At 71.4% G+C, this 56614-nt stretch carries 52 protein-coding genes, 2 tRNA genes and 2 pseudogenes (1 of these 56 running past the window's edge); 16 read left to right on the forward strand and 40 right to left on the reverse strand.

Going from position 1 to position 56614, the window contains the following annotated elements; translation table 11 throughout:
• From ACF1BE_RS03080 to ACF1BE_RS03095, 4 genes and pseudogenes are all read right to left on the reverse strand, one after another.
• Positions 1-1220 (reverse strand): annotated as a pseudogene (locus ACF1BE_RS03080) (ribonuclease E/G); the annotation flags it as partial.
• 261 nt (positions 1221-1481) lie between these two features.
• The gene (locus ACF1BE_RS03085) at positions 1482-2258 is read right to left on the reverse strand and encodes a TIGR03936 family radical SAM-associated protein (RefSeq protein WP_392197216.1); all 777 of its coding nucleotides are present in this window, start codon (positions 2256-2258) and stop codon (positions 1482-1484) included.
• 46 nt (positions 2259-2304) lie between these two features.
• Complete coding sequence (locus ACF1BE_RS03090) at positions 2305-3417, reverse strand: hypothetical protein (RefSeq protein ID WP_392197217.1); 1113 nt, start codon at positions 3415-3417, stop codon at positions 2305-2307.
• Between the two features lie 37 nt (positions 3418-3454).
• The gene (locus ACF1BE_RS03095) at positions 3455-4054 is read right to left on the reverse strand and encodes a hypothetical protein (RefSeq protein ID WP_392197218.1); all 600 of its coding nucleotides are present in this window, start codon (positions 4052-4054) and stop codon (positions 3455-3457) included.
• Between the two features lie 160 nt (positions 4055-4214).
• Here ACF1BE_RS03095 and ACF1BE_RS03100 point away from each other — a divergent pair, with 160 nt between their 5' ends.
• Positions 4215-5432 carry an alpha/beta hydrolase family protein gene (locus tag ACF1BE_RS03100; RefSeq protein WP_392197219.1) on the forward strand — a complete coding sequence of 406 codons (1218 nt, stop codon included), beginning with the start codon at positions 4215-4217 and terminating at the stop codon, positions 5430-5432.
• A 31-nt stretch (positions 5433-5463) separates the two neighbouring features.
• Here ACF1BE_RS03100 and ACF1BE_RS03105 read toward each other — a convergent pair whose 3' ends face one another.
• From ACF1BE_RS03105 to ACF1BE_RS03160, 12 genes are all read right to left on the reverse strand, one after another.
• Positions 5464-5880, reverse strand: a complete 417-nt coding sequence (locus ACF1BE_RS03105; RefSeq protein WP_392197220.1) for a hypothetical protein — start codon at positions 5878-5880, stop codon at positions 5464-5466.
• 279 nt (positions 5881-6159) lie between these two features.
• The gene (locus ACF1BE_RS03110) at positions 6160-8121 is read right to left on the reverse strand and encodes a TIGR03960 family B12-binding radical SAM protein (protein ID WP_392197221.1); all 1962 of its coding nucleotides are present in this window, start codon (positions 8119-8121) and stop codon (positions 6160-6162) included.
• A 70-nt stretch (positions 8122-8191) separates the two neighbouring features.
• A complete protein-coding gene (locus ACF1BE_RS03115; protein WP_392197222.1) occupies positions 8192-9691 on the reverse strand; it encodes a CHAD domain-containing protein in 1500 nt (499 codons plus the stop codon).
• 52 nt (positions 9692-9743) lie between these two features.
• Positions 9744-10940, reverse strand: a complete 1197-nt coding sequence (gene rodA / locus ACF1BE_RS03120; protein ID WP_392197223.1) for a rod shape-determining protein RodA — start codon at positions 10938-10940, stop codon at positions 9744-9746.
• Positions 10937-13198 carry a penicillin-binding protein 2 gene (gene mrdA, locus ACF1BE_RS03125; protein ID WP_392197224.1) on the reverse strand — a complete coding sequence of 754 codons (2262 nt, stop codon included), beginning with the start codon at positions 13196-13198 and terminating at the stop codon, positions 10937-10939. The genes rodA and mrdA overlap by 4 nt, the downstream gene beginning before the upstream one ends.
• 181 nt (positions 13199-13379) lie before the next feature.
• The gene (gene mreD / locus ACF1BE_RS03130) at positions 13380-14057 is read right to left on the reverse strand and encodes a rod shape-determining protein MreD (protein WP_392197225.1); all 678 of its coding nucleotides are present in this window, start codon (positions 14055-14057) and stop codon (positions 13380-13382) included.
• A 12-nt stretch (positions 14058-14069) separates the two neighbouring features.
• Complete coding sequence (gene mreC / locus ACF1BE_RS03135; protein WP_392197226.1) at positions 14070-15008, reverse strand: rod shape-determining protein MreC; 939 nt, start codon at positions 15006-15008, stop codon at positions 14070-14072.
• A 165-nt stretch (positions 15009-15173) separates the two neighbouring features.
• A complete protein-coding gene (locus ACF1BE_RS03140; protein WP_031158632.1) occupies positions 15174-16193 on the reverse strand; it encodes a rod shape-determining protein in 1020 nt (339 codons plus the stop codon).
• 221 nt (positions 16194-16414) lie between these two features.
• Positions 16415-16828, reverse strand: coding sequence for a nucleoside-diphosphate kinase (gene ndk, locus ACF1BE_RS03145; protein WP_356816305.1), 414 nt, complete (start codon positions 16826-16828; stop codon positions 16415-16417).
• A gap of 65 nt (positions 16829-16893) precedes the next feature.
• Positions 16894-17256 carry a DUF4233 domain-containing protein gene (locus ACF1BE_RS03150; RefSeq protein ID WP_392197227.1) on the reverse strand — a complete coding sequence of 121 codons (363 nt, stop codon included), beginning with the start codon at positions 17254-17256 and terminating at the stop codon, positions 16894-16896.
• Between the two features lie 7 nt (positions 17257-17263).
• On the reverse strand, positions 17264-18778 hold the full coding sequence (locus ACF1BE_RS03155) for a bifunctional folylpolyglutamate synthase/dihydrofolate synthase (protein ID WP_392197228.1): 1515 nt from the start codon (positions 18776-18778) through the stop codon (positions 17264-17266).
• 178 nt (positions 18779-18956) lie between these two features.
• Complete coding sequence (locus ACF1BE_RS03160) at positions 18957-21581, reverse strand: valine--tRNA ligase (protein ID WP_392197229.1); 2625 nt, start codon at positions 21579-21581, stop codon at positions 18957-18959.
• 136 nt (positions 21582-21717) lie between these two features.
• On the opposite strand from ACF1BE_RS03160, the gene ACF1BE_RS03165 reads away from it, so the two are divergent.
• Positions 21718-22701, forward strand: a complete 984-nt coding sequence (locus ACF1BE_RS03165) for a hypothetical protein (protein ID WP_392197230.1) — start codon at positions 21718-21720, stop codon at positions 22699-22701.
• A gap of 64 nt (positions 22702-22765) precedes the next feature.
• Here ACF1BE_RS03165 and clpX read toward each other — a convergent pair whose 3' ends face one another.
• From clpX to ACF1BE_RS03190, 5 genes are all read right to left on the reverse strand, one after another.
• Complete coding sequence (gene clpX, locus ACF1BE_RS03170; RefSeq protein WP_121788813.1) at positions 22766-24052, reverse strand: ATP-dependent Clp protease ATP-binding subunit ClpX; 1287 nt, start codon at positions 24050-24052, stop codon at positions 22766-22768.
• A 171-nt stretch (positions 24053-24223) separates the two neighbouring features.
• Entirely contained in the window at positions 24224-24889 is a 666-nt protein-coding gene (locus ACF1BE_RS03175; RefSeq protein WP_361996756.1) for an ATP-dependent Clp protease proteolytic subunit, read from the reverse strand.
• 69 nt (positions 24890-24958) lie between these two features.
• Positions 24959-25564, reverse strand: a complete 606-nt coding sequence (locus tag ACF1BE_RS03180; protein WP_392197404.1) for an ATP-dependent Clp protease proteolytic subunit — start codon at positions 25562-25564, stop codon at positions 24959-24961.
• A 322-nt stretch (positions 25565-25886) separates the two neighbouring features.
• Positions 25887-27293 (reverse strand): trigger factor, encoded by a 1407-nt coding sequence (gene tig / locus ACF1BE_RS03185; RefSeq protein ID WP_392197231.1) that lies wholly within the window; start codon positions 27291-27293, stop codon positions 25887-25889.
• 181 nt (positions 27294-27474) lie between these two features.
• A tRNA-Pro gene (locus ACF1BE_RS03190) sits at positions 27475-27551 on the reverse strand.
• 162 nt (positions 27552-27713) lie between these two features.
• On the opposite strand from ACF1BE_RS03190, the gene ACF1BE_RS03195 reads away from it, so the two are divergent.
• Positions 27714-27784: transfer RNA gene (locus tag ACF1BE_RS03195), tRNA-Gly, on the forward strand.
• 69 nt (positions 27785-27853) lie between these two features.
• Here ACF1BE_RS03195 and ACF1BE_RS03200 read toward each other — a convergent pair.
• The 10 genes from ACF1BE_RS03200 to ACF1BE_RS03245 all read right to left on the reverse strand — a co-directional run bounded on the left by ACF1BE_RS03200 (position 27854) and on the right by ACF1BE_RS03245 (position 33910).
• Positions 27854-28987, reverse strand: a complete 1134-nt coding sequence (locus ACF1BE_RS03200) for a tyrosine-type recombinase/integrase (protein WP_392197232.1) — start codon at positions 28985-28987, stop codon at positions 27854-27856.
• Entirely contained in the window at positions 28987-29193 is a 207-nt protein-coding gene (locus ACF1BE_RS03205) for a helix-turn-helix domain-containing protein (protein ID WP_392197233.1), read from the reverse strand. Before ACF1BE_RS03205 ends, ACF1BE_RS03200 begins: the two co-directional genes overlap by 1 nt.
• The gene (gene repSA / locus ACF1BE_RS03210; protein WP_392197234.1) at positions 29186-30580 is read right to left on the reverse strand and encodes a replication initiator protein RepSA; all 1395 of its coding nucleotides are present in this window, start codon (positions 30578-30580) and stop codon (positions 29186-29188) included. Before repSA ends, ACF1BE_RS03205 begins: the two co-directional genes overlap by 8 nt.
• Before the next feature lie 4 nt (positions 30581-30584).
• Entirely contained in the window at positions 30585-30767 is a 183-nt protein-coding gene (locus ACF1BE_RS03215) for a hypothetical protein (RefSeq protein WP_392197235.1), read from the reverse strand.
• Positions 30768-30859: 92 nt separating this feature from the next.
• A complete protein-coding gene (locus tag ACF1BE_RS03220; protein WP_392197236.1) occupies positions 30860-31045 on the reverse strand; it encodes a hypothetical protein in 186 nt (61 codons plus the stop codon).
• 1 nt (position 31046) lies between these two features.
• A complete protein-coding gene (locus ACF1BE_RS03225) occupies positions 31047-31343 on the reverse strand; it encodes a SpdD protein (protein ID WP_392197237.1) in 297 nt (98 codons plus the stop codon).
• A gap of 15 nt (positions 31344-31358) precedes the next feature.
• Positions 31359-31544, reverse strand: coding sequence for a mobile element transfer protein (locus tag ACF1BE_RS03230; RefSeq protein ID WP_392197238.1), 186 nt, complete (start codon positions 31542-31544; stop codon positions 31359-31361).
• A gap of 20 nt (positions 31545-31564) precedes the next feature.
• Positions 31565-32227 (reverse strand): DUF2637 domain-containing protein, encoded by a 663-nt coding sequence (locus tag ACF1BE_RS03235; protein ID WP_392197239.1) that lies wholly within the window; start codon positions 32225-32227, stop codon positions 31565-31567.
• Positions 32228-32237: 10 nt separating this feature from the next.
• Positions 32238-33578, reverse strand: coding sequence for an FtsK/SpoIIIE domain-containing protein (locus ACF1BE_RS03240; protein ID WP_392197240.1), 1341 nt, complete (start codon positions 33576-33578; stop codon positions 32238-32240).
• Between the two features lie 2 nt (positions 33579-33580).
• Positions 33581-33910, reverse strand: coding sequence for a hypothetical protein (locus tag ACF1BE_RS03245; protein ID WP_392197241.1), 330 nt, complete (start codon positions 33908-33910; stop codon positions 33581-33583).
• Between the two features lie 187 nt (positions 33911-34097).
• Here ACF1BE_RS03245 and ACF1BE_RS03250 point away from each other — a divergent pair, with 187 nt between their 5' ends.
• The gene (locus ACF1BE_RS03250; protein WP_392197242.1) at positions 34098-34856 is read left to right on the forward strand and encodes a GntR family transcriptional regulator; all 759 of its coding nucleotides are present in this window, start codon (positions 34098-34100) and stop codon (positions 34854-34856) included.
• Positions 34857-35331: 475 nt separating this feature from the next.
• Here the strand turns inward: ACF1BE_RS03250 and ACF1BE_RS03255 are convergent, their stop codons facing one another.
• Positions 35332-35838: a hypothetical protein gene (locus tag ACF1BE_RS03255; protein WP_392197243.1), complete on the reverse strand. Its 507-nt coding sequence runs from the start codon at positions 35836-35838 to the stop codon at positions 35332-35334.
• 728 nt (positions 35839-36566) lie between these two features.
• Positions 36567-36761: a hypothetical protein gene (locus tag ACF1BE_RS03260; protein ID WP_392197244.1), complete on the reverse strand. Its 195-nt coding sequence runs from the start codon at positions 36759-36761 to the stop codon at positions 36567-36569.
• A gap of 438 nt (positions 36762-37199) precedes the next feature.
• Here ACF1BE_RS03260 and ACF1BE_RS03265 point away from each other — a divergent pair, with 438 nt between their 5' ends.
• Positions 37200-38378 (forward strand): acyltransferase family protein, encoded by a 1179-nt coding sequence (locus ACF1BE_RS03265; protein WP_392197245.1) that lies wholly within the window; start codon positions 37200-37202, stop codon positions 38376-38378.
• Positions 38379-38410: 32 nt separating this feature from the next.
• On the opposite strand, the gene ACF1BE_RS03270 is transcribed toward ACF1BE_RS03265, so the two are convergent.
• Positions 38411-38917 (reverse strand): HD domain-containing protein, encoded by a 507-nt coding sequence (locus ACF1BE_RS03270; RefSeq protein WP_392197246.1) that lies wholly within the window; start codon positions 38915-38917, stop codon positions 38411-38413.
• A gap of 49 nt (positions 38918-38966) precedes the next feature.
• The gene (locus tag ACF1BE_RS03275) at positions 38967-40139 is read right to left on the reverse strand and encodes a PP2C family protein-serine/threonine phosphatase (protein ID WP_392197247.1); all 1173 of its coding nucleotides are present in this window, start codon (positions 40137-40139) and stop codon (positions 38967-38969) included.
• 161 nt (positions 40140-40300) lie between these two features.
• Between ACF1BE_RS03275 and ACF1BE_RS03280 the strand changes: the two genes are divergently transcribed.
• Positions 40301-41542, forward strand: a complete 1242-nt coding sequence (locus ACF1BE_RS03280; RefSeq protein ID WP_392197248.1) for a GNAT family N-acetyltransferase — start codon at positions 40301-40303, stop codon at positions 41540-41542.
• A gap of 71 nt (positions 41543-41613) precedes the next feature.
• Here ACF1BE_RS03280 and ACF1BE_RS03285 read toward each other — a convergent pair whose 3' ends face one another.
• Positions 41614-42423 (reverse strand): Fpg/Nei family DNA glycosylase, encoded by an 810-nt coding sequence (locus tag ACF1BE_RS03285; RefSeq protein ID WP_392197249.1) that lies wholly within the window; start codon positions 42421-42423, stop codon positions 41614-41616.
• A gap of 52 nt (positions 42424-42475) precedes the next feature.
• Positions 42476-42964 carry a ribose-5-phosphate isomerase gene (locus tag ACF1BE_RS03290; protein ID WP_392197250.1) on the reverse strand — a complete coding sequence of 163 codons (489 nt, stop codon included), beginning with the start codon at positions 42962-42964 and terminating at the stop codon, positions 42476-42478.
• Positions 42965-43180: 216 nt separating this feature from the next.
• Between ACF1BE_RS03290 and ACF1BE_RS03295 the strand changes: the two genes are divergently transcribed.
• The gene (locus tag ACF1BE_RS03295) at positions 43181-44599 is read left to right on the forward strand and encodes an amino acid permease (RefSeq protein ID WP_392197251.1); all 1419 of its coding nucleotides are present in this window, start codon (positions 43181-43183) and stop codon (positions 44597-44599) included.
• A gap of 75 nt (positions 44600-44674) precedes the next feature.
• Here the strand turns inward: ACF1BE_RS03295 and ACF1BE_RS03300 are convergent, their stop codons facing one another.
• On the reverse strand, positions 44675-45256 hold the full coding sequence (locus ACF1BE_RS03300; protein WP_392197252.1) for a biotin transporter BioY: 582 nt from the start codon (positions 45254-45256) through the stop codon (positions 44675-44677).
• A gap of 447 nt (positions 45257-45703) precedes the next feature.
• Between ACF1BE_RS03300 and ACF1BE_RS03305 the strand changes: the two are divergent.
• From ACF1BE_RS03305 to ACF1BE_RS03340, 8 genes and pseudogenes are all read left to right on the forward strand, one after another.
• Positions 45704-46902, forward strand: a pseudogene (locus ACF1BE_RS03305) (ROK family protein).
• A 204-nt stretch (positions 46903-47106) separates the two neighbouring features.
• On the forward strand, positions 47107-48150 hold the full coding sequence (locus tag ACF1BE_RS03310; protein WP_392197253.1) for an ABC transporter substrate-binding protein: 1044 nt from the start codon (positions 47107-47109) through the stop codon (positions 48148-48150).
• A 5-nt stretch (positions 48151-48155) separates the two neighbouring features.
• Complete coding sequence (locus ACF1BE_RS03315; RefSeq protein WP_392197405.1) at positions 48156-48995, forward strand: ABC transporter permease; 840 nt, start codon at positions 48156-48158, stop codon at positions 48993-48995.
• Positions 48971-49705, forward strand: a complete 735-nt coding sequence (locus tag ACF1BE_RS03320) for an ABC transporter ATP-binding protein (protein ID WP_392197254.1) — start codon at positions 48971-48973, stop codon at positions 49703-49705. Before ACF1BE_RS03315 ends, ACF1BE_RS03320 begins: the two co-directional genes overlap by 25 nt.
• A complete protein-coding gene (locus ACF1BE_RS03325) occupies positions 49702-51057 on the forward strand; it encodes an LLM class flavin-dependent oxidoreductase (RefSeq protein WP_392197255.1) in 1356 nt (451 codons plus the stop codon). Before ACF1BE_RS03320 ends, ACF1BE_RS03325 begins: the two co-directional genes overlap by 4 nt.
• Positions 51058-51068: 11 nt before the next feature.
• Positions 51069-51959, forward strand: a complete 891-nt coding sequence (locus tag ACF1BE_RS03330; protein ID WP_392197256.1) for a TauD/TfdA dioxygenase family protein — start codon at positions 51069-51071, stop codon at positions 51957-51959.
• Positions 51960-52078: 119 nt separating this feature from the next.
• A complete protein-coding gene (locus ACF1BE_RS03335) occupies positions 52079-53464 on the forward strand; it encodes an amino acid permease (RefSeq protein WP_392197257.1) in 1386 nt (461 codons plus the stop codon).
• Between the two features lie 124 nt (positions 53465-53588).
• Positions 53589-54236 (forward strand): superoxide dismutase, encoded by a 648-nt coding sequence (locus tag ACF1BE_RS03340; RefSeq protein ID WP_392197258.1) that lies wholly within the window; start codon positions 53589-53591, stop codon positions 54234-54236.
• A 114-nt stretch (positions 54237-54350) separates the two neighbouring features.
• On the opposite strand, the gene ACF1BE_RS03345 is transcribed toward ACF1BE_RS03340, so the two are convergent.
• Together ACF1BE_RS03345 and ACF1BE_RS03350 are read right to left on the reverse strand one after the other, a co-directional pair.
• Positions 54351-54962 (reverse strand): histidine phosphatase family protein, encoded by a 612-nt coding sequence (locus tag ACF1BE_RS03345; RefSeq protein WP_392197259.1) that lies wholly within the window; start codon positions 54960-54962, stop codon positions 54351-54353.
• 45 nt (positions 54963-55007) lie between these two features.
• A complete protein-coding gene (locus ACF1BE_RS03350) occupies positions 55008-56429 on the reverse strand; it encodes an FGGY-family carbohydrate kinase (protein WP_392197260.1) in 1422 nt (473 codons plus the stop codon).
• A 179-nt stretch (positions 56430-56608) separates the two neighbouring features.
• On the opposite strand from ACF1BE_RS03350, the gene ACF1BE_RS03355 reads away from it, so the two are divergent.
• Positions 56609-56614: the 5' end (the start) of an ABC transporter substrate-binding protein gene (locus ACF1BE_RS03355; RefSeq protein ID WP_392197261.1), read on the forward strand. It continues 1419 nt past the right edge of the window; the window shows 6 of its 1425 coding nt (coding positions 1-6); it begins with the start codon at positions 56609-56611; its stop codon lies beyond the right edge, outside the window.

A 56614-nucleotide genomic window follows, 5' to 3' on the forward strand; every position in this document is an offset into this window, starting at 1 on the left:
GCAGCGGGCACCTCGGGCGCCTCCGGCACGACCGGAGCGGCCTCGACGACGGCAGAACCCTCCTCGGCGCCCTGGGGGGCACCGGCGGGCGCGGACACCCGGCGGGTGGCCCGGCGGCGCGTACGACGCGGAGCGGCGTCCTCGGCGGCGTCCTGAGCACCCTCCTCGGCAGCGGGCACCTCGGGCGCCTCCGGCACGACCGGAGCGGCCTCGACGACGGCAGAACCCTCCTCGGCGCCCTGGGGGGCACCGGCGGGCGCGGACGCCCGGCGGGTGGCCCGGCGGCGCGGACGTGCGGCGGGGGCGTCGGTCTCGGCAGGGGCGACCGCCTCGGCGGACTCCTCGGCCGTCTCGGCGCCGGCGGCTGCCGTACCGGGGGCGGTGGCCACGGTCTCGGCCGACGCGGCCTCGGCGGACGCGGGCGTGCCGGTGGGCGCCGACGCACGGCGGGTCGCGCGACGGCGCGGGCGCCCGGCGGGAGCGGCTTCCCCGGCGGGCGGTTCCGTCACGGAGGGCTCCACCGCGACAGCGGGCTCAGCGGCCTCAGCTGTCCCGGCGGTCTCCATGGCACCGGTCGCACCATCGGTGGCCGTCGACACGCTGCGCGTGGCCCGGCGCCGGGTGCGGCGCGGAGCGGCTTCCCCGGCGGGCTGTTCCGTCACGGAGGGCTCCTCCGCGACAGCGGGCTCAGAGGTTTTGGCGGGCTCGACGGTCACGGCGGTCTCCGACGTGCCGGTCGCACCGTCGGTCGGCGTCGTCACGCTGCGCGTGGCCCGGCGCCGGGTGCGGCGCGGAGCGGCCTCCTCGCCGACGACGACCGCGCCGGCCTCGGCGACGGCGGCGTCCGCCGGCTCGGCGACCGCGGACGCGGCCGGTACGACGGTCTCCGCGGTCTCGGCGGGCGCCGGGGAGCCCACGGGCGCGGACGCCCGGCGGGTGGCCCGGCGGCGCGGACGCACCGGGGCGGCCTCCTCGGCGGCAGGCGCCTGCGCGGCGGCAGCGCCGTGCGGCTGTTCGGTGTCCGTGTCCTCGGTCACCGCGGCCACCTCGTCCGCTTCCGCGGCCGGTATGGCAGGCACGGTCACCTCGGCGGACGCCTCCGCGGGTCCGGCGGGCGGACCCGCCGGGCGGGAAGCGGCACGGCGACGCCTGCGCGGGGGCAGGGTGTCGCTGGGGGTGTTGAGTTCGGAACCCTCAGTGGGTTCGGTCGGCTCGAGCATGCGGGCGTTTCTCCCGTCAGGCTCCCGGGCGCCGCGCCTGGTCCGCCGGCGGTCCCTGGGGACCGTCCGCCGTTGACGTCCGCGGCCCGCGTATACGCGGTGGCCGCCGTCCGGGGCGCGGGCGCCACACGGGAGCACTCTGTGTCCTGTCTCGCCGGTTCCGTACGCCTTGTCGGTACGGCCTGGCGAAAGTCTTGTGGTCGGTGCACTGCCCGACCCAGGTGGCTCCCGAGTACGAGGGCGGCGCTACGACGTCCGTCCCTACGCGGAACCTTCCGGCGTCGGCGCCGTCGCGGCGGCAACCGGTGCGGCCATGAGGGCCTGGGCTGCCTCGCGGTCGGGCGCGAGCGGGTCGGTCACCGTGCCGGTCTCTTCATCGAGCAGCCCCTGCGCCAGCCTGGTCACCGCAGCGGGGACCGGCGGCGCCAGGTCGGCCACGGCGCGGAGACCGGACAGGACGTCGTCGGGTCGTACGGCAGGCGTCACGTGCCGAACAACCAGCCGCAGTATCGCACAAGGCTGGTCGGTCGGCCTATCAGCCGGCGATCCGGGCGTGTCCAGGCTCACCACGGCGGGGCGGGCGTCGAAGGTACGGACGCCGTTCTTGGTCATGCGCTGCACCTCGACGGCATCGGCCCCGGCGAAGGCCGCGACCGCGCGCTCCGCGTCGGCCGGATCGACCCCGTCCAGCCGCAGCTCCCAGACGGAGGCCGTCAGCCGGTCGGCGAGACCCGGGGTCCGCGCCTCCACCGCGTCGATGACGTCGAGCCCGGCGGGCAGCGACTCGTCGAGGAGGACACGCAGGGTCTCCGGGTCGCGCGCCTGGGTGAGCGCGATCTCCAGGTACTCCGCCTCACTGCCCGTGCCGGTGGGTGCGGCATTGGCGTACGACACCTTCGGATGCGGCGTGAACCCCGCCGAGTACGCCATGGGCACCTCGGCACGGCGCAACGCACGCTCGAAAGCGCGCTGGAAGTCTCGGTGGCTGGTGAACCTCAGGCGGCCGCGCTTGGTGTAGCGCAGTCGGATGCGCTGCACCGCGGGTGCGGGCGGCGGGCCTTCGGGCTGTCGCTTGCCCAGTGTCCTAGTCCTTCGTGAGAGCGGTCGTACTGTTACCAAGACTACGTGCCGCGGCGCCCGTGGGTTCCCGCAGGTCGGCCGGGACCGGCCGGCGGGGTCCGCCGAACAGCATCCGGCGGGCCTCGGCACGGGCCTGCCGCACGGTGGCGCGGGCCGTTGCCAGGGCCTCCCGGCCGGCCCGGCCCACGGCACGCACGCCGGCGGCGACCGGCCGCAGGACGGCGTCGCGGACGACGTGTCCCACCGGGGTGAGCACGTTGCGGTACACCCAGCGCGCCGGCTCCACGAAGATCCACCGGAAGAGGGTGCCGAGCGCCCGTCCGACGGCCCGGGAGATCCGCCCGGCGACCCGCCAGGCGTGCCCGAGAGCGTCCCCCACCTCGCGGGCGACGACCGCGAGGAACCGGCCGGCCGGCGCGAGCACCCAGCGCCACAGCGCCAGGGCGGGCAGGACGAACAGCACGCGGGCGGTCCGGTACAGGGCCAGGCCGGCAGCGGTGGCGAGCAGTCCCAGCAGCCACCCGAGCGCCCTGACGCACCAGGCGACGGCCCGGCCGGCGGGCGCGAGGACCCAGGTGTACAGCCACCGGGCGGGCACGACCAGCAGGAGGCGCACCAACCAGGCGACCCCCGTGTACGTCCCGGTCGCGAGGACGGCGAGCACCGCGCCGAGGCCCGTCAGCAGCCAGGCCAGCGCATGCCCGGCCGGGGTGAGCACGCGCGCGTACACCCACGCCAGCGCGGCGCCGGCCCCGCGCGCGAGCCAGGCGAGGCCACGCCCCACGGGGGTGAGGACCCAGCGGTACACCCACACCACCGGTACGACGACGAGGACGGCCGCGAGCCAGGCGAGCGCCCGGCCGGCCGGCACCAGGACGTAGCGCCACAGACCCACGAACGGCCACACGAACACCGCTCGGGCCAGCCACAGCAGGGCCCGCCCGAGCGGTCTGAGCACGGTGTCCCGCAGCAGCCGCCCGGCGGCCAGGAGGGCGTCCCACACCATGCGCACCGGCACGACCAGGACGAGCACGACGATCCGCACCGGCAGACGGACGGCGACGACGAGGCATCCTTCGGGCTGCGGCGGCTCGGGGGGCGGCTTGCGGAGTTCCATACCCGGGTAGACGCAGGGGCCGCCCGTTCGGATCCGGCTACAGCACCCGCGCCTTGTACGACTCGGGATAGTGCTCGGTGAACTTCACGGCCACGACCAGCAGGCCGATGGGGACGACCCAGTTGAACCAGTCGTCCTGGGCCGGGTACCGGACGGCCAGCCAGGTCGAGACCGTCATCAGGGCGAAGACCGCGCCCCACACCGCCGTCAGCACCCTGTTGATGTGCTTGAAGACGGGCGAGTCCCACACGGCCCGTGGAGACGACTCGCGGGCGTACTGCGCGGTGAACGGGTCGGTGAACAGCGATCCGAGCGCCACGAGGGCCACCAGTCCGTTCGAGATGACCTGGGCGTACGTCTCCAGCCAGACGAGCTGCCCGCGGTCCAGGGCCAGCGCCAGGACCGAGAGCACGGCGAAGAACACGATGCCGGTGATGTCGAGGGGACGGAGCCTGCCGTTCAGGATGTCCCGCCCCGAAAGGACGATCGCGGCGATCAACGCGGCGAGGGCCGCGTACTCCCAGGTGGAGGGGCTGGCGACCACGCCGAAGATGATCCACGGGGCGAACGAGAAGAAGACGCCGCCGGTGCTCACGGGTTTCTTCGGCGGGGCCTTCGCCGCCGTCTGCTGAGCCATGGGAGGTCCTCCCGTCAGGTCCGCGGCCACCCCCTCCACTCCATCGTGCCGTCACCTGGCCGCATGCCGCCCGTCGTGCGGCCCGGGCACGGGCGCCCTAGCGTGAGACACGGGGTCCGGACGGCCGGGGGGTGCCGGTACGACCTGCCAGGGAGCCGCCATGAGCCGATCCCCGTTCCGGTTCAGCGAGAACGTCCAGTTCGACTACGAGACACGGCTCGCCCTGGGCGCGGCCTGGCGCCAGGGCGCCGACGTGGGCGAGGTGCTGGCCACCGCCGCCGCGGTGGCGGACGGCGACGGGGGGGCCTGGTTCACCGCCTGGGCGGAGCTGGCCGCGAGGACCGCCGAGCGGGCCGGCCGCAGCGCGGCCGAGGGGCGGACGGTGAGCGCGCGGGACGGCTGGCTGCGCGCCGCCGGGTACGCCGGGACGGCCCTGGTGGGCGTCGACGCGGTCGCCGACCCGGCACGACGGCTGGCCGAGGTGTTCCCGCAGCACCGTGCCTGGTTCGACCGCTTCCTGCGGGCCTGCGACCCGCCCGCCGAGCCGGTCTCGATCCCGTACGAGGACACGTCCCTGCCCGGCTACCTCGTCGGCCCGCCGGGTGGTTCCGGCGACCCGCTGCCCACACTGATCGCCGGCAACGGCAGCGACGGCCCGGTCAGTTCGGTCTGGACGCTGCTGGGTGCGCCGGCGGTGGCGCGCGGCTACCGCGTCCTGCTCTTCGACGGCCCCGGCCAGCAGTCGATGCTCTTCGACCGGGGGGTGCCCTTCCGGCCCGACTGGGAGAACGTCATCACCCCGGTCACCGACTTCCTCCTGGCCCGCCCCGGCACCGACCCCCGGCGGATCGCCCTGGCCGGGGTCAGCCAGGCCGGCTACTGGGTGCCGCGCGCCCTCGCCTTCGAGCACCGGATCGCCGCGGCGGTCGCCGACCCGGGCGTGGTCCGCGTCGTGGACAGCTGGTGGCACCAGCTGGGCCCCGAACTGCGCGGACTGTGGGAGACCGGTGACCGGGACACCTTCGACCGCTTCCTCCGCGAGGGGCTCGGCCAGGACCCGGCCCTGGCCGCGACCTGGCGTTGGCGGGCCCGGCCGTACGGCATCGACTCGCCGTTCGACCTGCTGACGGAGGTCTCCCGGTACGACGTCACACCCGTCGCCGACCGGATCACGACCCCGCTGCTGATCACCGACCCGGACGGCGAGCACTTCTGGCCGGGCGCCGCACAGGAGCTGTACGACCTCCTGCCCGGCCCGAAGCGGCTGGTGCGCTTCACCGAGGCGGAGGGCGCGCACCTGCACTGCGAGCCGATGGGCCGGGCCCTGTTCGAACAGCGCGTCTTCGACTGGCTGGACACCCGCCTGACCACGGCCTGAGCCGGCCCGCGCGTCCCGGCCCGCCTGACGCTCAGCCGAGGGCGACGCCGGGGATGAAGGCCACGATCCCGGACAGGAAGCTACCAATCGCGGCCAGCGTCACCAGGGTGGCTTTGCCGTCCGAGAACAAGCCGGAGCAGAACTCCCGCAGTTGACGCCGCAGAATCAGCATCTTGAGTTTCTGCCATCGGTGCTGGCGGATGTGGCAGCCCATGAGGAGGCCGGTCGCGTTGTTGCGACAACCGTCGTCCCGTCCCCTGACAGGAGCCTTGCAGGTCACCGGAGCCTGGAAGAAGGACCAGAGAAGCACGGCCGCGGACAGAGCGGCGATCACCACCGGGCCCGCTGCCCCATTGATCCACGCGGCGATGAGTAAGGCGGCGGCCAGGACACCCCACCACTGCCCCAGGCCACCGAACCGACCGCTTCTCGCCCCCGAAGTCGCCATGCCTGTAATCGTGGCGATGGGTGTGGCGAGCCATGCCCTGAGTGAGCGGTATGACCGAAAACGGTCTGCGGGAAGGCTGACGCTCGACGGCCGGAACTCGCCGGACTGTGCGCGGTACGGCTGCGCCGCTGTGCTGAGCGGTGGCCGACGGCACAGTCAGGAGCGGCATCCGGGAAGACCGGACGGCGCCAGCGGGTGGGGCGCGAAGCGGCACCCCAGCCACCTCAGCGTCCACCCCCGCCCGCGTCCTCCATCACTCGATCGAGCGCCTTGCTCACCTCAGTGCGCGTGGCCACTCGGGGTCGGTGTCGGGCCCGCGTTCTTGACCGTCAGCGGCAGCAGTTTCTTGCCGGTGGGGCCGATCTGGATGGACGTGTCCATCTGCGGGCACACGCCGCAGTCGAAGCACGGCGTCCAGCGGCAGTCCTCGACCTCGGTCTCGTCGAGGGCGTCCTGCCAGTCCTCCCAGAGCCAGTCCTTGTCCAGACCGGAGTCCAGGTGGTCCCAGGGCAGGACCTCCTCGTAGGTGCGCTCGCGGGTGGTGTACCAGTCGACGTCGACGCCGAAGGGGGCCAGCGCCTTGTCCGCGCAGGCCATCCAGCGGTCGTAGGAGAAGTGCTCGCGCCAGCCGTCGAAACGGCCGCCGTCGTCGTAGACCGCGCGGATGACCGCGCCGATCCGGCGGTCGCCGCGGGAGAGCAGGCCCTCGACGATGCCGGGCTTGCCGTCGTGGTAGCGGAAGCCGATCGAGCGGCCGTACTTCTTGTCGCCGCGGATCTTGTTGCGGAGCTTCTCCAGGCGTGCGTCCGTCTCCTGAGCCGACAGCTGGGGCGCCCACTGGAACGGGGTGTGCGGCTTCGGCACGAATCCGCCGATCGACACCGTGCAGCGGATGTCGTTCGCGCCCGAGACCTCGCGGCCCTTCTGGATGACGTGCATCGCCATGTCGGCGATCTGGAGGACGTCCTCGTCCGTCTCCGTCGGCAGGCCGCACATGAAGTACAGCTTCACCTGGCGCCAGCCGTTGCCGTAGGCGGTGGCGACGGTCCTGATCAGGTCCTCTTCCGAGACCATCTTGTTGATGACCTTGCGCATGCGCTCCGAGCCGCCCTCCGGCGCGAAGGTCAGCCCCGAGCGGCGGCCGTTGCGGGTCAGCTCGTTCGCCAGGTCGACGTTGAAGGCGTCGACGCGGGTCGAGGGGAGCGAGAGGCCGATCTTGTCGTCCGTGTAGCGGTCCGCCAGGCCCTTGGCGATGTCACCGATCTCCGAGTGGTCCGCGGAGGACAGGGAGAGCAGGCCCACCTCCTCGAAGCCGGTGGCCTTCAGGCCCTTGTCGACCATCTCGCCGATGCCCGTGATGGAGCGTTCCCGGACCGGGCGGGTGATCATGCCGGCCTGGCAGAAGCGGCAGCCGCGGGTGCAGCCGCGGAAGATCTCCACCGACATGCGCTCGTGGACGGTCTCGGCCAGCGGCACCAGGGGCTGCTTGGGGTACGGCCACTCGTCCAGGTCCATGACGGTGTGCTTGGACACGCGCCAGGGCACACCGCTCCTGTTCGGTACGACACGGGCGATACGGCCGTCCGGGAGGTACTCGACGTCGTAGAACGCCGGGATGTACACCCCGCCCGTCCTCGCCAGGCGGAACAGGACCTCCTCGCGCCCGCCGGGGCGGCCCTCCGCCTTCCACTCGCGGATGATCCGGGTCATGTCCAGCACGGCCTGCTCGCCGTCACCGATCACGGCCGCGTCGATGAAGTCGGCGATCGGTTCGGGGTTGAAGGCCGCGTGGCCGCCGGCCAGGACGATCGGGTCGTCGACCGTTCGGTCCCTGGACTCCAGCGGGATCCCGGCCAGGTCGAGGGCGGTGAGCATGTTCGTGTAGCCCAGCTCCGTGGAGAAGCTGATGCCGAACACGTCGAAGGCCTTCACCGGGCGGTGGCTGTCGACCGTGAACTGCGGGACGCGGTGCTCGCGCATCAGCGCCTCCAGGTCCGGCCACACGCTGTAGGTGCGCTCGGCGAGGACGCCCTTCTGCTCGTTGAGGACCTCGTAGAGGATCATGACGCCCTGGTTGGGCAGACCGACCTCGTACGCGTCGGGGTACATGAGCGCCCAGCGGACATCGCACTCGTCCCACGGCTTGACCGTGGAGTTGAGCTCGCCGCCGACGTACTGGATCGGCTTCTGCACGTGCGGGAGCAGAGCTTCGAGCTGCGGGAAAACCGACTCGACAGGCATCTCGCGAACCTTCATGAGCTGACGGGGGGGACCCTTCAGCGTAACCCGGTCGGCGGTCTTCCCCGAACGCTCAGCCGGACGCCCCCGCCCCGGTCCGGCGCCACCGCAGGGGCAGCTCCGCCTCCGCCGCGGCCGCCCGCGCCTCCTCCCTGCCGTACAGCACCCCGTACGTGAAGGTGCTCTCCCCCGCCGCGTGGGCCACCGCGGACAGCTCGCGCAGGGCGCGTCGGGCCATGAGGCTGTCCTGGTGGCCGCCGAGGAGGGTGGTGAGGGACTTCATGTCCTTGGTCAGGATGCGGGCGGGCGCGCCGAGGGCCGCGGTGGCCGCCTCGGCCGCGTAACGGGTGCGTTTGGCCTTCTTGCGGGCCTCGTGCAGGGCGAGGTCGCGTTCCTCACCGGGCGGCAGGCGCAGCGCGTGCCGCACGGCCCGCGTCAGCTTCTTCTCGTCCTCGCGTACGGCCTTGGCGAGCGCCTTCGCCGGTTTCTTCCCGGCCGCGCCGAGCAGCGGCGGGTCGGTGAGGAGGGCGTCCAGGGTGTCCAGCAGGGTGAGGTAGCGGCGGGAGTCCAGGATGCCGGTCAGGTGGGCGTGGGTGCCGGTGCGGCGGGGGTCCGCCCGGGCGGCGAGCCGTTCGGGGACGGGGCCGGTGACCAGGCCGGGCGGCAGGGCGCCGAGGGCGGTCGTCAGCCGGTCGGCCAGCACCTCCTGGTCGCGGCCGGCGCCCAGCTCGCCCGCGAGCCACTTCAGTTCGGCGGCGACGGGGCCGGTGACCTCGCGGTCCAGCACGCGGCGGAAGGAGCGCAGGGTGCTGCGGGCGCGCCGGGTGGCGACGCGCATCCGGTGCACCGCGTCGGGGAGGTCGCGGCGCACGGCGGGGTCCAGGGCGACCAGTGCGTCGCGCTGGGCGCGGAGGTAGGCGAGGACGTGGTCGCCGGCCGTCCGGGGCGCCGGGGGTCCGCTGTTGTCCTGGCGGCGGTCACCGGCGGTGCGCTCCAGGGCGTGGGCCAGTTTCGACGGCGAGCCGGAGGGGCGTACGCCCGCCTTGCGCAGCCGTTTGTCCACCCGGTCGAGAAAGGCGGGGTCGCCGCCGTCGGCGAGTTCCACCTCTATCTCGGTCCACTGGGCGCTCCCGCCCCCGCCGGTGAGCCGCTCGGCGGTCACGGCGTCGACGCTCGCCTCGGCCAGCAGGGTGCCGTCGGCGTCGACCAGGTGGCGCACGTCGCGGGCGGAGCGCAGCCGGACGAGGGGGATCAGCTCACGGTCGCGGACGCGGGAGCGGACGAGGGCGGCGATCTCCTCGGGGACGGTGTCGGAGAGCGGGGCCCGGATCTCGTCGCGGACTCCGGGGGCGACCGGGAACTTCAGATGCCAGCCGGCGTCCGAGCCGCCGGTGCGGCGGCGCAGGGTGAGCGAGGCCGCGGCCAGACGTTCGTCGGCGGTGTCGTAGTAGGTGGCGTCCAGCTCGGCCCGGCCCTGGTCGAGGACGGCCGCCACCCCGGCGACGCCGGTCAGGTCGGGCAGCCCGCCGCCGTCGCATTCGTACTTGCGCTCGATCTCGCGTTTCGCGTCCACCGTCCCGAATCTAGTGCCCGGCGCGCCGGCAGGGCAGGGGGCCGCCGTGGGCCTACGCGGACATCGGCCGCTGCACCTTGATCGACTGCAACAGGCCCAGCGCCACCCACACCGCGAACATCGACGAGCCGCCGTACGAGACGAACGGCAGCGGCAGACCGGTGACCGGCATGATGCCGAGGGTCATGCCGATGTTCTCGAAGGCCTGGAAGGCGAACCAGGCGACGATTCCGGCGGCGACGATCGTCCCGTACAGCTCCGTGGAGTCACGTGCTATCCGGCAGGCGCGCCACAGGACGACTCCGAGCAGGAAGATGATCAGGCCCGCGCCGACGAAGCCCAGCTCCTCCCCCGCGACCGTGAAGACGAAGTCCGTCTGCTGTTCGGGCACGAACTGGCCGGTGGTCTGGGAGCCGTGGAAGAGCCCGGCGCCGGTGAGGCCGCCGGAGCCGATGGCGATGCGGGCCTGGTTGGTGTTGTAGCCGACGCCCGCCGGGTCGAGGTCGGGGTTGGCGAAGGCCGCGAAGCGGTTGATCTGGTACTCGTCCAGGATGTGCAGCTGCCAGATGGCGATGCAGCCGATCACCCCGGCGATGAGCAGGCCGAACACCCAGCGGTTGGAGGCGCCGGAGGCGAGCAGTACGCCGAGGATGATCGCGACCATGGCCAGCACCGAGCCCAGGTCCGGCATGAGCAGCAGGATCAGGATCGGTACGGCGGCCAGGCACAGGGACTGGAACGCGGTCCGGTGGTCCGGGTACGGCTTGTCGCCGGCGTCGACCCGGGTGGCCAGCAGCATGGCCATGCCGAGGATGATCGTCACCTTGAGGAACTCGGCGGGCTGGAGCGAGAAGCCGCCGATGACGAGCCAGTTGCGCTGGCCGTTGATGGTGGCGCCGAGCGGGGTGAGGACCACCAGGGCGAGGAGCACCGACAGTCCGTAGAGGATCGGCACGGCGTTGCGCAGGGCCCGGTGGCCGAGCCAGACGGTGGCGATCATCAGGGCGATCCCGATGCCCAGGTTCATCAGGTGGCGGAGCAGGAAGAAGTACGGGTCGCCCTGGTTCAGCTCGGTGCGGTTACGCGTCGCCGAGTACACCAGCAGCGAGCCCATCAGGGACAGGGCGGTGCCCGCGAGCAGGATGGGCCAGTCCAGCCGGCGGGTCAGCGAGTCGCGGGCGAAGATCCTGGTCCAGCCGGCCCGCTCGGGGCCGTACCCGGAGACGGAGAAGCTGTTCGTGCCGGTCATGAGGGCATCCTCCGGCTTCCCGTCCCACGGGACCGTCTGCGGGTCCTGCGGGTGTCGCGGTTGCCCGTGGTGGGCGGGGCCGTGGTGCCCGCGGGCTGTTCGTCGTCGCCGTTGGTGGGGTTGTTCTTCTGGGCGGCCTCGGCGTCCTTCGCCGGGTCGCCGGTGACCTTGGGGGCGGCGATGGTGCCGTCCGGACGGACCTTGGGCAGGCCCTTCTGCGGCTCGGGCAGCATCGCCCGCTTCTTGTCGACGGTGCCGTCGGCCTGGACGCCGTAGAGCGCGCTGTAGATGTTGCGCACGGCTTCGCCGGAGGCCCCGGAACCCGTACCGGCCTGGGCGATCGTCATGATCACCGTGTAGTCCTTGGAGTAGGTGGCCAGCCAGGACGTGGTCTGCTTGCCGTAGACCTCGGCCGTGCCGGTCTTGCCGTGCAGCGGGATCCTGTCCTGCGGCCAGCCGCCGAACTTCCAGGCGGCCGTACCGCGGGTGATGACGCCCGCGAAGGCGTCGTTCATGCCCTTGAGGGTGGCCTGGCTGACCGGCAGCCTGCCGCGCTTCTTCGGCTTGATCTCCTGGACGGTCCTGCCGTCGGCGCTGATGACCGCCTTGCCGATGGTCGGCTGGTACATCGTGCCGCCGTTGGCGACGGCGCCGTAGATCACGGCCTCCTGGATCGGCGTGACGAGGGTGTCGCCCTGGCCGATGGAGTAGTTGATCTCGTCGCCCTCGCGCATCTTGTCGCCCTCGAGGCAGTTCTCGTAGGCGATCTTCTCGACGTAGGAGCCGTCCTTCTTGCCGGACCTGCACCAGGCGTCCTTGTTGGCCTTCCAGTAGTTCAGCTTCCACTGGCGGTCCGGGACCCGGCCGGTGACCTCGTTGGGCAGGTCGACGCCGGTCTCCGCGCCGAGGCCGAACTGGTGGGCGGCTTTGAAGAAGTAGTCCTTCGGCCGGCCCTTCTCGGGGTTGATGCCGCCGTCGCGCTTCCACTCCCGGTCGGCGAGGCCGTAGAAGACGGTGTCGCAGGAGACCTCCAGGGCGCGGCCGAGGGAGATCGGCCCGAAGTTCTCGCCCTCGAAGTTCTTGAAGACCTGGCCGCCCACCGAGTAGGAGCTGGTGCAGGGGTAGCGGCCGTCGAACGCGTAGCCGGCCTCGACCGCGGCGGCCGTGGAGACCACCTTGAAGGTCGAGCCGGGGGCGGCCTGGCCCTGTATGGCCCTGTTGAGCAGGGGGTAGTCCGAGTCCTTGCCGGTGAGGGCCTTGTAGTCCTTCCCGGAGATGCCGCCGACCCACACGTTCGGGTCGTACGTCGGCGCGGAGGCCATCGCGACGATCCGGCCGGTCTTGGCCTCCATCACCACGACGGCACCGGAGTCGGCCTTGTAGTTCTCGCCGGTGATCTTGTCGTACTGCTGGCGGGCGACCTTCATCGCCTTGTCGAGTTCGTACTCCGCGACCCGCTGGACCCGGGAGTCGATGCTGGTGACCAGGTTCGAACCTGACTCGGCCGCGTCCGACTTGGCCTTGCCGATGACCCGGCCGAGATTGTCGACCTCGTAGCGGGTGACGCCGGCCTTGCCGCGCAGCACCTTGTCGTACTGGCGCTCCAGGCCGGAGCGGCCGACCATGTCGGAGCGCAGGTAGGGTGAGTCGGTGTGCTGGGCCTGCTGGATCTCGGAGTCGGTGACGGGCGAGAGATAGCCGAGGACCTGCGCGCTGTTGGACTTACCGGGCGCCGGGTAGCGGCGGACGGCCTCGGGCTCGGCGGTGATGCCGGGGAAGTCCTCGGAGCGCTCGCGGATCTGGAGGGCCTGTTTGGCGGTGGCCTCGTCCGTGATGGGGATCGGCTGGTAGGGCGAGCCGTTCCAGCAGGGCTGCGGGGTCTTGGCGTCGCACAGCCGGACCTTCTGCATGACCTCCGCGGGCGTGATGCCGAGGACGCCGGCCAGCTTGGTGAGGACGGCCTTGCCGTCGTCCTTCTGCTTCAGCAGGTCGGTGCGGGAGGCGGAGACGACCAGGCGGGTCTCGTTGTCGGCGAGGGGCACGCCCCGGGCGTCCAGGATGTCGCCGCGCACAGCCGGGTCGACGACCTGCTGGACGTGGTTGCCGGAGGCCTCCTTCTGGTACGCCGCGCCCTCCCGGATCTGGAGGTACCACAGCCGGCCACCGAGCGTGCCGAGGAGGGAGAGGACGAGGATCTGGATCACGACGAGCCGGATCTGGATTCGTGGGGTCCGGCCGGTCTCGGGGATGTTGGTCACTGCGGTGTCTCCCCCTCTCCGTGTGCGGAGTGTGCGGACGTGTGAGCCCCGGGCGCGGGGCGCGGCACGCGGGTGCGCGGCACGTCTGTGCGAACCGGCTGCGGGTGTACGCATGATGAACGGCCGGCCGGTGCGCCCGCGTTCCGCGCGAGCCGACCCGTTCGGGTGAACTTCGAGGCGGTCACAGCCGCTTGACCCCCTTGATGCGGCCGACCCGGGCGGACCGCGTGCGGGCCTTGGCCTTCAGGGCGCCGACTCCGCCGCGCCGGCTGCCGACGCGCAGCCCGGTTCCGGAGGACAGCCAGCCTGAGGAGATGTCACCGGCCATGGCCGCGGGGCCGGTCTCGGTGAGCGGGTCGTTGTCGGCGCGGCGGGCCAGCCACATCACCCCGGGGACCACGAACGGGGCGAGCAGCAGGTCGTACAGGGCGGCCGAGAACAGCAGCCCGGGCAGGCCGACATGGCGGGCGGCGGTGTCGCCGACCAGGGCGCCCACCCCGGCGTACAGCAGGGTGGAGCCGACGGCGGCGGCGACCACGACGGCCATCGGGCCGGTCGCCGACTTCAGCCGGCCGTTCTCCGGCCTGATGAGCCCGGCGGCGTAGCCGGTGACGCAGAGCACGAGCGCGTAGCGGCCCGCCGCGTGGTCGGCGGGCGGGGCCAGGTCGGCGAGCAGGCCGGCACCGAAACCGACGAGGGCGCCGCCGACATGGCCGTACACCATCGCCAGGCCGAGGACGGTGAGCAGCAACAGGTCGGGCACGGCGCCCGGCAGGTGCAGCCGGGCCAGGACGCTCACCTGGATCACCAGGGCCACGACGACCAGTGCGCCGGAGAGCAGGATCCGGTTGAAACGCATGGGATTCAGCTCCTACTGCTGCTGGTCGTCGGTGGGAGCGCCGGCGGACGGGGTGACCGTGACGGTCACCGTCGGCGTCGGGTGGGGCTGGGACTTGGCCGGGAGCACGGTGTCCCGCGGGTCCTTCCGCGGGGCCGACACGACCACACCGACGACGTCGAGCTTGGTGAAGCTCACGTACGGGGTGACGTAGAGCGTGCGGGTGAGGCCGCCGCCGGAGGGGTCGACACGGGAGACGACGCCGACCGGGACGCCCGGCACGAACGGCTTGTCGGCCTGCGAGCCGAAGGTGACGAGCCGGTCGCCCTTCTTCACCTCCGCCTTGCCGTTGAGCAGTTCCACGCGCAGCGGGCGGTCGCCCTGCCCGGAGGCGAAGCCGAGTTCGTCGTTGCCCTCCATGCGGGTGCCGACGGTGAAGTCGGGGTCGTTGGCGAGCAGCACGGTGGAGGTGCTGGGCCCGACGGTGGTGACCCGGCCGACCAGGCCGTCGCCGTTGAGGACGGTCATGTCGCGTTTGATGCCGTCGTCGGCGCCGGCGTCGATGGTGATGGTCCAGGAGAAGCCCTGGGCCGAGCCTATGGCGATGACCTGGGCGCCCTTGACGCCGTACTCCCCCTCGCCGGCGGTCTTCAGCAGGCTGTCGAGCTGCCTCAGGCGGCTGCGGTTGCGGTCGTCGCTGCCGAGCTTCGCCTTGAGGGCCGCGTTCTCCTTCTCCAGCGCGGCGAGCCGGTCGTGCCGGCTGCCGGAGTGCCGGATCGCGGAGACGGCGTTGCCGACCGGGTCGACCGCGGAGGACAGCCCGTTCTCGACCGGCCCGAACACCGTGGCGGCGACCTGCCGGGCGCCGTCGACCGGGGAGTTGCGGCCCCCGCGGATGTCCACCGTGATCAGCGCGAACGCGATGGCGACCAGCAGGACCAGGAGCAGCCGGCTCTCTTTCGTGTCCCTCACGTGCGGCGGCCGTGCCCTTCCTCAAGTAGGAATGCGGGGGCTCCTGGAGAACGCGCGTGGCGCGGCGTCGGCCCGGGAGGCCCATTCGTGGGAGCTTATGCCTCTATGTCAACGATCCGCCGCACGAGAGGAGAACGTCTCGTACGGCGGACCGGAAAAGTCGCGTCATCTGCGCGGCTGGGCGTCCAGGACCTGCTGGAGTGCCTCGAACTCCTCGACGCACTTGCCGGAGCCGAGCGCCACGCTGTCCAGCGGGTCCTCGGCGATGTGGATCGGCATGCCGGTCTCGCGCCGCAGCCGCTCGTCCAGCCCGCGCAGCAGCGCGCCGCCGCCGGTCAGGACGATTCCCCGGTCCATGATGTCGCCGGACAGCTCCGGCGGGCACTTGTCGAGGGTCGTCTTGACCGCGTCGACGATCGCGTTGACCGGCTCCTCGATCGCCTTGCGGACCTCGGCGGCCGAGATGACGACGGTCTTCGGCAGCCCGGACACCAGGTCCCGGCCGCGGACCTCGGTGTGCTCGTCGGCGTCGAGGTCGTACGCCGAACCGATCGTGATCTTGATCTGTTCCGCCGTCCGCTCACCCAGCAGGAGGCTGTACTCCTTCTTGATGTACTGGATGATCGCGTTGTCCAGCTCGTCACCGGCAACGCGGATGGACTGGGCGGTGACGATGCCGCCGAGCGAGATGACGGCGACCTCCGTGGTGCCGCCGCCGATGTCCACCACCATGTTGCCGGTGGCCTCGTGGACCGGCAGGCCCGAGCCGATGGCGGCGGCCATGGGCTCCTCGATGATGTGCACCTGGCGGGCGCCGGCCTGGGACGACGCCTCGATCACCGCGCGGCGCTCGACGCCCGTGATGCCCGAGGGCACACAGACGACGACCCGCGGCCGGGCCAGGTACCGCCGCTTGTGGATCTTCAGGATGAAGTAGCGGAGCATCCGCTCGGTGATCTCGAAGTCGGCGATGACGCCGTCCTTCAGCGGGCGGACGGCCACGATGTTGCCCGGCGTCCGGCCGATCATCTTCTTCGCTTCGGCACCGACCGCGAGGATCCCGCCCGTGTTGGTGTTGATCGCCACGACGGACGGCTCGTTCAGTACGATCCCGCGACCCCTGACGTACACCAGCGTGTTGGCGGTCCCGAGGTCGACAGCCATGTCACGGCCGATGAACGACATTGAGTTCCCCATCCGGATTCATCTGGCCTTCCTGAGCTTTTGAGGGCATGTCAGGACGGCGAGGCGGGTGCTGTGACGTGAAGGCTTCCATCGTAAACGCGCCTGCACGAACACTGCGCGAGGGTCTCCGCCATTGTCACCAGATGGCGTGCCCCCTCGCTTGTGGAGAGGGGCGTTCGGGGATGCTCGTTCCCTCGATCGCCGGTACCGGCCCGCGGGTGTTACGCGCGGCCCGGGAAGAAGATCTTCACCTCGCGCTCGGCGGACTCCTCGGAGTCGGAGGCGTGGATCAGGTTCTCGCGGACGATCACGCCGAAGTCACCGCGGATCGAACCGGGCGCGGCGGCGATCGGGTCGGTCGGGCCGGCCAGCTGCCGCACGCCCTCGATGACCCGCTCGCCCTCGACGATCAGGGCGACGACCGGACCGGAGGACATGAACTCCACCAGCGGCTCGTAGAACGGCTTGCCCTTGTGCTCGCCGTAGTGCTGCTCCAGCGTGTCCTGGTCCAGGGTGCGCAGCTCCAGCGCGGTGATCTGCCAGCCGGCCTTGCGCTCGATACGGCTGATGATCTCGCCGGTCAGGCCTCGACGGACGGCGTCGGGCTTGAGGAGGACAAGGGTGCGCTGGCTCACGAAGGGCTCCTTACGCGGCGGACGGGTGCGGTGGGACGAGGTTACAGGGCGTGTCCGCCCGCCCGTCACGCAGCGTCAGCCGGGGAGGAGGCGGACTCGGCCTCAGCCGCGAAACGGGCCTTCGCCTCGTCCACCTTTCTCCCGAAGTGCACCGATGCCCACCACAGGCCCGCGAAGACCGCGCCCATGAAATACATGGTCGGGACGAAGACACCGGAGACGATCAGGGCGATCTGGAGGGCCCAGCCGAGGGCCACCCCGCCGGGCCGGGTGACCATGCCGCACAGCAGCACGCACAGCAGCATGGCGATGCCGCTGACCAGCCACACCGTCGTCATGGACAGGTCCGGGTCCTTCATGGCGACGAGCCCGGCGAAGCCGATGACGAAGAACTCGCCGATCAGCGTCGATGCACAGAGCGTACGCATGGGATCCTCAGCCCTTCCCCAGCAGCAGCCGGGCCTCGCCGACCGTGATGACGGAACCGGTGACCAGCACACCGCCGCCCGAGAACTCGCCCTCCTCCTCGGCCAGCGTGATCGCGGCCTCCAGGGCGTCCGGCAGCCGCGGCTCGACCTGGACCCGCTCGTCGCCGAACACCTCGACGGCGATCGCGGCCAGCTCGTCCGCGTCCATGGCCCGGTGGCTGGAGTTCTGCGTGACGACGACCTCGGCGAAGATCGGCTCGAAGGCCTCCAGCAGCCCCCGCACGTTCTTGTCGCCGCTCGCGCCGACGACCCCGATCAGCCGGCTGAAGTCGAACGCCTCACGCACCGCCTCCGCGGCGGCCTCGGCGCCCGCCGGGTTGTGCGCGGCGTCCAGCACGACCGTCGGGGAGCGCCGTACGACCTCCAGCCGGCCCGGAGAGGACACCGCCGCGAACGCCTTGCGCACGGTGTCGACGTCCAGCGGCTCGGCGCGCTGCGCGCCGACGCCGAAGAACGCCTCGACGGCGGCGAGCGCGACGGACGCGTTGTGCGCCTGGTGGGCGCCGTGCAGCGGGAGGTACACCTCGGGGTACTCGCCGCCGAGGCCGCGCAGCGTGACCAGCTGGCCGCCCACGGCGACCTGCCGGGCGACGATCCCGAACTCCAGCCCCTCACGGGCGACCGTGGCGTCCACCTCGACGGCCTTCTTCAGCAGCACCTGCGCCGCGTCCACCGGCTGCTGGGCCAGGATGACGGTCGCGCCCTGCTTGACGATGCCGCTCTTCTCGACGGCGATCTCCGCGGGCGTCTCGCCGAGGCGGTCGGTGTGGTCCAGGTCGATCGGGGTGATGACGGCGACGTCGCCGTCGATCACGTTCGTCGCGTCCCAGGAGCCACCCATGCCGACCTCGACCACGGCGACGTCGACGGGCGCGTCGGCGAAGGCGGCGTACGCCATGCCGGTCAGGACCTCGAAGAAGGACAGCCGGTACTCCTGCGCGGAGTCGACCATCTCCACGTAGGGCCTGATGTCCTGGTACGTCTCGACGAACCGCTCGGCGGAGACCGGGGCGCCGTCCAGGCTGATCCGCTCGGTGACCGACTGCACGTGCGGGCTGGTGTAGCGGCCGGTGCGCAGCTCGAAGGCGCCGAGCAGCGCCTCGATCATGCGGGCGGTGGAGGTCTTGCCGTTGGTGCCCGTGATGTGGATCGAGGGGTACGCCCGCTGCGGCTCGCCCAGCAGGTCCATCAGCGCGGCGATCCTGGCGACCGAGGGCTCCAGCTTGGTCTCGCCCCAGCGGGTGGCCAGCTCCGCCTCGACCTCGCGCAGGGCCTTGGCGACCTCCGGGTCCTCCGGGCGCCCGGGTACGTCGGCCTGCGCCGAGCCGCCCTGCGTGCGCAGGGTACGGCTGCCGGCCTCGATCACCGCGAGGTCGGGGTCACGGTCGGTCTCTTCCGCGATCAGCTCCTCGAAGGCGTCGAGGGGGTCGGGGGTGTCACTGGTGCCGGGGTGGTCGCTCACGGTGCCAGTCTACGGAGCGGACGGGGGCTTCGTGGCGCCGGTGCGGAGTGGCTCGTCCGCCGGCCGGGTGCGGGCGGGCCCTGGTGCCCGGTCGCGCCGTCCCCCGCGCCCGTGAGGTCGGCGAAGGCCCCGGCGCCTCGTCCCACGCGCACCGGGGCCTTCGTGACCGTACGAGCCTCTACGCCTCCGGCAGCCTGTCCAGCTGGGACCGGATGCGGGTGATGTCCTCCTCCGCCTTGGCGAGGCGGGTGCGGATCTTGTCCACCACGTTCTCCGGGGCCTTGGCGAGGAACGCCTCGTTGCCGAGCTTGGCGTTCGCCTGGGCCTTCTCCTTCTCGGCGGCGGCGAGGTCCTTCGCGAGGCGCTTGCGCTCCGCGGCGACGTCGATCGTGCCGGAGAGGTCGAGGGCGACCTCGGCGCCGGCGACCGGGAGGGTCGCCGTGGCCGTGAAGGCGTCGCCCTCCGGCTGGAGGCGGAGCAGCTGGCGGATGGCGGCCTCGTGCGGGGCGAGGGCCGTACCGTCGAGCGTCAGCCGGGCCGGGACCCGCTGGCCGGGCTGGAGGCCCTGGTCGGCGCGGAAGCGGCGGACCTCGGTGATGACGGACTGGAGGGTCTCGATCTCGCGCTCGGCGGCCTGGTCCCGGAAGCCCGAGTCCGCGGGCCACTCGGCGATCACGACCGACTCGCCGCCGGTGAGGGTGGTCCAGAGGGTGTCGGTGACGAACGGGACCACCGGGTGCAGGAGCCTGAGCGTGACGTCCAGGACCTCGCCCAGGACGCGCTTGCTGACCTCGGCCGGCTCGCCGCCCGCCTGGAAGACGATCTTGGACAGCTCGACGTACCAGTCGAAGACCTCGTCCCAGGCGAAGTGGAAGAGGGCGTCGGAGAGCTTCGCGAACTGGAAGTCCTCGTAGTGGGCGTCGACTTCGGCGACCACCGAGTTCAGCCGGGACAGGATCCAGCGATCCGTCGCCGACATCGCCGACGGCTCCGGCAGCGGGCCCTGGACCGTCGCCCCGTTCATCAGCGCGAAGCGGGTGGCGTTCCAGATCTTGTTGGCGAAGTTCCGGGATCCCTGGACCCAGTCCTCACCGATCGGGACGTCGACGCCGGGGTTGGCGCCGCGGGCGAGCGTGAAGCGCAGGGCGTCGGAGCCGTACTTGTCCATCCAGTCCAGCGGGTTGACCGCGTTGCCGAAGGACTTCGACATCTTCTTGCCGAACTGGTCGCGGACCATGCCGTGCAGGGCGATGGTGTGGAACGGCGGGGTGCCGTCCATCGCGTACAGGCCGAACATCATCATCCGGGCGACCCAGAAGAAGAGGATGTCGTAGCCGGTGACCAGGACGGAGTTCGGGTAGAACTTCGCGAGCGACTCGGTCTGTTCCGGCCAGCCGAGGGTCGAGAACGGCCACAGGCCGGAGGAGAACCAGGTGTCCAGGACATCGGTGTCCTGGTGCCAGCCCTCGCCGGTGGGCGGCTCGTCGTCGGGGCCGACGCAGACGACCTCGCCGTCCGGGCCGTACCAGACCGGGATCCGGTGCCCCCACCACAGCTGGCGCGAGATGCACCAGTCGTGGAGGTTGTCGACCCAGTCGAAGTACCGCTTCTCCATCTCCTGCGGATGGATCTTGACGCGGCCGTCCCGGACGGCGTCGCCCGCCGCCTTCGCGAGCGGACCGACCTTGACCCACCACTGCATGGACAGGCGCGGCTCGATGGTGGTCTTGCAGCGGGAGCAGTGGCCGACGGAGTGGACGTACGGCCGCTTCTCGGCGACGATCCGGCCCTCGGCACGCAGGGCGGCGACGATGGCCGAACGGGCCTCCAGCCGGTCCAGGCCCTGGAAGGGCCCGTGCGCGGTGATGACGGCGTGCTCGTCCATCACGGCGATGGACGGCAGGCCGTGCCGCTGGCCGATCTCGAAGTCGTTCGGGTCGTGGGCAGGGGTGACCTTGACGGCGCCCGTGCCGAACTCGGGGTCGACGTGCGCGTCGGCGACGACCGGGATGGAGCGCTCGGTCAGCGGCAGCCTGATGCTCCTGCCGACCAGGTGCCGGTACCGCTCGTCGTCGGGGTGGACGGCGACGGCCGTGTCACCGAGCATCGTCTCGGCGCGGGTGGTGGCGACGACGAGCGTCTCGTCACCCTCGCCGTACGTGATGGAGACCAGCTCGCCGTCGTCGTCCTGGTACTCCACCTCGATGTCCGAGATGGCCGTCAGGCAGCGCGGACACCAGTTGATGATGCGCTCGGCACGGTAGATCAGCTCGTCGTCGTAGAGCTTCTTGAAGATGGTCTGGACGGCCTGGGAGAGGCCCTCGTCCATGGTGAAGCGCTCACGGGACCATGCGACGCCGTCACCGAGGCGGCGCATCTGCCCACTGATCTGGCCACCGGACTCGGCCTTCCACTGCCAGACGCGCTCGACGAACGCCTCCCGGCCGAGGTCATGACGGGACTTGCCCTCCTTGCCCAGCTCCCGCTCGACGACGTTCTGTGTGGCGATGCCGGCGTGGTCCATGCCGGGCTGCCACAGCGTCTCGTAGCCCTGCATGCGCTTACGGCGGGTGAGGGCGTCGATGAGGGTGTGCTCGAAGGCGTGCCCGAGGTGCAGGCTGCCCGTGACGTTCGGCGGCGGGATGACGACGGTGTACGGCGGCTTCTCGCTCTTCGCGTCGGCCTCGAAGTAACCCCGCTCCACCCAGCGCTCGTACAGCGGCCCCTCTACATCGGCCGGCGCGTACTGGGTCGGCAGTTCGGAGTCGGGCGCGGGTGGCTGCTGCTGAGCGTTCTCGGTCACGGGCTCAGTTTAGGGGTGTCACGGGGCCGTCCCGAAACGCGTTTGTTCTGTAACGGTGCGGCCCCCGGTGCCTTGGGTTTTCCGGGCCTGGGCCAGGATGTCGTGAACACATAAGCTTCTGGAGGGGAACCTAGCAATGAGCAACGACCAGCCGGGCCCGTACGGCCAGCAGCCCCAGCAGCCGGGCCCGTACGGCCAGCCGGGGCAGCCTGGGCCGTACGGCCAGCCGGGCCCCTACGGCCAGCAGCCGCAGGCTCCGCAGCCCGGCTACGGCTACCCTCAGCAGACCCCTCCGGCCCCGCAGCCGGGCTACGGCTACCCCCAGCAGGCCCCTCCGGCCTCGCAGCCGGGCTACGGCCACCCGCAGCAGGGCGCTCCGCAGCAGCCCGCCGCGTACGGCCAGCACCCCCAGTACGGCATACCGCAGGCGCCGCAGCCGGGCGGGGGGAAGAAGAAGACGGGGCTGATCATCGGCGCGGTGGCCGTGGTGGCCGCGGTGGCGGTGGGCGCGTACTTCGCGCTCGGCGGCAGCAGCGGCGACAGCGGCGTGGCGGACGACGGTCCGCACAAGCTGACGACTCCGCCGACGGTGCTGAGCGAGTACAAGAAGGCCAAGAGCCAGTCGGACAGCATGACGGCGAGCGACCTCGAGGACGCCGAGAAGTGGGGTGTGCACGACCCCAAGGACGTCACCGCCGACTACGAGTCCGGCGACCCGGACAACCCGCTGAGCAAGAAGCAGATCAAGTTCGGCGGGGTGTACGGCTCGATCGACGATCCCGAGAAGGCCGTCGACGCGATGTTCGCCTACATGAAGAAGGAAAGCAGCAAGGACAGCGCCGACGGCGTCGGCCTGGTGGGAGAGCCGAAGCAGTACAAGCCCGCCTCGCTGAAGGGGGCGGTCCTCAAGTGCCAGCAGATCAAGGGCCAGAACCCCAGCAGCTCGTCCGGGGGCCCCAAGGAGATGACGTTCGACGTCTGCATCTGGGGCGACAAGAGCACGCTCGGCATGGTCATGCCGATGGACATCGCCACCCTCGCGTCCGGCCGGAGCGGCGACCCGGCGGCCGACGCCGAGCTGGCGGCCCGGTTCCGCAACGAGGTCCGCGTCAAGGCCTGACGCCGCCGCAGGACACGCGAAGGGGCCCCGGCCGGTCGGCCGGGGCCCCTTCGCGCGGGTGCGGTCACGCCGTCTTCTGCTCCCCCGGACCCCGGCCCCGGGCGTCGCGCGGGATGAGGGTCGGGTTGACGTTGGAGAGGACCACGTCGGCGGTGATGACGACGCGGGCGACGTCCTTGCGGGACGGGACCTCGTACATCACGCCCTGGAGGACCTCCTCCATGATGGCGCGCAGCCCGCGGGCGCCGGTCTGGCGGAGGATGGCCTGGTCGGCGATGGCCTCCAGCGCCTCACGCTCGAAGTCCAGCTCCACGCCGTCGAGTTCGAAGAGTCGCTGGTACTGCTTGACGAGCGCGTTGCGGGGCTCCACCAGGATCTTCAGGAGCGCCTCGCGGTCCAGGTTGTGGACGCTGGTGATCACGGGAAGGCGGCCGATGAACTCGGGGATCATGCCGAACTTGACCAGGTCCTCCGGCATGATGTCCTCGAAGACGTCCTTGGCCTCCAGCTCGCGCTTGGACAGGATCGTCGCGCCGAAGCCGATGCCCTTGGCGCCGGCCCGGGACTCGATGATCTTCTCCAGGCCCGCGAAGGCACCGCCCACGATGAACAGGACGTTCGTCGTGTCGATCTGGATGAACTCCTGGTGGGGATGCTTGCGGCCGCCCTGCGGCGGAACGGAGGCCGTGGTGCCCTCCAGGATCTTCAGCAGGGCCTGCTGCACGCCCTCGCCGGACACGTCGCGGGTGATCGACGGGTTCTCGCTCTTGCGGGCGACCTTGTCGATCTCGTCGATGTAGATGATCCCGGTCTCGGCCTTCTTGACGTCGTAGTCCGCCGCCTGGATCAGCTTCAGCAGGATGTTCTCGACGTCCTCGCCGACGTAGCCCGCCTCGGTCAGCGCCGTCGCGTCGGCGATCGCGAAGGGGACGTTCAGCATGCGCGCCAGGGTCTGCGCGAGGAGGGTCTTGCCCGAGCCCGTGGGGCCCAGCAGGAGGATGTTGGACTTCGCCAGCTCGATGGCGTCGTCCCGGCCGCTCCCGCCGCCGTTCTCGCCCGCCTGGACCCGCTTGTAGTGGTTGTACACCGCGACGGAGAGGGCTTTCTTGGCGGCCTCCTGACCGACCACGTAGCCCTCGAGGAACTCGTAGATCTCGCGGGGCTTGGGCAGCTCCTCCCAGCGCACCTCGCTGGTCTCCGCGAGTTCCTCCTCGATGATCTCGTTACAGAGATCGATGCACTCGTCGCAGATGTACACACCGGGCCCTGCGATGAGCTTCTTGACCTGCTTCTGGCTCTTGCCGCAGAACGAGCACTTGAGCAGATCGCCGCCGTCACCGATGCGTGCCACGGTGTGCTTCCCCTTCGCCTGGGAGCCGCCTGGACGCTTACGAGTCCAGCGACTCCTGGTGCTGCCTTATGCCCGACGGTACCTTGCCGGGCCGGGTGTTCGGGCCCCCCTTGGCAGGGTTCACTTTGACGTGCACCGTGCCAAGAGGGGCTCAGAGTGCCGTGTTCCGCCTCAGCGGACGGCGCTGTTGTTCAGCTTGCGGGTGGAGATGATCTGGTCGACGAGGCCGTACTCCAGCGCCTCCTCGGCCGTGAGGATCTTGTCGCGCTCGATGTCCTCGCGGATCTTCTCGATCGGCCGGCTGGTGTGCTTGGCCAGCATGTCCTCCAGCTGCTCACGCATCCGGGTGAACTCGTTGGCGATGATCTCCAGGTCGGAGAGCTGGCCGCGGCCGGTGGAGCCGGCGGGCTGGTGGATCAGCACGCGGGAGTTCGGCAGCGCCATGCGCTTGCCGGGCGTACCGGCGGCGAGCAGGATGGCCGCGGCGGAGGCCGCCTGGCCCATGCAGACCGTCTGGATGTCCGGCTTCACGAACTGCATCGTGTCGTAGATCGCCGTGAGGGCGGTCATGTCGCCGCCGGGGCTGTTGATGTAGATGGAGATGTCCCGGTCCGGGTCCATCGACTCCAGGCACAGCAGCTGTGCCATGACGTCGTTGGCCGAGGCGTCGTCGATCTGGACGCCCAGGAAGATCACGCGCTCCTCGAAGAGCTTCGCGTACGGGTCGTACTCGCGGATGCCCTGGGAGGTGCGCTCGACGAAACGCGGGATGACGTAGCGGTTGTCGGGGCGGGGCCCTTCGTACATGCCGTTGGCGGCGCCGGGGAAGTTGCTCATGGGGTGTTCACCGTCCTGGTGGCGTTCTGGGGGCTGGGGTCTAGGCGGTGCGTGGCGTGGCCGAGCCGGTCAGGCACCGGTGCCGCCGCCTCCCGGAACACCCGAGGCGTGCGTGATGATCTCGTCGATGAGACCGTACTCCTTGGCTTCTTCCGGGGTGAACCAGCGGTCGCGGTCGCCGTCGCGGATGATCGCCTCGACCGACTGGCCCGAGTGGCGCGCGGTCAGCTCGGCCATGCGCCGCTTGGTGCGCAGCAGGTACTCGGCCTGGATCTTGATGTCGGAGACCGTACCGCCGAGGCCCGCGGAGCCCTGGTGCATCATGATGTCGGCGTGGGGCAGCGCGAAGCGCTTGCCCGCGGCGCCGCCGGTGAGCAGGAACTGGCCCATCGAGGCCGCCATGCCCATCGCGATCGTGACCACGTCGTTCGGGATGTACTGCATGGTGTCGTAGATAGCCATGCCGGCCGTCACCGAGCCACCGGGGCTGTTGATGTAGAGGTAGATGTCCTTGTCCGGGTCGGCAGCCAGGAGCAGCAGCTGTGCGGTGATCTTGTTGGCGATGTCGTCGTCGACCTGCTGGCCGAGGAAGACGATCCGCTCGTTGAGCAGCCGGTTGTAGACCTGGTCGCCGAGGCCACCACCGAAGGAAGGCTCGCCGGCGGCGGAGGGCATCAGATTCGTCACGTATCCACCTGCTCGTCTTACGACGGCGCCGGGCCGTCTCACGTCGTCCTGCCGGAGGCTTGGCGGGGGGCTTCAGGAGACTCCCCTGCCCCCGTATTCATGGACCCTAACGCTCAGGTCCCCCCGGGGAATCCCGGAGATGGGGGTGTTCGCCGGGGGCGTAGAGGCTCCACCCGGGCACCGGTGCGGTTCCCGGGCGTGGCGTGGCCGTCACCGGGGCACGCGGGCCGGGCGGCCGTCCCGGTACGCCGACGGGCCCCGGGGAAGGTCCCCGGGGCCCGTCGTGCGTGCGTCAGAGGCGCCGCGGACTTCAGCCCTCGGTGTTCTCGTCGGTCTTCTCGTCGGCCTTCTCCTCGGTGGCGGCCTCGGTGGTACCGGCCTCGGCCGGCGCCTCCTCGGTCTCCTCCTCGTCGTCCAGGTCGACGACCTCGCCGTTGGTGTCCTTCACCGTGGCGGACTCGACCACGACGGCCAGGGCCTTGCCGCGGGCGACCTCGCCGACCAGAAGCGGCACCTGGCCGCCCTCGACGACGGCCTGGGCGAACTGGTCGGGGGACATGCCGGAGGACGCGGCGCGCCGCATGAGGTGCTCGGTGAGCTCCTCCTGGTTGACGTTGAGCTGCTCCTTCTTGACCAGCTCGTCCAGGACGAACTGGGTCTTGATGCCCTTGACCGCGGCCTCGCGGGTCTCGGTCTCGAACTCCTCGGCGGTCTTGCCCTGGATCTCCAGGTACTTGTCGAGGGTCAGACCCATCTGGCCGAGCTGGTGGTGCTCGAGGTTGTGCTTGCGGGTGTTGATCTCGTCCTCGAGGAGCTTCTCGGGGACCGGGACCTCCACCAGCTCCAGCAGCTTCTCCAGGACGCGCTCCTGGGCCTGCGTGGCCTGGTCGAACTGCTTCATGTTGGCGAGGCGCTTACGGCTGTCGGCCCTCAGCTCCTCCAGGGTGTCGAACTCCGAGGCGAGCTGTGCGAACTCGTCGTCCAGCTCGGGAAGCTCGCGGGCGGCGACCTGGGTGACCTTGACGGTGACCTCGGCCTCCTTGCCCGCGGCGGAGCCGCCCTTCAGCTCGGAGGTGAAGGTGGCCTCGCCGCCCGCCTCCAGGCCCTTCACGGCGTCGTCGATACCCTCCAGCAGCTCACCGGAGCCGATGGTGTAGGAGACGCCGTTGGCGATGCCGTCCTCGAGGACCTCGCCGTCGACCTTGGCCTCCAGGTCGATGGTGACGACGTCACCCTCCTCGGCGGCACGCTCGACCGGGGAGGTCGAGGCGAAGCGCTCGCGCAGCTGCTCGACCGACTTCTCGACGTCCTCGTCGGTGACCTCGACGGCGTCGACCTCGACCTCGATACCGGAGTAGTCCGGGATCTCCAGGGCCGGGCGGATGTCGACCTCGGCGGTGAAGTTCAGCGTCTCGCCGTCCTTCAGCTCGGTGATGTCGACCTCGGGCTGGCCCAGCGGGTTCAGCTCGGCGTCGTTGACCGCCTCGGTGTAGAACTTGGGCAGCGCGTCGTTGACGGCCTCCTCCAGCACCGCACCGCGGCCGAACCGCTGGTCGATCACGCGGGCCGGGATCTTGCCCTTACGGAAGCCCTTCACCGTGACCTGCTGGTTGATCTTCTTGTACGCCGCGTCGAGGCTGTCCTTGAGCTCCTCGAAGGGCACCTCGACAGTGAGCCGAACCCGAGTCGGGTTCAGGGTCTCCACGGCGCTCTTCACGGTTCGGTCTCCTTGTGGCTGACTTCTTGGTTTCTGCCGGAGCCAGACTGGTCCCGGCGGATCTAGCCGCCCGGAGGAGTTCGTAGGCCGAGTGGGCCGGGACACACGGGCGCGCAGCTTGCATAGTAACCGCAGCCGGTCAGCGCCCCCAAAAGGCGGGCATCACGACGTCATGAGCCGGTGGTCGGGGTGGCGGGATTTGAACCCACGGCCTTCCGCTCCCAAAGCGGACGCGCTACCAAGCTGCGCCACACCCCGTCTGGTGCGACACGTAGGGTACATGCCCGGGCGGTTCCGAGCGGCCGTATTCTCCTGTACGGCGGGCACGCCACCCCGGGGTGCGCAACTCGTTGGCCTCGGCGGCGGGCGACCCGCTACGATGCCTCCAGTGCCGAGGTCACCGACCTGCGGCGCGGCACTGCGGGCGTAGCTCAATGGTAGAGCCCTAGTCTTCCAAACTAGCTACGCGGGTTCGATTCCCGTCGCCCGCTCTGTACGACTCAGGGCCAGGTCAGAGGATCATTCCTCTACCTGGCCCTTGTCGCTTCAGAAAGCTCCGATCAGTCCGCCGTGCCCCCCGCGTGCCCCTTCGGCTTCCGGCCCCTGTCGAGCAGGCCACTCAGCGCGTCGGCGATCAGCCGATCGCGCTCGGCACTCGCGTGCTGATAGATCAGCGCGGCGCGGGCGGTGCTATGGCCCATCCGCGCCATCAGCTCCCGCGTGCTTGCTCCCGTGGATGCGGCGAGGGTGTTGCCCGTGTGCCGAAGATCATGGAAGTGCAGGCCCTTGATTCCGGCTTTCTCACAGGCCTTGTGCCACAGCCGGTTGAAGTGGTTCCGGCGCGGCGTCGCTCCCTTGACGCCCACGAAGACCCGGCCGTCCGCGCCATCTTCTGCGTACCGCTCCAGGTGGTCACGAATGTCCGGCACGATGACGTTCGGAATCGACACCGTGCGCTTGCCTGCCGCGCTCTTGGGTGCCTTGATCTCGCGCGCACCGTTGTTCAGCTCGGCAACCGCCCGGCGAACGCGCAGGGCGCCGGCGTCCAGGTCGATGTCCCGGCGGTGCAGCCCGATCAGCTCGCCCCAGCGCAGCCCCAGGAAGCCGGCCATCAGCACGAGAACGCGGTAGCGGGGCTCGATCGCGTCGGCCAGGTCGTAGACCTCCTGCACGGTGGCGGTCGGCCGCTCCGGGGTGTGCACCGTGCTGGCTCCCTTGATCGTGCACGGGTTGCGCCGGATCATCTGGTCAGCCACCGCGGTCCCCAGGACGGCGCGCAACAGGGCGTACGCCTTGGCAACCGTCGTGGGTCCGGTCCCCGCGTTGAGCTTGTCTGCTCGCCACCGGCGGACGAGCGGGGGCGAGATCTCCGCAACCGCGACCTTCCCGAACGCCGGCTCCAGGTGGTGGCGCAGCAGCGAGCGGTAGAGCTGTCGGGTGGTCGTGGTCAACTCTCGTTCCTCGATCCACGCAGCGGCGTAGCCACTGAACAGGACCTTCCCTGCATCTGGGTCGTGCCAGTCCCCACGGCGCATCTCGGACTGTTTGTCGGCCAACCAGTCGTCCGCGTCACGCTTGGTACGGAACGTCTCCGGAGCAGATCGCACAAGGCCGTCAGGGCCCACGTACCGGGCCTGGTAGCGACCGGAGGGCAACTTGCGAACGCGGCCGAACTGTCGGCGCTTGCCAGCCATCAGGCAGCCGCCCCCCGGGCGACACCACAGCGCGGCTCCACGGTGTTCGCAGCGATGAACGCCCGAACGGCACTCTCCGGGATGCGGACGTGCCGCCCCACCTTCACGTAGGTGATCCGCCGCTCCTCGATCAACCGACGGGGGAACCGCACGGTCGTGCCGAGCAGTTCGGCGACCTGGTCCACGTTCAGGTACCGCTCATGCATGGTCGTACTCCCCTTCCGGGTCGAGGTCTGCGAGTGCCTCCCGGGCCAACTCGCGGTTCTGTGCGATCTCCCGGCGGATGTTGGCGGCGAGCCAGGACTCACCGGGGGTGTGGCCGTGGCCGGCGTAGGCCCAGTGCGCGAGGGTGAGCGTGGTTGCTTCCTCGACGTCGGGGTCAGGCAGGCCGAGGGCGGCACGTTGCTGGGCAGCGCGGTAGTCGGCGCGGGTCTGGCGCAGGGCGCCGAGGGTGGTGGAGTAGCGGCGTGACTTGGTGGAGAAGTGGCCGCGGAAGCCGAGCATGTGGGCCCAGTCGCGTAACTTGCGGTCCGGGTAGAGCGGGTGGAGGTCGAGGCATGCGGCGATGAGCCGGGCCGGGTGCTCGGGCACCTCGAGGAGGGCCAGTGCCTCTTTGTTGCCGATGCGGCGGTCTACGGTGCCGGTGGTCTCGGCGGCTTTGGTGGCGTATTTGGCGACGTAGGAGGCGACGGCCTGTTCGGTGATCTCCTCGCCCTGGCCGAAGGCTCCGATCGGCTGGACGTCGAGCTGGGTACCCCAGCGCAGCGTGCGGGCGGGTTGGTCCCCGGCCGGGGGCACATCGACGGCGACGCGGGCGGCGGCGGCCTGGATGGAGTCGGTGAGCAGGTCGAGGGTGGCCCAGACGGGTGGGGGGCTGTCGGGTCCGTCGGGGCCGTCGAAGCGGATCACGGCGTGGAAGTGGACGGCTCCGCGTTTCTGGTACTCGGCGACCTTGCCGAAGGAGACCCGGGACTGCTCACGCGCGGCTTTCTGGGTGAGGCCGGCCCGCTTGGCGATCTCGCGGCGCAGGTAGATCGTGAAGTAGCGCCACAGGTCGGAGGCGTGGTTGTTCCACAGCACCGCGCCCGCGTAGTCGTACGACTCGGGGTCGAGCGGTGTGCCGAGTTCGGGTGCGTCCTCCTGGTGGTGAGTGCCGCAGCGACAGGACCGGTTGCCGGGCCGGTTGTGGACCGGGCCGAACGACGGCGCGGTGAGGGTGGCAAACACGCGGGGGTGATCGCGGATGGTCTCGGGGGTGCCCTTGGTGGGGTCGCCGACGAGGCCGGCGCGGATGAGGTGGTAGGTGTCGCCCGCGTAGGTCCAGGCGCAGGCCGGGCAGCGGGAGGCCCGCCGGTTGCCGCAGGCCAAGCGGAGGACGCCGCCGGGTTCGGTGTCGGTGGAGTAGGAGTGCAGGACGTGTCCGGTGGCCGCGTCCCGGGTGACGGTGGTGCCCTGCAGGCGGATGGGGTCCGTGCAGCCGCCGGTGCGGCGGATCTGTTCTTGGATGCGGTCGAAGCCGGTGGACCCGGCCAGCCTCAGCACGTCGGCGAGGGTGGCCGGGTCCAGGCCCGCCATCGTGGCGGCATCGGTCACGCGGTCACCCCCGGGCGCCGATGAGACCGACGGCGGACAGCTGGTGACCGCTGCCCTTGCAGGCCGGGCAGGTCACGCGGAGGGTCACGCGGGTGCCGTCACGGTGCCGGGTACCGGTCGTGATCGCAGCGGTGGCGAAGCCGTCGCAACTGCGGCAGACGCGTGTGGTCCGGGTGGGCTGGGGCATGATGAGGCATCCCTTTCGGGTCCGGTGGATCTGGAAGAGGTGGAGCCGTCCGGGGCGGCGGTTCTTTGGCGAGAGAGCCGCCCCGGAGGGCGTTACTTGATGCGGTCGGCGCGCTTACGTCCGGCGTTCCAGATGCGCTTGTCTTCCTTCGTGGCGGTCCCGTCCTTCAGCCGCCCGTAGATCTCCCGGTTGAGCTGTGCGCCACGGCGCTTGCCTTCTTCGATCTGCTGGTCTCGCTCGTCGAGGTCGATCTCGGGTCGCTTGCGGAAGATGCCCATGTCAGTGGCCTTTCTGCTGGTTGAGGAGGGAGCGGAGCACGACAGCGGTCACGGCGACGGACATGCCGGTGATGGCGACCGCGAGGAGCATCGAGACGAGGACGGCGCCGACAACGAGGACCACGGCGGTGCCGCCGCCGACGAGGGCGAGCGCGGTGCCGGGGGTGAGCTGGATGGCCGGCCGCTGGGAGACCGGCGCGGGGACGACCGGGGCCGGGGCCTGAACCGCAGGGACTTGAGCGGCCGCCGGTGCCGCGGCGGCGGCGGTGTCCTGGGGCGGGTACTTCGGTGTGAACACGGCGTCTTCCTCCTGTCAGGCGTTGCAGCGGTGGGTGCGGGCGGCGAGTTCGGCGGCGGAGCGGTCGCGGTGTTCGGTGGAGAAGCCGCAGCCGGGGGCGGTGCAGGCGGCGGTGTGCTTGGTCTGGCCTCGGCCGTTGTTGTAGGTGCCGACCTTGACCGGGCCTATGCGGAGCACGTCGTAGAAGCGGTTCGGGCGCACTGGCTGACCTCCTTCCGGTGTCAGGTGAGTTGGAGTTGTGCGGCGATTGCTTGGCAGGTCTGGGCGGGCAGGCCGAGCCGGGCGGTGAGCGCGTCGGCGGTGATCTGCTCGCCCGTGCTGGTGCGGTGTGCGTCGGCGATTGAACGGGCGTGGTCGAGCAGTGCCGGCGGAACGGCCGGGGCGGAGGCCGGAGGCTTCACAGGCGCCAGGGTCAGTTCCGCCGCTGGGACCGGGGTCGGGGCCACCGGGTTGGGGGTGTCGACGCGGTGCACCTCGACTTCCGGGCCGGACGGTTCTTCGTCCGGCTCCGGCTCCACGGCGGCCGGGGCGGGGGCGTGAACGAGGAGGGTGCCACCGAGGAAGGCAAGGGCGGGCCAACCGGCGACGAGGATGCACAGCCAAGCGGGCACCTGCTGGAGATCGAGCAGTCCGGCAGTGGCGACGTTGGCGCCGAGCGAGGCCGCCAGGGCGATGGCGAACCAGGTCCACGAGGACTGGTCCCGGCCGACGCGCAGCCGACGCCAGGCGGCGACCAACAACAGGTCGACCGAGACCGGATAGGCCCACGCCTTCCAGCCGGACTGCCCGGCCGCCGAAGCCAGGTCATGCAGGTGCGCGAAGGACAGGGCACCGGCGATCACGGCCTGGACGAGGACGGCATCAGGGCGCAACGAGCGATTCACGGCGACCCCCCTACTCCGTGACCGGGCGCGGCTTGACCAGTGACGGACCGGAAGCCGGGGTTTCGGCGGGTACGTGCGGCCGGAACCGGTCCAGGGCGGGAAGGTCTGGGACGAGGTGGGCGGTGTCCCGGCATGCCGCCTTCGCCTCATCGCGGGACGTGTGGGGGGTGCGGATCTTCGCCCAGCCACCGGAGGAGTCGGCCGCCACAGCGGTGCCGGGGCGTTCGGCGGGGATGAGGCTGGCAGCCGCGACAGCATCCGGGGCAACGTCGGCGAGGCCCATTTCGGCGGTCTGCTTGTCGTTGACGCGGTGCACGACGCGGCCGGTGAGCTGGGCGCGGAGCATGGTGGCACCCTTGCCCAGTTCGGAGCCGAAGCGTTGCCCGCAAACCTCCAGGTAGATCCCGACCGCGCGGGCCATCTGCGCCAGCCGGATCAGCGCGGTGACGATCCGCTCCCGCCGCTCCTCGTCCTTCTTCGAGGAGATCAGGAACAGCTCGGCCACCTCGTCGACCAGGACGACGACGGGCACCGGCCGTAAGCGCTCGGGCAGGTCCCACATGTCCGAGACCCCGTGCGCGCTCAGCAGGTCGAAGCGGGACTCCATCTCCCCCAACAGCACATCCAGCAGCGAGGCGGAGTCGTCCGGGGTGGTGACCAGGGCCGACAGCCGGGGCGCGTAGGCGGAGTGTTCCACCCCGCGCTTGCAGTCGATCCCGACCAGCGCCACCGGCAACCGCGCCAAGCCCTTGATCAGGTTCCGCTGATAGACGGACTTGCCCGAGCTGTTGGCGCCGAGCGTCAGCGCCATGGGCACCTTGCGGTAGTCCCGGACGAAAGCCGTGCCGTCCTCCCGCAGCGCCACCGGCACCGCCAGACCCTCAGGGCGAGCCCCGCGGGGAAGCCGGACCCGACGCAGTACGTCGTAGCCGGTCATGCGCAGCTCGACGTACCCCGGCTTGGTCTCGGCGATGGTCACCGAGTGCACGCCCCAGGCATGCCGCAGCCGCTCCGAGGCGGCCATCAGGTCGGCCGGTTCCAGGCCGGCGGGAAGCCGCAGCGTCACCCGCAGCCCGGTCGACGTGCCCCGGACCCGGCGCACCTTCGGCGGGACCGGCAGCACCTCGCGCCGGGCCACGTTCCGGGCAATGAAGGCCCGCATCCGCGACGGCTGCACCGTCAGCCCGCACACGTCCATCGTGGAGCGGTAGGTGAAGGTGAACCGGCCCCAGGTGACCGGCAGCCCGACCAGCGACCAGTACACGCGCGGCGCGCGGACCCTCGCGTAGCCCAGACCGCCAGCCCCCGCAAGGGATCCAACGGTCTCCAGGACCATGGACACGTCGGTCATGGTCAGGCCACCGGGGTGATCGCGACCGCGCGGAACGAGATCCCGTGCCGCTTCTGGCCGTTGAACTCGTTCTCCCAATCCCGCGCCTTGAGGCCGACCACCCGCACCGGCATCCCCGGCGCCAGACCCTCCGGGACACCGGTCTCCGGGATGGTCACCTGGTAGAGGTTCCCCTCTCCCTCGTCCGAGACCAGCAGGCCCACCGTCGACAGCGCGGCACCGGTCTCCCGGTCCATCGCCCGCTCACCGGTCTTGGCGTTCGCCAGCTTCGGCGCCGGCGCGGTCGCCACGAACACCACAGCGGTCGACGTGTCGATCTTGAAAGACGGCATGAGCACATCCCTCGTTCAGGAGGCCGCCCGGTGCAACCTCTCTAGACATCTCTACTTTGGCTGCGGATCTCTAGAGATGTCAAGCAGGATGTCTAGAGAGGTTGCGACTGAAAGATCGCGGCAACACGCAGAGGCGAGCGCCATACCCATGGCCTAGGCTGTCTAGAGAAGAGAGGAGGGCTCCGGAATGGCCAACACCGACGACGACCGTCGGCCGAAGTACCAGCGGATCGCGGACTCCCTGCGCGAGGCGATCCAGTCGGGCGAGTACGGCCCCGGTGATCGCCTCCCCGGAGAAAACGAGCTGATGGCCGCGCACGGCGTGGCCCGCATGACGGCCCGACAAGCGTTGAGCGTGCTCCGAGACGAAGGCGTCGCCGAGGCCCGCAAGGGTGCAGGCGTGTTCGTCCGAGCGTTCCGCCCCCTTCGGCGCAGAGGCATCCAGCGGCTTTCCCAGCAGCAGTGGGGCAGCGGCCGTTCCATCTGGTCCGCGGACATCGAGAACCGCGCGCTCGAGGTGGACCAGGTCGCCGTGTCCGAGGAGGCCGCGCCCGACCGCATCAGCGCGGTTCTGGACCTGGCCGACGACGAGACGGTGTGCGTGAGGCGCCGGCGCTTCGTCTTGGAGGGGAAGCCCGTCCTGCTCGCGACGAGCTATCTGCCCACGTCAGTGGTTGCCGGATCCGCCATCACTCAGGAGGACACGGGACCAGGCGGGACGTACGCCAGGCTTGCCGAACTCGGCTACAAGCCAGTGCACTTCCGCGAGGAGATCCGCTCACGCATGCCGTCGAAGGATGAGGCGGCACAGTTGAGCATGTCCTCGGGCACGCCGGTCATCCTCATCTGCCGTACCGCGTTCGCGGACGAGGGCCGCCCCGTCGAGATCAACGAGATGACGCTCGACGCCGCCTCGTACATCCTGGAGTACGACTTCGACGCGTGACCTGGGTTGTTACAGGTTTCTCTACCTCATCAAGGGCCCGCGCAAGGCGCGGGCTGGCCCCTTGGGCTCGACCCCTCTGCGCCTTCGGCGCCGGGGTCGGCCCATGGGGCCGCAGCGAAGCAACGGCCCGAGGGTAGATCCCGCATAGGGCGGCCGGCGGTCAAGGCGATGCCTCCGGCGGGGGATCGGCCGGCACCGGGATGGAAGGGGCGCCGCCACCGACTGCGGGCCCGTAGTGGCGTGCGCGGGGTGCTCCCATCCCGCACACCGTCGACCCAGGCAGAGCCGAGCAGACGCGGCCCATGGCGTCCAGGTCGTTCGTACAGTGGCGCGCTCCACCTGGACGCCATGAACCACGCCCGCTCCACGGTGTGTGGGTCGACGGCGTACGGGATGGGAGCTGAGGTGGGTGGTGGATGAGGCTGGCGGTGAAGGTGCAGCTCGTAAGACGGGAGCTCGGGCCAGCAGTGGATGCCTAGTGCGGCTCGCTCACGCCGAGGTCGAGGCGCATGGCCTCCCGCATGGCCTGCAGTGGGGTCCACAGCTCTTTCAGTAGACGTTTGGCCTGCTGGATGGTGTCGCCTTCCCGGAGGTCGCCGCAGTCAATACGTCGCAGCATCCCATAGAGGACATTGATCTTGTAGTTCACGCTACGTGCTGTGGCAAGGACGCTGTCCGAGACCACCATCTGTGCCTCGTCGTACTGTGCGCGATGGGCGTGCATCGCAGTGGCGGCGTTCTGGCGGATCTCGTCTGTCAAGGTATTGGTCGCCATGGCCTGGACGTACTCGGCGAGCGCGTAACGGCAACTGCGCGCTCTGCTATTGATGGCGATGTAGCAGTCGCGAATGTTTTCATGGTGCTGTCGCTCGTGCTCCAAGCCCAGTGAACGTTGGGCGGCACGTTGTGCCAGGTAGCCCGACGTCACGGTCCCACCGACACCGGCGATACCGACCAGCAAAGTGGCTAGGGCTGCGTCCACCGAACCAGTACAACAAGCTGTACCCATCTTCGCGTCCGCGGCGTGCGCAAACTCGATGGTTCACCACACAGTGTGAGTACTGCGTGCCGTCGCAGGCTCCGGCCGGAGAGGAAGCTCAGGACCACGCGTGCCCTCCACGTGCCCGATCCAGCGGTTCCGCACGGGGAACAACGGGGAGCCGCAGCGACCGCACCCGGCACAGCGCAGGTCAGCGTCTCGGCAGGTCAGCCGCCATCCAGTTACGCGATCTTCCAAACTAGCTACGCGGGTTCGATTCCCGTCGCCCGCTCTGTGCGCCGAAGGCCCGGGCGAGAGGTCGCTTTCCTCTCCCTGGGCCTTCGCCTTTTTCCGGGGCCGTGCCCCCTCACGTCCCCCGCGTGTCCCTTCGGGGCCGGCGTGAAGGGACACGGCGGGTCAGGTGCGGTGCGCTCGCCGGCACCCGTGCCGGCCCCCGAGGATCTCCTGAGATCGCACCCATGGGCGACTGGACGTCCTTCCCCGCGCCCTGGCTGCCGCTCGGGGCTACGGACGACCCCGGCGGGCACGGCCCCGCGTGCCCCGACCGATCGGCCGCCGGCGGCGGCGCCGGGGATCGGCGGCGAGCACCCTCGGAGCGCGCAGGTCACCCTCCCGCCCGGTCAGCGTCCACCCACGTACGCGATCTTCCGAACCGGGGTTCGATTCCCGATCGCTTTCGCGGTCCGGGCGACTCCGCGGGGCCCGGCGGGTCAGAATCTGATCGAGTTGATCGACTCCGCTATCGAGTTCAGGAACCGGCTGATGGACGGCGCCATGCCGGTCGAGGCCAGGAAGAAGCCGAAGAGGATCGCGACGACGGCGGGGCCGGCCTTGATGTTCCCCCCTCGGATCAGCACCACGAGGATGATCGCCAACAGCAGCACCACGGACAGTGAAATGGCCACAACTGATCCCATCCTCGGTCGGTCCGCTCTCCCGGCCCGGAGGTACGGCCACGCACCCCCGCCAGGACCATCGTGCCACCAACCCGGCCTCCTTATGCGGCGTGTGACAGAACGTCGGACGGCGGACCGCCGCCGGCGACGTCGCGCACGGCAATTCGAGCGGCCCGGGCGCGCGACTCCCCGCGGAATTAACCGACTTCGTTTCCGTGTCCACACATCCCGTGCGCAGGTAATTCGAATTGGGGACGCCGGGGCCGCGTATGCCCCAATTAGTCGGCATGAATCGGGACATCACGGGTCAACAACCGGCATCCCCCGGCGCGCCATCACGTGGACAGGGGTGGCACGTTCCGCGAATCTGTGGGTACCCGGAGGCGATAACCAGGAATGACTGCGGGCGTTTTACGGAATGCCGCAGACGACGCTAGGGTGCCTGAGATGTTTGACGCCGCCTCGTCCCACGGCCAGAACCGCAGGCCACTCCCCCCGGCACAGCCGCCGGCGGACGGAGTGCCCGGCCCGCGTACCCCGGTGAGCGCGCAGGAGCGGCGGACACGGACGGACAGACCCGGCCGGCAGCGGGACGCGTTCTTCGACAACGCCAAGTACCTGGCCATCGTGCTCGTCGCGATGGGGCACGCCTGGGAGCCGCTGAAGGGCGACAGCCGCATCCTGGAGGCCGTGTACACCGTCGTGTACTCCTTCCACATGCCGGCGTTCATCATCATCTCCGGCTTCTTCTCGCGCGGTTTCGACATGCGCCCCGACCGGCTGAAGCGGCTGATCACCGGGGTCGTCGTGCCGTACGTCCTGTTCGAGTCGGCGTACCCGCTCTTCAAGAACCTCGTCACCGGCTCCCACGAGGAGATCACCCTCCTCGACCCCTGGTACCTCACCTGGTTCCTGGTCGCCCTGTTCGTCTGGCGGCTGACCACTCCCATCTGGAAGCTGGTGCGCTGGCCGCTGCCGGTGGCCCTCGGCCTCGCCATGCTGGCCACCGTCTCCCCGGCCATCGGTGACGACCTCGACCTCCAGCGCGTCCTCCAGTTCCTGCCCTACTTCGTGCTCGGCCTGTGCATGAAGCCGGAGCACTTCCACCTGGTGCGCCGCCGTGGGGTGCGGATCGCCTCGGTGCCGGTGTTCGCGGCGGCGCTGGCGGTCGGCTGGTGGGCGGTGCCGCGGATGAACACCGCCTGGTTCTACCACCGTGACGCCGCGCAGGAGCTCGGCGCCCCGTGGTGGTGCGGCCCGGTGATGACACTCGCGCTGATGGGCTGCTCGCTGGTGCTGACGGCCTGCTTCTTCGCCTGGGTGCCGAGCCGGACGACGTGGTTCACCGCGCTCGGCGCGGGCACCCTGTACGGCTATCTGCTGCACGGCTTCCTGGTGAAGCTCGGCGACTACCGCGGCTGGTTCGAGCAGCCCTGGCTGCACCGTCCGCTCGGTGAGATCGCGGTGACCCTGCTCGCCGGTGCCGTCGTCACGGTGCTGTGCACCCGGCCCGTGCGGCGCCTGTTCCGCTTCGCCATGGAGCCGAGGCTGGAGTGGGCGTTCCGGCAGGACGCGGCGGCGCAGGCCCGCGAGCGGCAGAACCAGCGCGAGACGGTCAGCGTCTGACCGGGTTCTCCCCCGCTCCGCCCCGGGCCCGCTCACCGCTCCGCTTGCGGCTCCGTTTCGCGTTCCGCTTCCGGTCCGGCCCCGGCTTCCGGCCGGGGATCCGGGCCGAGAAGGGCGCGCATCCGGGCGTACTTCGCGGTCAGCCGTGCGCGGGTCGGCCCGTCGAGGGCCGCGAGGCGGCGCGGGTCGGCGTTGTGCGCCAGGTCGGCCTCCTTCACCAGCCGCGCGCCCGGGGTGGTGAGGATGCGGCGGGCGTAGGCCTCCGGCGGCTCTCCCGGCCGCCTGGTGAGGGCGCGCACGATCGCCTTGGTCCGCGGGGACAGCGCGGCGTGCGCCAGCCACTCCTCGCTCAGCGCGTCGTCCTCCACGGCGTCGTGCAGCCAGGCCGCCGCGATCTGTTCCGGGTCGCCGCCGCGGGCGCGTACGCCCTCGGCGACGGCCGCGAGGTGTTCGGCGTACGGCCGCCCCGCCTTGTCGGTCTGCCCCTGGTGGGCGGTGCGCGCGAGGGCCTCGACCTCGGCCGGCGTGAGCTGGGTCATGGCCCCAGTGTCCCCCGGGGCCCGCACGCGGCGGTGCCGGGGCGGGGGCTCAGCGGGCGCTCGCCGAGGCCTCGTGGCAGATCAGCAGCAGCGCCCGGTCGTCGTTGACGTCCTTGGCGACCGCCTCGATGAGGTGCCAGGCGGCGCCGTGGAAGCCGCCGGCGACATAGCGGTCGGCCTCGCCGGTGAGCCGGTCGATGCCCTCCACGATGTCCCGTTCGGAGGTCTCCACCAGGCCGTCCGTGAACAGCATCAGCACGTCTCCGGGTCGCAGCGAGCCCTTGACGGGGTCGAACTGGGCGCCGTCGTACACACCGAGCAGGGGTCCCTCGGCGACCTTCTCCTCCCAGCGTCCGCTGCCCGCGCTGAGCTGGAGCCCCGGCGGATGGCCGGCGGAGTACAGCTCGTAGTCCCCGGAGTCCAGGTCCAGGACGAGGTGGATGGAGGTGGCGAAGCCCTCCTCCCAGTCCTGGCGCAGGAGATAGCCGTTGGCGGCCGGGAGGAAGGCGTGCGGGGGCAGGGAGCCGAGGAGACCGCCGAAGGCGCCGGACAGCAGCAGGGCGCGCGAGCCGGCGTCCATGCCCTTGCCGGACACGTCCGTGAGCACGACCTCCAGGGTCCGGCCGCCGTTCGTGCGGGCCGCGACGACGAAGTCGCCGGAGAAGGACTGGCCGCCGGCCGGGCGCAGCGCCATCTCGTGGTGCCAGCCCCGCGGCAGCTCGGGCAGCTTGCTCTGCACGCGGATCCGCTCGCGCAGGTCGAACAGCATGGTGCCGCCGCGCCGCCAGGGCACGCCGACCCGGCTGCGGAACTGCGCGGTGAGCAGTCCGAAGAAGCCGCACGCGGCGACCACCAGGACTATGCCGGGGGTGACCCGGGAGGGTCCCTCGGTGTACGGGCCGAGCCGTACCGACTCCACGATCAGGGCGGTGGCCGCCGCCGCGTACAGGCCGAGCAGGCTGGCCGGGCGCAGCAGCAGGCCGCCCGCGACGATGGGCAGCACCAGGGTGGCCGGTGAGCACCACACCGAGTCGACCAGGGTGACGGCCGCGAGGAGGGGGACGGTCAGCAGCAGTCCGGCGAAGGCGATCCAGTCGGAGCCGTCGCCGCGGAAGTAGTCCACGGCGCTTCTGCGCAGCCCGACGCGGGCCCGGTGCCACTGCATCTTCCACCGGGCCGTGAACGTCTCGGCCTTCGCGCGCCGCGCTCGTCCTGCTGCCATTAGTCCGGGACCCTATCCAGCGGACCGGCCGCTTGGCACGGGAGGTCCCACTTGTCCCCCGTGCGAGGCTCCGCTTCGCCGTCCTGCCGCGTGGCGTGTGCCGGTGTGTGCCCGGAGGATATTCGCTGGCCCGTCTCCTGACGCCCTGATAGGCATGGCGCATGGGGACTGACCGCGGGACAGGGCCGAGGGTGCTGCGCGAGGACGAGTGGGACCGGTGGTACGACGCCTTGTACCGGTCCTTCGGTTCGGGGCCGGCGCCGGCCGAGGAGCGGGCCCTGAACCGCTCCGTGACCGAGTTCGACCGCTCGCTCGCCGTCTGGGACGGGGACGAGGTCGTCGGCACGGCGGGGGCGTTCAGCTTCCGGATGACCGTGCCGGGCGGAGCCGCGGTTGCGGCGGCCGGGGTGACGATGGTGGGCGTGGCGGCCACCCACCGCCGGCGCGGGGTGCTGACCTCGATGATGCGCCGCCAGCTGGACGACGTCCGCGCGCTGGGCGAGCCGGTGGCGGTGCTGACCGCTTCGGAGCCGGCCATCTACGGCCGTTTCGGATACGGCGCGGCGACCTTCCGGGTCGGCGCGGAGATCGACACGAGCCGGGTGACGGTGGCCGTGCCCGCCGGTGCCGACGAGGTGCGGCTGCGGTACGCGGACCCGGCCGAAGTCCTGGACGCCTGCGAGGCCGTGTACGCGGCCCTGGTGCCGCGGCGGCCCGGCATGCTGGTCCGGCGGCCCGGCTGGGAGCGGGCCGGTCTGCTCGACCCGGAGAGCGGGCGCGAGGGCGGGTCGGCGCTGCGGTGCGTGGTCGCCGAGCGGGACGGCAGGACCAGCGGTTACGTCCGCTTCCACACCCGGAGCGGCTGGAGCGAGAGCGGTGCCGACGGCACGGTGCACCTGAGGGCCCTGGCCGCGCTCGATCCCGTGACCGAGGCCGCGTTGTGGCGTTTCCTGTTCGGCATCGACCTGATGACGACGCTGTCGGTGCGGTCGCGGCCGGTGGACGACGCCTGGCGGTTCCTGGTCTCCGACACCCGCCGCTGCAGGCCGCGGCTGGGTGACGACGCCTACGTGCGGCTGGTGGACGTGGGCCCGGCCCTGTCGGCGCGCACCTATCTGGCGCCGGTGGACGTCGTGTTCGAGGTGGAGGACGCCTTCTGCCCGTGGAACACGGGGCGTTGGCGGCTGACGGGCGACGCGAAGGGCGCGGCCTGCGAGCGGACGGCCGACGCGGCTGATCTCTCCCTGTCCGTACGGGAGCTGGGCGCGGCCTATCTCGGCGGGGTGAGCCTGCTGTCGCTGGCGGCGGCCGGGCGGGTGCGGGAGCTGCGGCCGGGGGCGCTGGCGGAGGCGTCGGTGGCGTTCGGCTCAGCGGTGGCCCCCTGGCTGCCGCACGGTTTCTGACGTCACCGGCGCCGCGTTCGGCCCGGCGGTGGCCCGTGGCCGGCGTACGGCTGCCCGGTCCGGCTGCCCGGTCACCGTCGCTGGCAGCCGGGGCACCAGAAGAGGTTGCGGGCGGCGAGGCCGGCGGTGCGGATCTCCGCGCCGCAGACGTGGCAGGGCAGGGTGGCGCGGCGGTAGACGTACACCTCACCGCCGTGGTCGTCCACGCGGGGCGGGCGGCCCATCGCCCCGGGGGTGTGCTCCGGGCGGACGGTGTCGATCCGGTTGTTCCGCACCCCCTCGCGCATCAGCGCGGCCAGGTCGGCCCAGAGGGTGTCCCACTCGGCCGGGGTGATGTCCCGGCCGGCCCGGTAGGGGTCGATGCCGTGCCGGAAGAGGACCTCGGCGCGGTAGACGTTGCCGACGCCGGCGACCACCTTCTGGTCCATGAGCAGCGCGGCGATCGTCGTGCGGCTGCGGGAGATCCGCCGGTACGCGGCGCCCGGGTCGGCGCCCTCGCGGAGCGGGTCGGGGCCGAGCCGGCCGTGGACGGCCCTCTTCTCGGCGTCCGTGATCAGGGAGCAGGTGGTGGGGCCGCGCAGGTCGACGTACGCCGTGTCGTGCGCCAGCCGGAGGCGGACGGTGTCCGCCGGCGGGGGCGCGGGACCGTCACCGAAGCCGACCTTTCCGAAGAGGCCGAGGTGGATGTGGACCCAGTCGGCGTCCCGGAAGCCCAGGAAGAGGTGCTTGCCGTGGGCTTCGGTGGCGGTCAGCCCGGTGCGGTCCAGGAGGGCGGCGGCGTCGGAGAACTTGCCCTGGGGGCTGGTGACCCGCGGGGCCGTGCCCAGGAAGCGGGCGGCGTAGTCCTGCGCCAGCCGGTGGATCGTGTGCCCCTCTGGCACGGTCGCCGTTCCTTCCCCTCCTGCGGTTCCCGCCTGCTCCCCGGGGGAGCCCTCAGTCCTGCTGCGGGTGGTGGGCGGGGATCGGCGGGAGGTCGCCCGTGGTCTCGTACGCCGCCAGCATGTCGATGCGGCGGATGTGGCGCTCGTCGCCGGAGAACGGGGTGGCGAGGAAGATCTCGACGAACCTGGTCGCCTCCTCGGTGCTGTGCATGCGCGCGCCCACGGCCACCACGTTGGCGTCGTTGTGCTGGCGGCCGAGGGCCGCCGTCTCCTCGCTCCAGGCCAGCGCGGCGCGCACACCCTTGACCTTGTTGGCGGCGATCTGCTCGCCGTTGCCGGAGCCGCCGATCACGACACCGAGGGCGTCCGGGTCGGCCGCCGCCTTCTCCGCGGCACGCAGGCAGAACGGCGGGTAGTCGTCCTGTGCGTCGTAGAGGTGGGGCCCGCAGTCGACGGGCTCGTGCCCGGCGGCCTTCAGCCACTCGACGAGGTGGTTCTTGAGTTCGTAGCCCGCATGGTCGGAGCCGAGGTACACGCGCATGCCACGAGTGTGACACGCCTGTTCCAGGGCAGCAGCCCCGGGTGCCGGGGCGTCCGGGCGGGGCCGCGAGATGTGAGGGGCACCATAGAACCTCAAGGAAACCTCAAGTAACAATCCGGATTCAGAGGTTCCCGATTTGGTTGGCCTCAGATTCACTGGACCGACTCGTACACCGCTCGTACGGGCAGCTCCACCTGGCGCAAAGGAAATCCGTCCATGACCCCTGGTTCGGGCCTCCAAGCAGGACTCAAGAACCGCCATCTGACGATGATCGCGATCGGTGGCGTCATCGGAGCCGGCCTCTTCGTCGGTTCCAGTTCCGGTATCGCCACCGCGGGACCCGGCATCCTCCTGTCGTACGCCCTCGTCGGCACGCTCGTCGTGCTGGTGATGCGCATGCTCGGAGAGATGTCCGCCGCCAATCCGACCTCCGGCTCGTTCTCCGCGCACGCCGACCGTGCGCTGGGCCGCTGGGCCGGGTTCTCCATCGGCTGGCTGTACTGGTTCTTCTGGGTCGTCGTGCTCGCCGTCGAGGCGACCGCCGGCGCGAAGATCCTCGAAGGCTGGGTGCCGAACGTCCCGCAGTGGGGCTGGGCACTCATCGTGATGACCGTGCTGACCGCGACCAACCTGGTCTCCGTCGGCTCCTACGGCGAGTTCGAGTTCTGGTTCGCCGGCATCAAGGTCGTGGCGATCGGCGCGTTCATCGTCATCGGTCTGCTCGCCGTGTTCGGCGTGCTGCCGGGCGTCCACGCCGACAAGGCCTCCTTCGGCAACCTCACCTCGCACGGCGGCTTCCTGCCACACGGCCCCGGCGCGATCCTCACGGGCGTCCTGCTGGTCGTCTTCTCCTTCATGGGCAGCGAGATCGCGACCCTGGCGGCCGGTGAGTCCGAGGACCCGCAGCGCGCGGTCACCAAGTCGACCAACAGCATCATCTGGCGGATCGGCGTCTTCTACCTCGGCTCGATCCTCATCGTGGTCGCGCTGCTGCCCTGGGACGACGCCTCCATCGCGAAGGACGGCTCCTACGTCGCCGCCCTGAACTCGCTGGGCATCGCGCACGCCGGCGAGATCATGAACGTCATCGTGCTGACCTCGGTGCTGTCCTGTCTCAACTCCGGCCTCTACACGGCCTCCCGGATGGCCTTCTCGCTCGGCGAGCGGGGTGACGCCCCGAAGGCGTTCGCGCGGGTCAACGGCCGGGGCGTGCCGATGACGGCGATCCTCGCCTCGGTCGTGTTCGGCTTCGTCGCCGTCTTCTTCAACTACCTGTCCCCGGACAAGATCTTCCTCTTCCTGGTCAACTCGTCCGGCGCGGTGGCCCTGTTCGTGTGGCTGGTCATCTGCTTCTCGCAGCTGCGGATGCGCAAGATCATCCAGCGGGAGGCGCCGGAGAAGCTCGTCGTGCGGATGTGGCTGTACCCGTACCTGACCTGGGCGACGGCCACGCTGATCGTGGGCGTCCTGGTCTACATGCTGTTCGACACGGAGCACGACGGCCGCGAGACCGTGCTGCTGTCGCTGCTGGTCGCGGCGGTGGTGCTGGTGATCGCCCTGGTGAAGGAGCGGCTCGCCGCGCGCCGCGCGCCCGCGGCGGCCGAGGCGCCGGCCGACAAGGTGTCCGTCGGCTGACCCGGCACCACGAGCGGCAGGGCCGCACCCCCCGGCATCCGTCGGGTGGTGCGGCCCTGCCGCGTTCCGGGCGCCTCAGCGCTCGCCGGCGAGCTTCCAGGCCGTCGGCAGCGCGCCCATCGCCAGGGCCGCCTTGAGGGCGTCGCCGATCAGGAAGGGAGTGAGGCCGGCCGCGACCGCCTGGGACGCGGACATGTGGGCGGCCAGGGCCAGGTACGGCACGCCGACCGCGTAGATGACGGCCTCGCCGAGGATCATCGTGCCGGCCATGCGCAGCGGGGAGCGGTCGGCGCCACGGCGGGCCAGGGCGCCGACCAGGGCGGAGGCCAGCAGCATGCCGAGGACGTAGCCGAAGGAGACCATGCCCGCGCCGGAGGCACCCTGCGCGAACCACGGCACGCCGGCCACTCCGGCGAGCGCGTACAGGGCGAGGGAGAGGAAGCCGCGGCGGGCGCCGAGCGTGGTGCCGACGAGCAGTGCGGCGAAGGTCTGGCCCGTCACCGGCACCGGGGAGCCGGGCACCTGGACCGACAGCTGGGCCGCGAGGCCGGTGAGCGCGGCACCGCCGAGGACGAGGGCCGCGTCGCGGACGCGGGACGCGGGGAGCAGGTCGGCGAGGACTGCGCCGGGGCGGGCGGTGGCGGTGGCGGTGCTCATGGGGACTCCGCGAGGTGGTGTGGACATGTCGGGACACCGCGACGCTATCCCAGCGCCCGCGCGCCGATCACCGTCGGCGCTCGACAAAGGGAGGAACGGCGACTTGGTGTGCTTCGCACAAAGGAGGCCGCCGACACCTGTGCGGGCGTGATACCGGTCACTGAGGCAGAGACGCTCCGCTCACTCGCACGGCCTGGCGGGCGACTGTAGGGACCCACCAAAAGCTCTTGGGGTGTCCGTCTCGCCCGTCGGTCGCAGTCTGGGCAGCGCGAAGGCGTTTTGCTAGCTTCGCACGCATGGTTGCCCAGGCCCGGTACCTCACCTCGCGTCGCTATGTCGACCTGCGACGCCAGGGCACGGCCACCTGTCGCCGTCCCGGGTAGGGGCGGGCCGCGGCACGCCCCTGTCCTCCGTGACGTGTCGGCCCCGTTCCAGAGGCGGTTCTCCATGCCCCGCACCGCGGCATCCACCCTTGTCTCCCCCGTTCCGCGTGCCGCCGACAGCGACCGGCGGCGCACCAGCGCCAGTGTCGTGCTGCGCTCCGTCCTGGAGCACGGCCCGGTGGCGCGCAGCACCATCGCCCGGCTGACCGGCCTGTCGCCCGCGTCGGTGACCGAGCACTGCGCCCGGCTCACCGGTCTCGGCCTGCTCCGCGAGTCGGCCGCGCCCCGCCGCTCGGGCGGGGTCGGCCGGCCGCACGTCCCCGTCGACCTGGACGACGCCCGTTTCCTGGTCGCCGGGGTGCACGTGGCCGTGCCGTACACCACGGTCGCCCTGCTCGACCTGCGCGGCCGGGTGGTGGCCCGGCGGGAGCTGAAGCACGAACGCACCGATCCCGGGCGGGTGCTGGCGCGGGCCGCCGAGGGGCTCGCGGCGCTGCTCGCCGGGGTGCCGGGCCGGCGCCCGCTGGCGGTGGGGGTGGCGGTCGGCGGCTGGGTGGACCGGGAGACGGGCACCGTGGTCGAGCACGAGCTGCTGGGCTGGCGGGACGTGCCGGTGCGGGAGCTGCTCGGCGCCCGCACCGGACTGCCGGTCCATGTCGACGGTCACGCGCGGGCGTTGGTGAACGGGGAGCGGCTGCTCGGGCGGGCCCGGGGCAGCCGCAGCGTGCTGCACCTGTTCGTGGGCAACGTGGTGGACGCGGCGTTCGCCACCAACGACGAGGTGCACCACGGGCCGCGTTCGGCGGCCGGGGCGATCGGCCATCTGCCGGTGCCGGGCGGCACCGAGCCGTGCGCCTGCGGCGGTACCGGCTGCCTCCAGGCGGAGCTGAGCGAGCGGACGCTGTGCCGGCGGGCGCGGGCGGCCGGGGTGACCGACTCGGCCAATCCGATGCACGTGGTGGCCGCGGCGACGGCGGGGGACGCGGTGGCCCGGCGGCTGCTGGTGGAGCGGTCGCGGACGACCGGGTGGGCGCCGGGCTGCTGCTCGACGTGCTGAACCCGGAGACGGTCGTGGTGACCGAGGTCGGGGTCATGCACGTCGAGGGCTGCCTCGACGCGTTGCGGGAGGCGGTGGGAACGGCACGTTCGGCGCACGTCCTGCCGACGAGTTTCCCGGACCATGTGCTGGCGACGGCGGGCGGTTCGGTGGCGCTGGACGTTTTGTTCCGGGATCCGCTGGGTGCGTCACCTGAGGATATTTAATTCAGAAACTCGGAATGTTGACAGAGGCAGTCCATGACCGGGAACATCCTGGTCATGGACCCGCAGACGAGCTGTCGCACCTTCTGTTGCTGACACATTGCCGCGCATGAAGCGCGTGTTTCCGTTGCGTGAGTTCTTTTCTTCCGGCTTCCCCTCCCGGAATTCCTCCTGCCTTTCCTTTTTCCCCTCCCAGGGAGTGCTCCCATGCACCGTCGTGTCCTTCTCACCTCCCTGCTCGGCGCGTCCGCCGCCGTGGCGGGTCTCAGCGGCTGCGCCGACGGCAAGGCCACCGCCGCCACCAAGGGCGCGGCCACGAAGCCGCTCGCCCGCAGGGTTCCGGCCGGCACCAGCCTGAAGATCGCCTCGTACCAGAACGTGCAGCAGTTGCAGTTCCGGCTGGCGAAGCTGCCCCGGCTGCCGTTCACGGTGTCGAGCTGGGTGAACATCGGTGCGGGCCCGGACGTGATCAACGCCTTCCGCGCCAGGTCCCTGGACCTCGCCAACAACGCGGGGATCCCGCCGATCCAGGCGCACTACCAGGGTTTCGACGCGAAGATCGTCGCGGTCGACCTCACCCGCAAGCCCAACTACCTCTTCGCCACCAGGCCGGGCAGCGACATCCGCACGGTGGCGGACTTCCGGGGCAAGCGGCTCGCCTTCTCCCAGGGACAGGCCCAGGGGGTCGTCCTGCTGCGGGCGCTCAAACAGGCGGGCCTGAAGTACGACGACGTGCATCTGGTCCCGCTGACCAGCAACCAGTTCCTGACCGCCCTCCAGTCCGGCCAGGTCGACATCGCCCCGCTCGCCAACAACCAGGCGCCGGCGTACCTGAAGCAGTACGGCGGCAAGGGCGCCCACGCCATCAAGACCGACGTCGTCGACCTGCTCAACCTGCTCTGGGCCCCGCAGTCCGTGCTGGACGACCCGGCGAAGGCCGCCGCGATCGCCGCCTACATCCCCGAGTGGGCCAGGGGCCAGGTGTGGCAGTACGAGCACCCGGACGTGTGGAACGAGGAGTTCTTCGTCAAGACGCAGAACCTCAGCCTCGACCAGGCCAGGTCCATCACCGCCCTCGCCAACAAGCCACTCTTCCCGGCCGGCTGGGACGAGGCCGTCAAGTGGGAGCAGGAGACCGCCGACCTGCTCGCCGAGGGCGGCTTCGTGAAGAAGTTCGACGTGTCCTCCCTCTTCGACCACCGCTTCGAGTCCATCGCCGCCAAGGCCGTACCCGAGGAGTACCGGAGGTGACCACGGTGACCACGACGACGACCGCGCCGCCGGCGACAGCGGCCGGGGAACTCCCCCAGGTCCGCAGGCGCCGCCGCCTCTCCCCCGGCCGCCGGCTGCCCGCCGCCCGGCTGACCGGACCGCTGGTGGTGCTCGCGCTGTGGGCCGGCGCCTCGGCCGCCGGGCAGCTCGACCCGGGCGCCGTCCCCGCACCCTGGACCGTCCTGAGGACGGCCGGCCGTCTGTGGACCGACGGCACGCTGCCCACCGATGTGCTGACCTCCCTGGAACGGGCCGGCTACGGCTTCGTGATCGGGCTGACCGCCGGGGTGCTGCTCGCCCTCGCCGCCGGCCTCAGCCGGACCGGGGAGGCGCTGATCGACGGCACCGTGCAGCTCAACCGGGCGATCCCCACCCTCGGGCTGATTCCGCTGTTCATCCTCTGGCTGGGCATCGGGGAGACGTTCAAGATCGCCATCATCGCGATCGTCGTCTACGTCCCGATCTACTTGAACACGCACGCCGCGCTGTCCGGCATCGACAGCCGCTTCGTCGAACTCGCCGAGGTGCAGGGTCTGTCGCGGCTCGCCTTCGTCCGCCAGGTGGTCGTCCCCGGCGCGCTGCCCGGATTCTTCGTGGGACTCCGGCTCGGGGTGACCGGCTCCTGGCTGGGCCTGGTGGTGCTGGAGCAGATCAACGCCACCAACGGGCTCGGCTACCTGATGTTCCAGGCGCAGAACTACGGCCAGACCGACGTCATCCTGGTCGGCCTGCTGATCTACGGCGTCTTCGGCCTCGTCTCCGACAGCGTGGTCCGTCTGATCGAACGGAGGGTGCTGTCGTGGCGCCGCACACTGAGCAACTGACCCGTCCCGCCGTCCGGCTGAGGGGCCTGACCCGGTCGTTCGAGGGCCGTACCGTCCTCGACGGCATCGACCTCGACCTGCCCGCCGGCCAGTTCACGGCCCTGCTCGGGCACAGCGGCTCCGGCAAGTCCACCCTGCTGCGGGCGGTGGCCGGCCTGGACCACGGGGTGGCCGGCAGCGGGCAGCTCACCGCGCCCGAGCGGGTCTCGGTGGTGTTCCAGGACTCCCGGCTGCTGCCCTGGCGCCGGGTGCTGGACAACGTCCTGCTCGGCCTGGACGGCAAGGACGCCGGGGAACGCGGCCGGGCGGCGCTGGCGGAGGTCGGGCTGAAGGGCCGCGAGCGGTCCTGGCCGGGCCAGCTGTCCGGCGGTGAGGCCCAGCGGGCCGCACTCGCCCGCTCCCTGGTCCGCGAGCCCGAACTGCTGCTGGCGGACGAGCCGTTCGGCGCCCTGGACGCGCTCACCCGGATCCGGATGCACCATCTGCTGCGCGAGCTGTGGAAGCGCCACCGGCCCTCCGTGCTGCTCGTCACCCACGACGTCGACGAGGCGATCGTGCTCGCCGACCGGGTCCTCGTCCTGGACGGGGGCCGGATCGGCCTCGACCTGACCATCGACCGTCCCCACCCGCGCTCCTACCGGGAGCCGGTGCTGGGGGAGTACCGCGAGCGGCTGCTGGCCGCCCTGGGTGTCACGGAGGACCACCAGTGACCACGAGACAGCTCCACCTGAACGCGTTCCTGATGAACACCGGTCACCACGAGGCGTCCTGGCGGCTGCCGGAGAGCGACCCGTACGCGCACGTCGACCTCGACCACTACGTCGGCCTGGCGCGGATCGCCGAACGCGGCACGTTCGACTCCCTGTTCCTCGCCGACGGCCCCCAGCTGTGGAGCAACCTCGCCCAGCGGCCGGCCGGCGCGCTGGAACCGCTCACCCTGCTGACCGCGCTGGCGACGGCCACCGAGCACATCGGACTGATCGCCACCGCCTCCACCTCGTACAACTCCCCCTACAACCTGGCCCGCAGGTTCGCCTCGCTGGACATCATCAGCGGCGGCCGGGCCGGCTGGAACATCGTGACCACCGCCGGCGCGGAGGCCGCCCGCAACTTCGGCCTGGAGCACGAGCCCGCGCACGCCGAGCGGTACGCCCGTGCCGCCGAGTTCCTCGAGGTGGCCCTGAAGCTGTGGGACAGCTGGGAGGACGACGCGGTCGTCGCCGACAAGGCGGCCGGTGTCTGGGGCGACGACAGCAGAATCCACCCGCCCCTGCACCGGGGGACGTTCTTCAGCGTCGCCGGCGCCCTCAACGTCCCGCGCAGCCCGCAGGGTTACCCGCTGCTGGTCCAGGCGGGCTCCTCCCAGGACGGCAAGGCGTTCGCCGCCCGGTACGCGGAGGCCGTGTTCACCGCCCAGCAGACCCTCTCCGACGCGCAGGCCTTCTACCGCGACCTCAAGGCGCTCACCCGACGGGCCGGACGCGACCCGGAGCGGCTGAAGGTGCTGCCGGGGATCGTCCCCGTCCTCGGGTCGACGCAGGCGGAGGCGCGGGCGAACGAGCAGGTCCTCGAGGACCACATCGTGTACGACCACGGAGTGGCCCGGCTGGAGAGCCTGCTCCAGCTGGAGCCCGGCACGCTGGAGCTGGACGCCCGGCTGCCGGCCGACCTGCCGCCCGAGTCGGCCGTCGAGGGCGCCAAGAGCCGCTACACGCTCGTCGTGGAACTGGCCCGGCGCGAAAGGCTCACCGTCCGGCAGCTGATCGGCCGGCTCGGCGGCGGGCGCGGGCACCTCACCTTCGCCGGGACGCCCGAGCAGGTCGCCGATCAGATCGGGACCTGGTTCACCGAGGGCGCCGCCGACGGCTTCAACATCATGCCGGCCGTGCTGCCCTCCGGGCTGGAGGCGTTCGTCGAGCACGTCGTGCCGATCCTGCGCGCCCGGGGCCTGCTGCGCACCTCGTACGGCCCCCGGCAGACCCTGCGGGAGCGCTACGGCCTGCCCCGCCCCGCCAACCAGTACGTGACCCCCGCATCCTCCCCCGCTCCCGCGCTCGTCTGAAAGGACCCGTCATGTCCCTCGAGATCACCAAGGTCACCGCGCGCATCGGCGCCCGGGTCACCGGCGTCGACGTCACCCGGCCGCTCGCCCAGGAACAGGTCGCCGCGCTCCGCGAGGCCCTGAACGCCCACAAGGCGCTCGTCTTCGACGCCGGAGACCTGGACGACGCGGGCCAGCAGGCCTTCGCCCGCCACTTCGGCGACCTGACCACCGCCCACCCGACGGTCGATGCCGTCGACGGCGCCCCGAACGTGCTGCCCGTGGACAGCGAGCGGGGCCGGGCCAACCACTGGCACACCGACGTCACCTTCGTGCTGAATCCGCCGCAGGTAAGCACCCTGCGCTCGATCACCGTCCCGCCGTACGGCGGCGAGACCCTGATCGCCGACGCGGCCGGCGCCTACCGGGACCTGCCCGAGCCGCTGCGCCGCTTCGCCGACACCCTGTGGGCCGAGCACACCAACGACTACGACTACGCGGTGCCGCAGGAGGAGATCGACGAGGAGCGGGCCGCCCAGCGCGCCCGGTTCACCTCCATCAAGTACCGCACCGCCCATCCGGTGGTCCGCGTCCACCCCCTGACCGGTGAACGCGGTCTGTTCGTCGGCGGGTTCGCGCAGCGGATCGTCGGCCTGTCGGCCGGCGAGTCCCGGAAGATCCTGGACCTGTTCCAGGCGTACGTCACCCGCCCGGAGAACGTGCTGCGCTGGCGCTGGTCGGAGCGGCAGCTGGTCCTCTTCGACAACCGCATCACCCAGCACTACGCCATCGACAACTACGACGGGCAGCCGCGCCGTCTGCACCGGGTGACCGTCGCCGGCGACATCCCGGTCGGCGTCGAGGGCAAGGAGAGCTACTCGATCGAGGGCGACGCCTCGCACTACACACCCGTGGCTGCGTGACGGGTCGCACACGCTGCGTGCGGCGGATGTCCGGATAGTGGGCGGCCCCTTCGCGTGAGCGGACGGGCCGCCCAGACTGGCGGGGTTTTTGTCCTTCCTTGACCGGGAGAGCCGCGCCCATGCCCAGCAGCACGACCACACAAGAGCCGCCGGACCAGCGAACGGACGGCTCCCTCTCCCACGGCCTCAAACAGCGCCACCTGTCGATGATCGCCCTCGGCGGGGTCATCGGCGCCGGCCTGTTCGTCGGTTCCGGGGCGGGGATCGCCGCGGCCGGCCCGTCCATCGTGATCGCCTACACCCTCTCCGGCCTCCTGGTGATGCTGGTGATGCGGATGCTCGGCGAGATGTCGGCCGCGTACCCGTCCTCGGGTTCCTTCTCGGCGCACGCCGAGCGGGCGATCGGCCCGTGGGCGGGCTTCGCCGCGGGCTGGTCGTTCTGGGTGCTGCTCTGCACGGCCGTCGGCCTGGAGGGCATCGGCGCCGCGCACATCGTGCAGGGCTGGCTGCCGGGCACCCCGCAGTGGGCCTGGGTCGCGCTGTTCATGGTGGTGTTCTGCGGGGCGAACCTGGCCGCCGTGAAGAACTTCGGCGAGTTCGAGTTCTGGTTCGCCGCGCTGAAGGTCGGCGCGATCAGCCTGTTCCTGATCCTGGGTGTGCTGGCCGTCGCGGGCGTGCTGCCGGGCACGGACTCCCCCGGCGTCTCGCATCTGTCCGACTTCCTGCCCCACGGCAACGAGGGCCTGCTGGTCGGCCTGCTCGCCTCGGTCTTCGCGTACGGCGGTCTGGAGACGGTCACCATCGCGGCGGCGGAGTCGGAGGACCCGGTGCGGGGCGTGGCGTCCGCCGTGCGCACGGCGATGTGGCGCATCGCCCTGTTCTACATCGGTTCCATGGCGGTCGTCGTCACCCTCGTCCCGTGGGACTCCAAGGAGGTCGTGGAGAAGGGCCCGTACGTGGCCACCCTCGACCACCTGGGCATCCCCGGCGCGGGCCAGCTGATGAACGTGGTCGTCCTGGTCGCCCTGCTGTCCGCGATGAACGCCAACATCTACGGCTCCTCGCGCATCGCCTACTCGCTGGTCGGGCGCGGCCAGGGCCCGAAGGCGCTGGCGAGGCTGTCCGGCGGGGTCCCCCGGATCGCGGTGCTCACCTCCTGCGTCCTCGGTTTCGTCTGCGTGATGCTCAACTACTGGCGTCCGGACGACATCTTCCGCTGGCTGCTGAACATGATCGGCGCGGTCATCCTGGTCGTCTGGATCTTCATCGCGGTCTCGCAGCTGCTGCTGCGCCGCCGGATCGAGCGCGAGGCGCCGGACAAGCTGGTCGTGCGCATGTGGGCGTTCCCGTGGCTGACCTGGGCCGCGCTGGCCGGCATGGCCGCGATCTTCGTGCTGATGGCGCGGGAGCCGGACACCCGGGTGCAGCTGTACTCGACGGGCGCGATGACGCTGGTCCTGGCGGCGGCGGGCTACGCGTGGCAGCGGGTGCGCGCCCGCCGCTGAGCCGGCCCCCTAGCGCGAAAGGCCCCCACGGACGACACGTGGGGGCCTTTGTGTTGCCCGGACGTTCTTGTTGCTAGCGTGTACCTGCAAGTGACTTGCAATAAGATTCCGGAGGGGATCACCCATGCCCGTCTACACGCTGCCCGAGCTGCCCTACGACTACTCCGCGCTGGCCCCCGTGATCAGCCCCGAGATCATCGAGCTGCACCACGACAAGCACCACGCGGCCTACGTGAAGGGCGCCAACGACACCCTGGAGCAGCTCGCCGAGGCGCGTGAGAAGGAGTCGTGGGGCGCGGTCAACGGCCTGGAGAAGAACCTGGCCTTCCATCTGTCCGGGCACATCCTGCACTCGGTCTACTGGCAGAACATGACCGGCCCGAAGGACGGCGGCGGCGAGCCGCTGGCCGCCGACGGCGTGGGCGAACTGGCCGACGCCATCAAGGAGTCGTTCGGTTCCTTCGCCGCGTTCCGGACGCAGCTGTCCAAGGCCGCGGCCACCACCCAGGGTTCGGGCTGGGGCGTACTCGCCTACGAGCCGCTGGGCGGACGCCTGATCGTGGAGCAGGTCTACGACCACCAGGGCAACGTCGGCCAGGGCTCCGTCCCGGTCCTGGTCTTCGACGCCTGGGAGCACGCCTTCTACCTGCAGTACCGCAACCAGAAGGTCGACTTCGTCGAAGCCATGTGGCAGGTCGTGAACTGGCAGGACGTCGCGCGCCGCTACGAGGCCGCCAGGTCCCGCGCGGACGTGCTGCTGCTCGCGCCCTGACCGGCCGCGGATCGTCCTGCCTCGTGATCGTCTTCTCACCCTTCACGGCGGCAGGCGGATGAAGGGAGGGCCCCCGCGAGGACGTGACTCGCGGGGGCCCTCCTGTCGTGCGCGTCAGGCGCAGGGCACGTTCAGCGAGAGCAGCGCGGCCCGGTCGCCGTCGAAGCGGATCTCGGACACCGCCGCGTTGCGCAGCCGCGGGAACACCCTGCGGTACTCGGCCAGGGGGATGCCCAGCAGGGAGCACAGGACCAGCCGCAGCAGGGTGTTGTGCGCGACGACCAGGACGCGCCCGCCGGGATGGGCGGCGGCGATGCGGCGCAGGGCGGCGGTGCCGCGCCGCGCCGCCGCACGGGGGTCCTCGGCGCCGGGGAACGGATGCGCCACCGGGTCCCGGCGGAACGCCTCCGCCGCCGGCGGGTGCTCGGCCTCGAACTGCGCGAGCGTGCGGCCCTCCACCGCACCGAAGTCGCACTCCCTGAGGTCCGCATCGCGGTGCGGGGTGACGCCGAGGGCCCGGCAGGCGGGCTCGGCGGTGGCGATCGCCCGGGACAGGGGCGAGGTCCACACGGCGTCCACCGGGTGCGCGGCGGCCCACCGCCCCAGCGCCTCGGCCTGGGCACGCCCGGTGTCGGTGAGGGCCACGTCGCTGACCCCGGCGTACCGGTTCCGGGCGTGCCAGACGGTCTCGCCGTGACGGGAGAGGAGAAGCGTGGTGGGGGTCATGGCCGCCAGTATCGCGGGCGTCCCAGGCGCTCCGCCGCCCCGTCCCTACATCCGGGCCCGCGCGTGGTCGGCCACCGGACGCGGCAGCCAGCCCCGGGCCTCCAGCTCCGCCACCAGCCGCGCGTACGGCTCGGTGAAGCGCTCCGTGCGGCCGGGCCGCGGCTCGACCGTCGTACCCGCCCGCACCATGCCCTGCGCCACCTCGGCGAGCGTCGGCGCCGCCCCCGTGCCGTACGCGGCCAGCGCCGCCATGCCCAGCGCCGGTTCGGTGCGGGCCGGCACCCGCACCGGGCGGCCCAGGACGTCGGCCCGCAGCTGGGTCCAGTAGGCGCTGCGGGCAGCACCGCCGGTCAGGGTCAGCGTGCCGTCCAGGGGGGCGCCCAGGTGGTGGAGGTAGTCCAGGCAGAGGCGCTCGGCGAAGGCCACCCCCTGGAGGAGGGCCGCCCACAGGTCGGCGTCCGACTCCGGGTCGCCGAGGAGCAGCGACGTGGCGTGCGGGGCGTGGAAGGGGAAGCGTTCGCCGGGCGAGACGAGGGGGTAGGCGACGGCACCCGAGGGTTCGAACGCGGCGGCGCGGGCGTCCAGCGCGGCCGGGTCGACGCCCGGGAAGCGGGCGGTGAGGATGCCCGCGCCGACGCTGGAGGCGCCGCCGGGCAGCCAGGTGCCGTCCGGGCCACGGTGGTTGTAGACCACGCCGGCCGGGTCGGAGACGGGCTCCACGGCCGCGCCCTTGAGCACGAGTGTCGTGCCCAGCACCGAGTTCCACGCGCCCGGGCGCAGCGCCCCGGAGGCGATCTGGGCGGCGCAGCCGTCGGTCATGCCCGCGATGACGGGCGTGCCGGCGGGGATGCCGGTGGCGTCGGCGGCGGCCGGGCCGACCTCGCCGAGCCGGGTGCCGGGGGGCACGACGGGCGGGAGAGCGCCGGCGGGCAGGCCGGTGAGATCCGGCCAGGCGTCGCGCCGCAGGTCGTAGGCGGTCTTCAGGGCGTGGCTGGAGTCGCTGGGCACCCGGTGCCCGACCAGCCGGGCGGTGATCACGTCCGGCTGGTGCGCGACCCGGCCGGGACCGTGCCGGGCGACCAGCCAGCGGGCCTTGGGCAGCGCCCAGGTGTCCTGGACCGCGAGTCCCGCCGCCCGCAGCCGCGCGCCCTCGGCCGCGGCCCGCCGGTCGTCGTACATCAGCGCGGGTCCCAGCGGGCGGCCCTCGTCGTCGGTGAGCAGCACGGTCCCGGACGTGGCGCACACCGCGACCCCGGCCACCGGCGCCCGCACCCCGTCGAGCGCCGCCCGGGCGGCCGTGCGGACCGCCTCCCACCACTCCCCGGGATCCTGCTCGTGCCGTGCCCCCTCCCGGCGGCCCCGCACGAGCGGTGCCGTCCCGGCGCCGAGCACCTGGCCGTCGGCGGTCACGAGCAGGGCCCGTACGCCCTGGGTGCCGAGGTCGATCCCGAGCCACGCCAACGCCATGCCCGTCTCCCGCACTTAGCGACCGGCTGTGTGAACTTCCCATGCTCCTCCGAGATTTCCCCCTGTTTTCCCCGTGCGCAAGGGATTGACGGTCTTCCGTCCCCGTTACACGCTCTGTTGTCGAGCCGACTCGCACGGTTGACCGCCCGACCCCACCGCCCCACCGACGGAGGTCCCGGATGGAC

Source organism: Streptomyces sp. NPDC014991, assembly GCF_043080665.1.
GTDB lineage: Bacteria > Actinomycetota > Actinomycetes > Streptomycetales > Streptomycetaceae > Streptomyces.

Excerpts from the sequence above, each read along its gene's own strand:
- ACF1BE_RS03335 (WP_392197257.1), top strand. The coding sequence starts at position 52,079 with ATGCCCAGCAGCACGACCACACAAGAGCCGCCGGACCAGCGAACGGAC.
- ACF1BE_RS03215 (WP_392197235.1), bottom strand. The coding sequence starts at position 30,767 with ATGCCCCAGCCCACCCGGACCACACGCGTCTGCCGCAGTTGCGACGGC.
- ACF1BE_RS03165 (WP_392197230.1), top strand. The coding sequence starts at position 21,718 with ATGAGCAACGACCAGCCGGGCCCGTACGGCCAGCAGCCCCAGCAGCCG.
- ACF1BE_RS03095 (WP_392197218.1), bottom strand. The coding sequence starts at position 4,054 with ATGGCTCAGCAGACGGCGGCGAAGGCCCCGCCGAAGAAACCCGTGAGC.
- ACF1BE_RS03265 (WP_392197245.1), top strand. The coding sequence starts at position 37,200 with ATGTTTGACGCCGCCTCGTCCCACGGCCAGAACCGCAGGCCACTCCCC.
- ACF1BE_RS03220 (WP_392197236.1), bottom strand. The coding sequence starts at position 31,045 with ATGGGCATCTTCCGCAAGCGACCCGAGATCGACCTCGACGAGCGAGAC.
- ACF1BE_RS03180 (WP_392197404.1), bottom strand. The coding sequence starts at position 25,564 with ATGCCCTCCGCCGCCGGCGAGCCTTCCTTCGGTGGTGGCCTCGGCGAC.
- ACF1BE_RS03240 (WP_392197240.1), bottom strand. The coding sequence starts at position 33,578 with ATGACCGACGTGTCCATGGTCCTGGAGACCGTTGGATCCCTTGCGGGG.
- ACF1BE_RS03310 (WP_392197253.1), top strand. The coding sequence starts at position 47,107 with ATGCACCGTCGTGTCCTTCTCACCTCCCTGCTCGGCGCGTCCGCCGCC.
- ACF1BE_RS03300 (WP_392197252.1), bottom strand. The coding sequence starts at position 45,256 with ATGAGCACCGCCACCGCCACCGCCCGCCCCGGCGCAGTCCTCGCCGAC.
- ACF1BE_RS03200 (WP_392197232.1), bottom strand. The coding sequence starts at position 28,987 with ATGGCTGGCAAGCGCCGACAGTTCGGCCGCGTTCGCAAGTTGCCCTCC.
- rodA (WP_392197223.1), bottom strand. The coding sequence starts at position 10,940 with ATGACCGGCACGAACAGCTTCTCCGTCTCCGGGTACGGCCCCGAGCGG.
- ACF1BE_RS03250 (WP_392197242.1), top strand. The coding sequence starts at position 34,098 with ATGGCCAACACCGACGACGACCGTCGGCCGAAGTACCAGCGGATCGCG.
- ACF1BE_RS03280 (WP_392197248.1), top strand. The coding sequence starts at position 40,301 with ATGGGGACTGACCGCGGGACAGGGCCGAGGGTGCTGCGCGAGGACGAG.
- ACF1BE_RS03100 (WP_392197219.1), top strand. The coding sequence starts at position 4,215 with ATGAGCCGATCCCCGTTCCGGTTCAGCGAGAACGTCCAGTTCGACTAC.
- ACF1BE_RS03090 (WP_392197217.1), bottom strand. The coding sequence starts at position 3,417 with ATGGAACTCCGCAAGCCGCCCCCCGAGCCGCCGCAGCCCGAAGGATGC.
- ACF1BE_RS03140 (WP_031158632.1), bottom strand. The coding sequence starts at position 16,193 with ATGTCGTTCATCGGCCGTGACATGGCTGTCGACCTCGGGACCGCCAAC.
- ACF1BE_RS03295 (WP_392197251.1), top strand. The coding sequence starts at position 43,181 with ATGACCCCTGGTTCGGGCCTCCAAGCAGGACTCAAGAACCGCCATCTG.
- ACF1BE_RS03175 (WP_361996756.1), bottom strand. The coding sequence starts at position 24,889 with ATGAGCAACTTCCCCGGCGCCGCCAACGGCATGTACGAAGGGCCCCGC.
- ACF1BE_RS03270 (WP_392197246.1), bottom strand. The coding sequence starts at position 38,917 with ATGACCCAGCTCACGCCGGCCGAGGTCGAGGCCCTCGCGCGCACCGCC.
- ACF1BE_RS03330 (WP_392197256.1), top strand. The coding sequence starts at position 51,069 with ATGTCCCTCGAGATCACCAAGGTCACCGCGCGCATCGGCGCCCGGGTC.
- ACF1BE_RS03110 (WP_392197221.1), bottom strand. The coding sequence starts at position 8,121 with ATGCCTGTCGAGTCGGTTTTCCCGCAGCTCGAAGCTCTGCTCCCGCAC.
- ACF1BE_RS03350 (WP_392197260.1), bottom strand. The coding sequence starts at position 56,429 with ATGGCGTTGGCGTGGCTCGGGATCGACCTCGGCACCCAGGGCGTACGG.
- ACF1BE_RS03345 (WP_392197259.1), bottom strand. The coding sequence starts at position 54,962 with ATGACCCCCACCACGCTTCTCCTCTCCCGTCACGGCGAGACCGTCTGG.
- ACF1BE_RS03290 (WP_392197250.1), bottom strand. The coding sequence starts at position 42,964 with ATGCGCGTGTACCTCGGCTCCGACCATGCGGGCTACGAACTCAAGAAC.
- ACF1BE_RS03245 (WP_392197241.1), bottom strand. The coding sequence starts at position 33,910 with ATGCCGTCTTTCAAGATCGACACGTCGACCGCTGTGGTGTTCGTGGCG.
- mreD (WP_392197225.1), bottom strand. The coding sequence starts at position 14,057 with ATGCGTTTCAACCGGATCCTGCTCTCCGGCGCACTGGTCGTCGTGGCC.
- ACF1BE_RS03340 (WP_392197258.1), top strand. The coding sequence starts at position 53,589 with ATGCCCGTCTACACGCTGCCCGAGCTGCCCTACGACTACTCCGCGCTG.
- ACF1BE_RS03105 (WP_392197220.1), bottom strand. The coding sequence starts at position 5,880 with ATGGCGACTTCGGGGGCGAGAAGCGGTCGGTTCGGTGGCCTGGGGCAG.
- ACF1BE_RS03205 (WP_392197233.1), bottom strand. The coding sequence starts at position 29,193 with ATGCATGAGCGGTACCTGAACGTGGACCAGGTCGCCGAACTGCTCGGC.
- ACF1BE_RS03275 (WP_392197247.1), bottom strand. The coding sequence starts at position 40,139 with ATGGCAGCAGGACGAGCGCGGCGCGCGAAGGCCGAGACGTTCACGGCC.
- ACF1BE_RS03150 (WP_392197227.1), bottom strand. The coding sequence starts at position 17,256 with ATGCGTACGCTCTGTGCATCGACGCTGATCGGCGAGTTCTTCGTCATC.